53 protein-coding genes and 1 riboswitch (1 of these 54 only partly in view) are annotated in these 57671 nt (G+C 38.6%); of the genes, 49 read left to right on the plus strand and 4 right to left on the minus strand.

Features of this window, described 5'->3' with window-relative positions; genetic code table 11:
- Positions 1–406 precede the first annotated feature (406 nt).
- Both ACIQLB_RS11935 and ACIQLB_RS11940 read right to left on the minus strand, forming a co-directional pair.
- Positions 407–1525: a hypothetical protein gene (locus ACIQLB_RS11935; protein ID WP_400725620.1), complete on the minus strand. Its 1119-nt coding sequence runs from the start codon at positions 1523–1525 to the stop codon at positions 407–409.
- A gap of 360 nt (positions 1526–1885) precedes the next feature.
- A complete protein-coding gene (locus ACIQLB_RS11940) occupies positions 1886–2602 on the minus strand; it encodes a 3-ketoacyl-ACP reductase (RefSeq protein WP_400725623.1) in 717 nt (238 codons plus the stop codon).
- Positions 2603–2766: 164 nt separating this feature from the next.
- On the opposite strand from ACIQLB_RS11940, the gene ACIQLB_RS11945 reads away from it, so the two are divergent.
- The 6 genes from ACIQLB_RS11945 to ACIQLB_RS11970 all read left to right on the plus strand — a co-directional run bounded on the left by ACIQLB_RS11945 (position 2767) and on the right by ACIQLB_RS11970 (position 6426).
- Positions 2767–3150 (plus strand): winged helix-turn-helix transcriptional regulator, encoded by a 384-nt coding sequence (locus ACIQLB_RS11945; RefSeq protein WP_400725625.1) that lies wholly within the window; start codon positions 2767–2769, stop codon positions 3148–3150.
- A gap of 98 nt (positions 3151–3248) precedes the next feature.
- Positions 3249–3443 carry a hypothetical protein gene (locus tag ACIQLB_RS11950; protein WP_400725628.1) on the plus strand — a complete coding sequence of 65 codons (195 nt, stop codon included), beginning with the start codon at positions 3249–3251 and terminating at the stop codon, positions 3441–3443.
- 231 nt (positions 3444–3674) lie between these two features.
- The gene (locus ACIQLB_RS11955) at positions 3675–3869 is read left to right on the plus strand and encodes a hypothetical protein (RefSeq protein WP_400725631.1); all 195 of its coding nucleotides are present in this window, start codon (positions 3675–3677) and stop codon (positions 3867–3869) included.
- A gap of 76 nt (positions 3870–3945) precedes the next feature.
- A complete protein-coding gene (locus tag ACIQLB_RS11960) occupies positions 3946–4704 on the plus strand; it encodes a CPBP family intramembrane glutamic endopeptidase (protein ID WP_400725632.1) in 759 nt (252 codons plus the stop codon).
- A gap of 367 nt (positions 4705–5071) precedes the next feature.
- Positions 5072–5671, plus strand: a complete 600-nt coding sequence (locus ACIQLB_RS11965; protein WP_400725635.1) for a TetR/AcrR family transcriptional regulator — start codon at positions 5072–5074, stop codon at positions 5669–5671.
- A complete protein-coding gene (locus ACIQLB_RS11970) occupies positions 5668–6426 on the plus strand; it encodes a CPBP family intramembrane glutamic endopeptidase (RefSeq protein WP_400725638.1) in 759 nt (252 codons plus the stop codon). Before ACIQLB_RS11965 ends, ACIQLB_RS11970 begins: the two co-directional genes overlap by 4 nt.
- Before the next feature lie 55 nt (positions 6427–6481).
- Here the strand turns inward: ACIQLB_RS11970 and ACIQLB_RS11975 are convergent, their stop codons facing one another.
- Positions 6482–7426, minus strand: a complete 945-nt coding sequence (locus ACIQLB_RS11975) for a threonine ammonia-lyase (RefSeq protein ID WP_400725641.1) — start codon at positions 7424–7426, stop codon at positions 6482–6484.
- A 204-nt stretch (positions 7427–7630) separates the two neighbouring features.
- Between ACIQLB_RS11975 and ACIQLB_RS11980 the strand changes: the two genes are divergently transcribed.
- From ACIQLB_RS11980 to ACIQLB_RS12070, 19 genes are all read left to right on the plus strand, one after another.
- Positions 7631–8062 (plus strand): YwiB family protein, encoded by a 432-nt coding sequence (locus ACIQLB_RS11980; RefSeq protein WP_400725644.1) that lies wholly within the window; start codon positions 7631–7633, stop codon positions 8060–8062.
- On the plus strand, positions 8062–9729 hold the full coding sequence (gene argS, locus ACIQLB_RS11985; RefSeq protein WP_400725870.1) for an arginine--tRNA ligase: 1668 nt from the start codon (positions 8062–8064) through the stop codon (positions 9727–9729). Before ACIQLB_RS11980 ends, argS begins: the two co-directional genes overlap by 1 nt.
- A 476-nt stretch (positions 9730–10205) precedes the next feature.
- Complete coding sequence (locus ACIQLB_RS11990) at positions 10206–10595, plus strand: MerR family transcriptional regulator (RefSeq protein ID WP_400725647.1); 390 nt, start codon at positions 10206–10208, stop codon at positions 10593–10595.
- A complete protein-coding gene (locus ACIQLB_RS11995) occupies positions 10588–12090 on the plus strand; it encodes a class I adenylate-forming enzyme family protein (RefSeq protein ID WP_400725650.1) in 1503 nt (500 codons plus the stop codon). Before ACIQLB_RS11990 ends, ACIQLB_RS11995 begins: the two co-directional genes overlap by 8 nt.
- 1 nt (position 12091) lies before the next feature.
- On the plus strand, positions 12092–13759 hold the full coding sequence (locus tag ACIQLB_RS12000; protein ID WP_400725653.1) for an acyl-CoA dehydrogenase family protein: 1668 nt from the start codon (positions 12092–12094) through the stop codon (positions 13757–13759).
- A gap of 180 nt (positions 13760–13939) precedes the next feature.
- A riboswitch (cobalamin riboswitch) is annotated at positions 13940–14122 on the plus strand.
- Between the two features lie 267 nt (positions 14123–14389).
- Positions 14390–15355 (plus strand): ABC transporter substrate-binding protein, encoded by a 966-nt coding sequence (locus tag ACIQLB_RS12005; protein WP_400725656.1) that lies wholly within the window; start codon positions 14390–14392, stop codon positions 15353–15355.
- Complete coding sequence (locus tag ACIQLB_RS12010) at positions 15352–16353, plus strand: FecCD family ABC transporter permease (protein WP_400725659.1); 1002 nt, start codon at positions 15352–15354, stop codon at positions 16351–16353. Before ACIQLB_RS12005 ends, ACIQLB_RS12010 begins: the two co-directional genes overlap by 4 nt.
- A complete protein-coding gene (locus ACIQLB_RS12015) occupies positions 16350–17825 on the plus strand; it encodes an adenosylcobinamide amidohydrolase (RefSeq protein ID WP_400725662.1) in 1476 nt (491 codons plus the stop codon). Before ACIQLB_RS12010 ends, ACIQLB_RS12015 begins: the two co-directional genes overlap by 4 nt.
- 168 nt (positions 17826–17993) lie before the next feature.
- The gene (locus ACIQLB_RS12020; RefSeq protein ID WP_400725665.1) at positions 17994–18557 is read left to right on the plus strand and encodes a cob(I)yrinic acid a,c-diamide adenosyltransferase; all 564 of its coding nucleotides are present in this window, start codon (positions 17994–17996) and stop codon (positions 18555–18557) included.
- 619 nt (positions 18558–19176) lie between these two features.
- A complete protein-coding gene (locus ACIQLB_RS12025; protein ID WP_400725668.1) occupies positions 19177–21399 on the plus strand; it encodes a heterodisulfide reductase-related iron-sulfur binding cluster in 2223 nt (740 codons plus the stop codon).
- A 197-nt stretch (positions 21400–21596) separates the two neighbouring features.
- A complete protein-coding gene (locus tag ACIQLB_RS12030; RefSeq protein WP_400725670.1) occupies positions 21597–22802 on the plus strand; it encodes an acetyl-CoA C-acetyltransferase in 1206 nt (401 codons plus the stop codon).
- Complete coding sequence (locus ACIQLB_RS12035; protein ID WP_400725871.1) at positions 22802–23653, plus strand: 3-hydroxybutyryl-CoA dehydrogenase; 852 nt, start codon at positions 22802–22804, stop codon at positions 23651–23653. Before ACIQLB_RS12030 ends, ACIQLB_RS12035 begins: the two co-directional genes overlap by 1 nt.
- Before the next feature lie 69 nt (positions 23654–23722).
- A complete protein-coding gene (locus ACIQLB_RS12040; protein WP_400725672.1) occupies positions 23723–24859 on the plus strand; it encodes an acyl-CoA dehydrogenase in 1137 nt (378 codons plus the stop codon).
- Positions 24860–25097: 238 nt separating this feature from the next.
- Complete coding sequence (locus ACIQLB_RS12045; protein ID WP_400725674.1) at positions 25098–26234, plus strand: acyl-CoA dehydrogenase; 1137 nt, start codon at positions 25098–25100, stop codon at positions 26232–26234.
- A 3-nt stretch (positions 26235–26237) separates the two neighbouring features.
- Positions 26238–26873, plus strand: a complete 636-nt coding sequence (locus ACIQLB_RS12050; RefSeq protein WP_400725677.1) for a TetR/AcrR family transcriptional regulator — start codon at positions 26238–26240, stop codon at positions 26871–26873.
- A 124-nt stretch (positions 26874–26997) separates the two neighbouring features.
- Positions 26998–30246: a fused isobutyryl-CoA mutase/GTPase IcmF gene (icmF, locus tag ACIQLB_RS12055; protein WP_400725680.1), complete on the plus strand. Its 3249-nt coding sequence runs from the start codon at positions 26998–27000 to the stop codon at positions 30244–30246.
- A 148-nt stretch (positions 30247–30394) separates the two neighbouring features.
- Positions 30395–30556: a hypothetical protein gene (locus tag ACIQLB_RS12060; RefSeq protein WP_400725683.1), complete on the plus strand. Its 162-nt coding sequence runs from the start codon at positions 30395–30397 to the stop codon at positions 30554–30556.
- Between the two features lie 150 nt (positions 30557–30706).
- Positions 30707–31252, plus strand: coding sequence for a DNA-directed RNA polymerase subunit delta (gene rpoE, locus ACIQLB_RS12065; RefSeq protein ID WP_400725686.1), 546 nt, complete (start codon positions 30707–30709; stop codon positions 31250–31252).
- A 492-nt stretch (positions 31253–31744) separates the two neighbouring features.
- Entirely contained in the window at positions 31745–33337 is a 1593-nt protein-coding gene (locus tag ACIQLB_RS12070) for a CTP synthase (protein WP_400725689.1), read from the plus strand.
- Between the two features lie 196 nt (positions 33338–33533).
- Here the strand turns inward: ACIQLB_RS12070 and ACIQLB_RS12075 are convergent, their stop codons facing one another.
- Positions 33534–34064, minus strand: a complete 531-nt coding sequence (locus ACIQLB_RS12075) for a DUF2529 family protein (protein ID WP_400725692.1) — start codon at positions 34062–34064, stop codon at positions 33534–33536.
- 156 nt (positions 34065–34220) lie between these two features.
- Here ACIQLB_RS12075 and ACIQLB_RS12080 point away from each other — a divergent pair, with 156 nt between their 5' ends.
- The 24 genes from ACIQLB_RS12080 to atpB form a co-directional block, all read left to right on the plus strand.
- Positions 34221–34577: a response regulator gene (locus ACIQLB_RS12080; RefSeq protein WP_400725695.1), complete on the plus strand. Its 357-nt coding sequence runs from the start codon at positions 34221–34223 to the stop codon at positions 34575–34577.
- 473 nt (positions 34578–35050) lie between these two features.
- Complete coding sequence (locus ACIQLB_RS12085) at positions 35051–35905, plus strand: class II fructose-bisphosphate aldolase (RefSeq protein ID WP_400725698.1); 855 nt, start codon at positions 35051–35053, stop codon at positions 35903–35905.
- A 227-nt stretch (positions 35906–36132) separates the two neighbouring features.
- Positions 36133–36783, plus strand: coding sequence for a fructose-6-phosphate aldolase (fsa, locus tag ACIQLB_RS12090; protein ID WP_053484463.1), 651 nt, complete (start codon positions 36133–36135; stop codon positions 36781–36783).
- 64 nt (positions 36784–36847) lie between these two features.
- Positions 36848–38134: a UDP-N-acetylglucosamine 1-carboxyvinyltransferase gene (locus ACIQLB_RS12095; RefSeq protein ID WP_400725702.1), complete on the plus strand. Its 1287-nt coding sequence runs from the start codon at positions 36848–36850 to the stop codon at positions 38132–38134.
- Positions 38135–38229: 95 nt separating this feature from the next.
- Entirely contained in the window at positions 38230–39186 is a 957-nt protein-coding gene (gene glpX, locus ACIQLB_RS12100) for a class II fructose-bisphosphatase (RefSeq protein ID WP_400725705.1), read from the plus strand.
- Positions 39187–39462: 276 nt separating this feature from the next.
- Complete coding sequence (gene rho / locus ACIQLB_RS12105) at positions 39463–40746, plus strand: transcription termination factor Rho (RefSeq protein WP_400725708.1); 1284 nt, start codon at positions 39463–39465, stop codon at positions 40744–40746.
- A gap of 349 nt (positions 40747–41095) precedes the next feature.
- Positions 41096–41299 (plus strand): 50S ribosomal protein L31, encoded by a 204-nt coding sequence (rpmE, locus tag ACIQLB_RS12110; RefSeq protein ID WP_049668005.1) that lies wholly within the window; start codon positions 41096–41098, stop codon positions 41297–41299.
- 120 nt (positions 41300–41419) lie between these two features.
- Positions 41420–41992 (plus strand): thymidine kinase, encoded by a 573-nt coding sequence (locus ACIQLB_RS12115; protein ID WP_049668006.1) that lies wholly within the window; start codon positions 41420–41422, stop codon positions 41990–41992.
- Between the two features lie 184 nt (positions 41993–42176).
- On the plus strand, positions 42177–43253 hold the full coding sequence (prfA, locus tag ACIQLB_RS12120) for a peptide chain release factor 1 (RefSeq protein ID WP_400725713.1): 1077 nt from the start codon (positions 42177–42179) through the stop codon (positions 43251–43253).
- On the plus strand, positions 43240–44100 hold the full coding sequence (prmC, locus tag ACIQLB_RS12125; RefSeq protein WP_400725716.1) for a peptide chain release factor N(5)-glutamine methyltransferase: 861 nt from the start codon (positions 43240–43242) through the stop codon (positions 44098–44100). The genes prfA and prmC overlap by 14 nt, the downstream gene beginning before the upstream one ends.
- 44 nt (positions 44101–44144) lie before the next feature.
- Positions 44145–44744 (plus strand): stage II sporulation protein R, encoded by a 600-nt coding sequence (locus tag ACIQLB_RS12130; protein WP_400725719.1) that lies wholly within the window; start codon positions 44145–44147, stop codon positions 44742–44744.
- 101 nt (positions 44745–44845) lie between these two features.
- A complete protein-coding gene (locus tag ACIQLB_RS12135) occupies positions 44846–45880 on the plus strand; it encodes an L-threonylcarbamoyladenylate synthase (protein ID WP_400725722.1) in 1035 nt (344 codons plus the stop codon).
- Between the two features lie 214 nt (positions 45881–46094).
- A complete protein-coding gene (locus ACIQLB_RS12140; RefSeq protein WP_400725725.1) occupies positions 46095–46592 on the plus strand; it encodes a manganese efflux pump MntP in 498 nt (165 codons plus the stop codon).
- Between the two features lie 24 nt (positions 46593–46616).
- Positions 46617–47069, plus strand: coding sequence for a low molecular weight protein arginine phosphatase (locus ACIQLB_RS12145; RefSeq protein WP_400725728.1), 453 nt, complete (start codon positions 46617–46619; stop codon positions 47067–47069).
- Positions 47066–48349, plus strand: a complete 1284-nt coding sequence (locus ACIQLB_RS12150) for a methyl-accepting chemotaxis protein (RefSeq protein WP_400725731.1) — start codon at positions 47066–47068, stop codon at positions 48347–48349. The genes ACIQLB_RS12145 and ACIQLB_RS12150 overlap by 4 nt, the downstream gene beginning before the upstream one ends.
- Before the next feature lie 162 nt (positions 48350–48511).
- Positions 48512–48664, plus strand: a complete 153-nt coding sequence (locus ACIQLB_RS12155) for a hypothetical protein (RefSeq protein WP_400725734.1) — start codon at positions 48512–48514, stop codon at positions 48662–48664.
- 388 nt (positions 48665–49052) lie between these two features.
- A complete protein-coding gene (rpiB, locus tag ACIQLB_RS12160; RefSeq protein WP_400725737.1) occupies positions 49053–49490 on the plus strand; it encodes a ribose 5-phosphate isomerase B in 438 nt (145 codons plus the stop codon).
- A 79-nt stretch (positions 49491–49569) separates the two neighbouring features.
- Complete coding sequence (locus ACIQLB_RS12165; RefSeq protein WP_400725740.1) at positions 49570–50112, plus strand: TIGR01440 family protein; 543 nt, start codon at positions 49570–49572, stop codon at positions 50110–50112.
- A gap of 60 nt (positions 50113–50172) precedes the next feature.
- A complete protein-coding gene (gene glyA / locus ACIQLB_RS12170; protein WP_400725743.1) occupies positions 50173–51414 on the plus strand; it encodes a serine hydroxymethyltransferase in 1242 nt (413 codons plus the stop codon).
- A gap of 431 nt (positions 51415–51845) precedes the next feature.
- On the plus strand, positions 51846–53999 hold the full coding sequence (locus ACIQLB_RS12175) for an EAL domain-containing protein (protein WP_400725746.1): 2154 nt from the start codon (positions 51846–51848) through the stop codon (positions 53997–53999).
- Positions 54000–54125: 126 nt separating this feature from the next.
- Positions 54126–54755, plus strand: a complete 630-nt coding sequence (upp, locus tag ACIQLB_RS12180) for a uracil phosphoribosyltransferase (RefSeq protein ID WP_370044630.1) — start codon at positions 54126–54128, stop codon at positions 54753–54755.
- A gap of 394 nt (positions 54756–55149) precedes the next feature.
- Positions 55150–56271: a non-hydrolyzing UDP-N-acetylglucosamine 2-epimerase gene (gene wecB / locus ACIQLB_RS12185; protein WP_400725750.1), complete on the plus strand. Its 1122-nt coding sequence runs from the start codon at positions 55150–55152 to the stop codon at positions 56269–56271.
- A 517-nt stretch (positions 56272–56788) separates the two neighbouring features.
- Positions 56789–57160 carry an ATP synthase subunit I gene (locus ACIQLB_RS12190; protein WP_053484445.1) on the plus strand — a complete coding sequence of 124 codons (372 nt, stop codon included), beginning with the start codon at positions 56789–56791 and terminating at the stop codon, positions 57158–57160.
- A 36-nt stretch (positions 57161–57196) separates the two neighbouring features.
- Positions 57197–57671 carry the 5' portion of a F0F1 ATP synthase subunit A gene (atpB, locus tag ACIQLB_RS12195; RefSeq protein WP_400725754.1) on the plus strand. Its footprint extends 248 nt past the window's final position, so 475 of the gene's 723 nt are visible here — the first part of the coding sequence; its start codon is at positions 57197–57199; its stop codon lies beyond the right edge, outside the window.

Genomic DNA, 57671 nt, shown 5'->3' on the forward strand with positions numbered 1-57671 from the left:
GTAGAGATGAAAGGTTCTCCAGTATGAGGCGATAAAAAGATAAATGAATCATCTTTAGAAATGTCTTCATTCAATTTGCGGCTAGCAACAGCGCTTTAACAGCTGTTCGATAACTCTTTAATTGTTTATGGTACGCTTACTATTTTTTGTTTTTGTGGAGCCTACACCATTATTTCCTCTATGACGCCCGATGGTAATCGTTTTGTTTGATTAAGTCGATATTCCGCCATTGAAGCCCCAACGCTTCACCTTTACGCATACCTATACAGGCAATCGTTAAAAATAAACTGTAATAGGCGATATTTTCATGCTGCTTAATATGGTGAGATAGTTTTAGGAGACAAGAAAGGGGTTAATCCCTAAATCATTGTTAAATGACTTTTAGGATAACCCCGAAATATATATATTAATGTTTTGAAATATAAACTTTACCGTTTAACGTTACTTTAGAAGCTGAGATTAGTATTTCTTTGTTTACTTCAAAATATAGATTTAAAATTTTGTCGATAGCATCCCATTTTTCATTAGATTTTTCATAGTCACCTTTTTTATCAAGAGCTGTTGCTTCTTCATAAAGCTTTTTTAATTGTTTTTGATCATTTGCCTTGATTTCGAAATCAAAGTCAGACAAGTAATCTTCAAAGCTAAGTGGCTTAAAATAAGGATTAATCATATCATCGAATTCACCCCATAGCTTTTCAGATAATTGATCATTTTTATCTTTATCAGCTTTTTTAGCATCATTGTATAAAGTTTTTAGTTTTGGCATGGCTTCAACCGGGATAATATCTAATTCCAAATCTGAGATGTATTCTTCAAATGTTAACGGTGGATTTAGAGCATCTAAGTAAGGTTGAAGAACCTTCTGGTATTCATCAAATTTTTCTTGTGCTTTTTCCTCTTTACCAGATTTCTCTAGTTTTATCCACTGTTGATAAATATCTTTCAGTTGTTTTTTATCTTTTTCTTTAATAACTATATTTTTTTCACTAAATCCATACCCTTCAATGAATTCTTCAAAGGATACAGGTACCCAGTTAGCTAAAATATATGGCTTTGTGATTTTATCCATTTCCAGATTGATTTTATCTACTTCATCATATTTCTCTTCTTTTTCTAACTTCTTCGTTTGATTAAACAATTTTTCTAATTTAGCTAGGTCTTCTTTTGTTATTTCTTTAGGTAAGCTTTTTTTATATACGTCAAACGTATAGAAGTCTGAATAATCTTGTACTAAGCTACCTTCTACAGAGATTTCCTGACCTTCTACTAAGTTCATTTTTTCTAATTGCTCATCTGAAAAGTTCTGAATTCCGATATAATAGTTTTTGCCGTCTTTGCCTTTAATTGTGATGCTATCTCCGTAAACGCTTTTAATAGTTCCTTTAATTTGTTGCTCAGCTTTAACAGTTATTTCGTTTGTTGTTTTTGCTGTTGTTGCCTCAGCTTGATGTGGCGTGAAGACAGCCATTCCTATTGTTAGTGCTGATACAATCATCCAAGATTTTTTAATTGTTTTTTTCATAATTATTTCTCCTTTTATTTAAATGGTTAAATTACTAATTATTAGACGTCCTTCCAAATATAAAAGTTAGTTAAGTTAAAAAATTTTTTAAAATAGTTGGAAGGTATAGATCAATACTTAAACTTTTCCCTTTTGACTACCCGAACATTTGGAGGATGGTTGTTAAATTGAAGGCGAAATTAGGCTGGATAAAATAAGTAGGGTCTTCGAAATGAAGCGGGTGGGGTGGGGTTAGCTTTAGGCTAGCCCCATTTTCCTTTAAGCTCTCTTCTGGATAATGCGGTCATAAACTTAGTGTTATAAAAAAGGAAGACGCCATCCAATACATCGGATAGCGCCTTGATATTTCGAAAAGTTCTATTAAGGGTTCGTCGACCAAAGTCCAGCATGTTTTAATACAACACGTGGATGAAGTTTTAACTGTGCAACCATTAAATCTGCTAAATCTTCTGCTTGCATCACTTTTTCTGGATTGCCGTCTGTTAAGTTAAGCTCAACCGCCATATCTGTAGCAACTGTACTTGGCGTTAAAGTCGTAACGCGAATATTTTTCTTACGCACTTCAAGCATTAATGATTCGCTTAGTCCGATAACGGCAGCTTTTGAAGCCGAGTATGCGCTTGTAATCGGTGCACCTTTTTGACCAGCTGTTGATGAGATATTAATGATGTCGCCAGTGTTGCGCTCTAACATCTCCGGTAATACAGCGCGTGTTGTGTAATACACACCTTTTACGTTAACATCGATAATATTTGTCCATTCTTCAGGGGATAAGTCCATGAAGTTACCGAATTTTGAAATGCCGGCATTGTTTACTAAAATATCGATTGCGCCAAGCTCACCGCGAATAGATTCAACGGCTGTAGTAATAGAGTCTAGATCCGCTACATTTGCCACAGCAATTGCTACCTTCACATCATACTGATTAAGTTCCTCTGCTACTTGTTGTAAATTTTCAATTGTACGTCCAACAAGACCTACGTGAATACCTTCTTGCGCAAAAGCTACTGCTGTTGCGCGTCCTATTCCACGCCCTGCTCCTGTAATTAGCGCCACTTTTCCTGCGATTGTTTGCATATTTTTCGCTCCTTTAGATAAGATGTTTTATTTAGACGAAAAAATAGATTAAGATTTATCTTAAAGACTATCCTCATTTTACTACGGTTTTCTACATTGTGAAGAGTGCACTTTTTGGTGCGGAGGTTACTAAAAGTTACTTATAGGAAAAGGGAGTTAGCTCTATGCCAGATAAATTAAGAGAAGAGATAAAAGAGAGAATATTAAATAACGATTATCATTGCGAGAAAGAACTTACCTTATCAATTATTAGCGGGAAATGGAAAGTAGTTATTTTGTGGCATTTAGGTGTAGAAGGGACGCATCGTTTCAGTGAGCTTCAAAGACTTTTTCCAAAAATATCACATAAGATATTAACAAATCAATTACGTGAACTGATGGAAGATGGGATTGTTCATCGAGAAGTGTTTCCAGAAGTTCCTCCAAAAGTCGAATATTCCATGACAGAACTAGGGATGACGTTATTACCGATCGTTGAGATGATGTATGATTGGGGCAAAAAAAGAATTGATCAAATTAAACAAGAAAGCAATGACGAGATCATTTAGGATGATTTAAATTGTCAGTGTTGTTTTTAACTTTAATGCCCTTAAGACGGTTGAACTTTCCGTAACCTGTAACGTCTTTTTTAAAAAGGGGTGAGCTAATGGGAGTTTGGTATTTCTTAATCTTATTTGTAGGGCTGTTTTTGATATTTAAAGGACTATTTACGAAAAAGCAATCTTTGTTAATGAAGAAAATTGGTATTGTATTTGTAGGATTATTATGTATTTCATTCTCAATATTTATGTTTTCACCAGGAAGTGCAGAAATTATTTCTAATTTGTTAAATTTGGAATGAGGGGGATTTAGAAGTAGGGAGGTATAAGAGTTCACTTTTAGCCCCACTTGTATTTGGCTAACATAATCATTACAGGATTCAATAGATATGGGGAGTTAACATGCTTTCTTGGGAAAAAAGCTCATTTACAAAGTGAGCTTTTTTATTTATTTTTTTTGGGGAAACTTTTTGATTAGATTCACATATCTTATTGATATAGGCAAGAAAAAATTTTTACATTATGAGTAACAGATGTTACCTATTGAATGGAGGAAAATTCTTTTTGCACCAAAAGAGCGATTTACTGAAGGATTTTTATTGGATTGTGCTTTTGAAATGGCTAGGAAAAATGGCGTTGATAGTGTGAATGCAAGGGATTTTGCAAAAGAGTTAGGTTGTTCGACAAAGCCTATATTTAAATGTGTGCGACGAATACCTGCGATTTAGATAGCTCGGAAATTGAAAGTAATTTAAAAGACGTTTTTGAAGGCGTTAAACAAAAATTATTGGATGGAGGAAATAAATGAAAATGAAAAATTCACCTTTTCTTTTATCAATATTATTTACTGTGCTTGCACTTGTTTTTCCTGCTATAGCTGGAGCGATTATAACAATCAAAAATATAAGTAGCTCAAGCTCAATATTTTTGATTCAATTTATCTCCACTGCAGCTGGTGTTCTAGTTATTCTTTGGATCATGAAAAAAAGTAAATTCTCTTTCCAAGATTTCGGATTCAAAAAGTTTAAAGCAGAGGCGTGGATGGCTGTTATCGTTGTTATTGAGCTGGTTCCATTCTTAAATGGTATTACAGATAATGATGGTTTTTCTGCGCAGTATATATTTATCTTACTTCTATTTGTTATTGCAGTTGGTTTTTGTGAAGAGCTTATTTTTCGAGGTCTAATTTTCAAATATTTATCAGCAAAAGGGCTTAAAGTGGCTATTCTAGGTTCCTCAATTTTGTTTGGTATTGGACATCTTGCAAATTTAGCTTCCGGTCAGGATTTTTTAATGACATTACTACAAATTATTTTTGCATTCCTCTTTGGGCTAGTTTGTGCAGAAATGATAGCAAAGACAAAAAGTATTATTTTCCCGATTGTCTGGCACGCGACGCACGATTTTTTTGCATTCATGACTGATAAAAGTGAGCCGGATGTCCTTGCGGTTTCTATTTATATCTTTCAGTGTATAGTGTTAATAGGTCTAGCAATTTATTTCTGGAAAGCTTTATTTACTAAGAAAGATAAGGTGAGAGCGGTAATCATAAATAATGGGTAGCCTGAGAGTTACGTTTAATGGAATCCGCTAAGAGAACTGGTACTGGGCTAGATAAAACAATTTATTACTTCTTCAGCTGGTGTCCAAACACCTGCTGAAAAAAGTTAAAGCCTCCGGACGCAATTATGCCGAGGCTTATTGATTAGTGTGGGGCTAAAAGTGAGGAAGCGTAATGAGCTCACTTTTAGCCCCGCTTGCTTTTAAAGCTTGACTAACATAATCTTCCACGGATACCGTTGTTTATCACAATAGCTATTGAGGGAAAAAGGAGGCTCATTTACAAAGTGAGCTTTTTTTATTTCTTTTGAATTTTTTTGAATACCTTATTGACATTAATAGGGAAATACTGTTACATTATAGGTAACTAATGTTACCTATTGGAAGGAGGCAAATTTTTTTGGCACCCAAAGAGCGATTTACAGAGGAAATTTTAATGGATTGTGCTTTTGAAATGGCTAGGAAGAGTGGCATTGATAGTGTGAATGCAAGGGATTTAGCAAAAGAGTTAGGTTGTTCGACAAAGCCCATTTTTCGATTATTCTCGAGCATGGATGATTTGAAGTATGCAATATATGAAAGAGCCAGCAATCTTTATAACGAAAGAATGTTTCAAGGTTTGCAAGAAAGTTCTTTTTTAGGAATGGGGTTAGCTTATATTAACTTTGCTCGCGAGGAAAAAAAGTTATTTGAGCTATTATTCCTATCCAATAAATATAAGATCTCAAGCTTTTCGGATTTAATAAATGACGTAGAAAACCAAGGAATTATAGCGCTAATTTCTAAATTAACAGGATTAACTCAAACCTCTGCTAAGTCTCTATTTATCGATATATGGTTAACTACGCTTGGTATTGCGACAATGTGTGCGACGAATACTTGCGATTTAGATAGCTCGGAAATTGAGGGTATTTTAAAAGATGTTTTTGAAGGCGTTAAACTAAAATTATTGAATGGAGAGAATAAATGAAAATGAAAAATTCACCTATTCTTTTATCGATACTATTTACTGTGCTTGCACTTGTTTTTCCTGTTATAGCTGGTGTAATTATATCTGTCAAAAATATAAGTAGCTTAAGCTCTATATTTTTAATTCAATTTATTGCCTTTGCAGTTGGTGTTCTAGTTACTCTGTGGATCATGAAAAGAAGTAAATTCTCTTTCCAAGATTTCGGGCTTAGAAGATTTAAAGCAGAGGCTTGGATGATTGTTATCGTTGTTTTTGAGCTGGTTGCATTCTTTAATGGTATTAAAGATCAAGATGGTTTTTCTGCGCAATACGTACTTATTTTGTTTCTATTTGTTATTGCCGTTGGTCTTTGTGAAGAGTTTATTTTCCGTGGCCTAATTTTCAAATATTTATCAGCGAAAGGGCTTAAAACGGCTATTATAGGCTCCTCTATTTTGTTTGGAATTGGACATCTTGCACATTTAGCTGACGGTCAGGATTTTTTATTGACATTACTACAAGTAGCTTTTGCATTCCTCTTTGGATTAGTTTGTGCAGAAATTGTTGCAAAGACAAAAAGTATTATGTTTCCGATTATCTGGCACGCTGCGCATGATTTTATTGGATTCTTGACCGAAGGTGAGCCCAATGTTCTTGCTGTTTCTATTTATGTCTTTCATTGTCTAGTGTTAATTGGTCTCGCGATTTATTTCTGGAAAGCTTTATTTCCTAAGAAGGATGTTATGAAATTGAAAAATCCTGAGAGTTACGTTTAGACACGGCATGTCAAAAAGGCATCTACTCATTCATTTGAGTGGATGCCTTTTTTGGCTAGTCTCCTAAAGTCAAAGCCTCTAATCCAACATTACCTCCTGAAATGAGGAAACATACTTTTTCATTTTTACGAATAGGCAAAGCTCCTTGCAGGGCAGCTCCTATTCCGATAGAAGAGGAAGGTTCTGCGATAATTTTACCCTCGGTGAGTAAGGTTTTCATCCCACGTTGGATCAAGGCCTCATCTACACTTACAACTTCATCGACAAGCTGTTGAACAATTGGAAAATTCCGTTCCCCAGGCTGTAAAGTGAGTAGGGCGTCTGCCGAAGATTTTTGTTCCGCTAACAGCAATCTTTCGCCAGCTTCTAAGCTTTTTGTATAACGCGAAACAACAGCAGGCTCCACACCAATTATGTTGATATGAGGGGCCATGGATTTGACAGCTGTTGCAACGCCACTAATTAATCCACCACCACCAATAGGAATAACTATAGTATCGACATCAGGGAGCTGTGCTACTATTTCCAAACCTGCTGTTCCTTGTCCTGCCATAATATCGTAATCATCATAAGGATGTATGTTGCAATAGCCATAATCACGACTGAGTTTTTCTGTTAGGACATGTCTTTCTGCCAGCTTACACTGGACAACCTCCGCACCTAAGGCACGTATTCCATCAACTTTAATGCTAGGTGCTGAATTTGGTAGAACTATTGTCGCTTTACTATTTAATAACTTGGCAGCATAGGCGACACCCTTTCCATGATTACCTGAGGACGCAGCGACTACGCCTTTTTGTAATTGTTCTAACGAAATGGAAAGCATTTTATTGAGAGCTCCTCGAAGCTTAAAGGAGTTTGTTTTTTGCATATTCTCGGCTTTTATGAAGACATGACACCCTAAAAGATGATCGAGCCCATTTAATCGAATAATAGGCGTATCATAAATATAAGATGAGATTCTTCGTTTAGCATCATGAATTTGTTCAAGTGTTAACATACAGCAACCCTCATTTCGTTAAAGTGATTGAATATTCAAATTCTTTAATATAACTGTAGATTTACAGGCAAATTGTGTCAATCATTAAATAATGAACAAATTACTGCCACATCGGATAGAATACTCACTTCTACCTTGAAAAAATATAAGGATTCATCCTATAATAAAAAGGTTATAGTAAAAACAAAAAAGGGAGCGTCCATAATGGCGAACGACGCAAGATCGCAGGTGAACATTAAGCTCATTTCTACGATTCGCCCGATTGATGGAGAATCCGAAAGTTATGAAATGTTGCTGACTGGGCAGCTACTTGAAAAAGCAGGAAGCATCTATTTGAAATACGAAGAGGTGCAGGAGGATAAAACCATCCGCACAACGATGAAGCTAGGCAATGAACAGGCATTAATTATGCGTACTGGTGCAGTAAAAATGCGACTACCACTTAACATAATCGAACAACAAATGGGTCATTATGAAAGTGAACTCGGTTCAATGCCACTCGTCATAGACACGAAAGAAATGACGTTTACAAAACAGGCAGTAAGCGGAGATTTCCATGTACAGTACGATTTACTAATGGGTGGGCAATCCGTTGGCAATTATACATTAGACATTACATTTACGGAGGTACAATGATGAACGCAGTAGAACAAGTACAACAAGCCATTAAAGTAGCAATTGCGCAGGCTGTTGAAAAAGCTGGCTTAGTCGAAGCTGGCACAGAGTTAAATATTCACCTTGAAACACCGAAGGATAAAGCAAATGGGGACTATGCAACAAACATTGCTATGCAATTAACGAAGTTAGCAAAAAAACCACCTCGCGCGATTGCAGAAGCTATTTTAGAAAATCTTGACACAGCAGGTACAGATATTGAAAAAATCGATATTGCTGGCCCTGGCTTCATGAACATTACTGTGCGTAAAGATTTCCTATCAGGTGTAGTAAAAGCAGTGCTTGAGCAAGGTGCTGATTATGGCCGTTCTAATGCTGGCGCAGGAGAAAAAGTTCAAGTTGAATTCGTATCTGCAAATCCAACAGGTGATCTTCATTTAGGTCATGCACGTGGAGCTTCTGTAGGGGATTCATTATGTAATGTGTTAGATATGGCAGGTTACGATGTTTCTCGTGAATACTACATTAACGATGCGGGTAACCAAATTAATAACTTAGCTTATTCACTTGAAGCGCGTTATAAACAAGCTTTAGGGTTGGATGCTGAGATGCCAGAGGATGGCTACCACGGTTCAGATATTATTGAAATCGCTGGTAAACTAGCTAGCGAGCATAGCGATGCAATTTTATCTAAAACTGATGAAGAACGTTTTGCATTCTTCCGTCAACATGGTTTAGCGTTAGAATTAGACAAGTTAAAAACAGACCTTGCTAACTTCCGTGTAAACTTTAATGTGTGGTACTCAGAAACTTCATTATATGAAAACGGTAAAATCGAAGTAGCATTAGATAAACTGAAAGCGAATGGTCATGTATTTGAAGAAGACGGTGCTACTTGGTTCCGTTCAACAACATTTGGCGACGATAAAGACCGCGTGTTAATTAAAAATGATGGCTCTTTCACATATCTGACTCCAGACATCGCATACCATGAGGATAAAATTGTACGTGGTTTCGATAAATTAATTAATATTTGGGGAGCTGACCACCACGGCTATATCCCACGTATGAAGGCTGCTATTCAGGCACTTGGTTATGACCGTGATACGCTTGAAGTAGAAATCATCCAAATGGTTCAGCTTTATAAAAACGGTGAGAAATTCAAAATGTCTAAACGTACAGGGAACGCTGTTACAATGCGTGAGCTTGTAGAAGAAGTTGGCTTAGATGCAGTTCGTTACTTCTTCGTGAAAACTGCAGGCGATTCTCACATGGACTTTGACCTTGACCTTGCCGTATCTCAATCAAACGAAAACCCAGTGTATTACGCACAATATGCGCATGCACGTATTTCTTCAATTTTACGCTCAGCAAATGAGCAAGGCTTTGCTGCAACAACAGATCATTTAAGCCTGCTAACTGCTGAAAAAGAAATTGATTTACTGAAAAAAGTGGGCGACTTCCCGAAAGTGGTAGGAGATGCTGCGAAGCACCGTACACCACACCGTATCGCCAATTATATTCAAGAAACAGCAGCTGCATTCCACAGCTTCTATAACGCTGAAAAAGTGTTAGATGCTTCAAATAAAGAGCTAACAGAAGCTCGTTTAGCCCTTATTACAGCTGTGCGTACAACAATTGCCAACGCATTACGCTTAATCGGCGTATCTTCACCGGAAAAAATGTAATAATAGTCTTTCTAGCCCCCGGCACGATAATGTGCCGGGGCTTTTTTTGTGTTGAAATGAATTTGATAGCTAGAGCTGAGTTGCACTTGACTAAAGTCTGGTGCTTAGCGGCGGAATTTCAGGTTTTAGCGGCGATCCTGGCATGGTTAGCAGCGCAACTTCGGGTTTTAGCGGCGTTCCTCCTTTGGTTAGCGGCGCAATTCCCACTTTTAGAGGCGAATTCCAACATAAGCTGGACAATTTGACAAAATTAAAGTCAAGGTTGAAAAACTTTGTATAGAATTTTACACAACATCAAGGACTTTACGGATAGAACCGCCGAAGCGACGGATAGATCAGCTAAACTGACGAATAGCACCCGAAATAAATCAATTCATCTACTTGAAACATAGATTTTCTGTAAAATTCAGATATTTTGTTGAAGTTTACGTTAGCGTCAATGATATACTGATGGAAAACGGGAAGGGGAGATGATGTTGAAGACGATTCAAGAAGTGGCTAAGCAGTTTAATGTTTCAACACGGACAATTCGTTATTATGAGGAGCTTGGGCTGCTTAATCCTAATCGATCATCTACTAATCAGCGAACCTTTTCAAAAAAAGAATTAGCGAAGCTTAAACTTATTTTCCGAGGGAAGCGTTACGGGTTTTCACTTGAGGAGATCAAGGAGATGGTGTTGCTGTTTGATTTTGATCGCACGGGCATTCAGCAGTTGGAGCGTACGGTCGAATATGGGGAGCAAAAAATTCAAGAGATTGATAGCAAAATAGCAGAGCTTGCACAAATGAAGAGTGAATTACTGCAATTACAAGGCATATTTACAGAAAAATTAGCGACTTTAAAGGGAGAGATGGACGATGAATAGTTCGAATTTGTTAGCACGTAATGCGCGAAAGTACCCTATGAGTGAAGCTGTTGTTTGTCAGGGAAGACGTGTGACTTATCGTGATTTAGATGAGCAAGTGACACGTTTTAGTCATGCTTTATTAGAGCAGGGTGTGCGGCAAAGCGATAAAGTAATTATTTTTATGCCAAATGTAGTAGAGTTTGTTGTTAGCTATTTTGCTATTCAGCGCATTGGAGCTATTGTCGTTCCAGTAAATGCGAAATTTACATTGCAAGAGGTCGAATATGTAGCACAGCATGCTGATGTTAAAGCTATTCTAGCGCATGAGGCAATTTTTGCAGCAGTTGAAAACATCAAGGTAGTCCCTTTGAAAATCAAAACAGGTCAAGAGCAGAATGGTTGGCTAAACTATGAAACACTTATTCAACATGCAAGCATTCAAACAATTGAATGCCAGTTGAATGAAGATGATGTCTCAACGATTTTATATACCTCGGGTACAACGGGAAAACCAAAGGGAGTATTGTTTAGCTATCGCAATATTTTAACTGTAGCGCAAATGATTGCAGTAGAAATGGAAGTAAAGCCAGTAAGTCGGATTCTTCTTATGATGCCGTTGACGCATTCAGCTCCATTACATTTATTTTTAATGGCAGGAGTACTTGTAGGCTCAACAAATGTACTAACACCAACATTTACGCCTGATTTATTAATAGATTCAATTGAGCAGGAACGGACAACGCATTTCTTCGGCGCACCTGTCGCGTATTTGTTAACCGCTCAAATGCCAAGATTGCAAACAGCTGATTTATCATCGATGAAATGGTGGTCTTATGGCGGAGCGCCGTTATCGCAAAACGAAGTCCGCCATTTACAAAAAGCTTTCAGAACAGAAAATTTAACTTGTGTTTATGGCTTAACAGAGGCTGGTCCAAACGGTTCAATATTGTTTGGTGAAGAGCATGCGACGAAGGCGGGGAGCGTTGGTCGGCGTGCACCACTTGGAGCGGAGCTGCGTATTATTAACGACAATGGAGAAGATATCAGTGTTGGTGAAGTAGGGGAAATTGTGATATTCGGTGAGGGTAACATGCTGGGTTATTACAAGGATGATGTTGCAACAAAGGCTGCATTTATAGATGGCTGGCTGAAAACAGGTGACCTAGCCCGCATAGATGAGGACGGCTATATTTGGATTGTCGATCGTAAAAAGGATGTTATTTTTTCAGGCGGTGTGAATATTTACCCGAAAGAAATTGAAGATAGTATGTTGAGCTATGAGGGAATATTTGAAGTTGCTGTAATAGGTGTACCGCATCCGGAGTGGGGAGAAACGGTGAAGGCTGTGTATGCCGCTAAAACAGACATTGACGAGGATGGACTTAAAGCTTATTTGGAGGAGCATCTTGCTAAATATAAAATTCCACGCATCTTTGAACGTGTGGAAGCGCTACCACGAAATGCATCAGGCAAAATACTAAAACAAACTTTGAAGGGACAAGAGGTGAGATAGCATGAAGGTTTTACAGCAGGAAGAAATGAAAACAAAGAACTTTTTTAAAGAGAATGATACACTTCATAAAGTTTTAGAAATGATGCTAGATAAAGAGTTTGTGGAATATGCAACACGTGAGCTAACAGATTTCGGTGAGCTTTGTGCGGGAGATATTGATGTGAGAGCCAAGCATACGGATAGAGAGGGTGAACCTCGATTACAAAGGTATAATGCCTATGGTGAAGAAGTGTCAGAGATTTGGGTCAATGATGGTTATAAAAAGACTATTGAAGAGACGTACAATACCGGCATTGTTGGCTATGTGCACAAGGATATCCCGCAACTAGGTAGAAAGGGCAATTATGTGTATAGCTTTGCTCAAGGTTATATACTGTCACATGCTGAACCAGGCTTTTACTGTCCTGTTACGTTAACGATGGCAACTGCTTATTTACTTGATCATTATGCGAGTGATGAGGTGAAGGAGCGCTTTTTACCACACGTTTGTGCAACAGGAGATACAGAGCTCTATGAGGGGGCTACATTTTTAACGGAGCGTCAAGGGGGCTCTGATGTTGGGGCGAATGTTGTAGAGGCAAGAAAGGACGGCAATCAGTATCGTTTATATGGGGAGAAATATTTTGCATCTAACGCAGGAATGTGTGGAGTAACCATGGTATTGGCACGCATGGAAGGGGCTCAGGCAGGTTCAAAGGGCTTAACTTTATTTGCAGTTCCTTGGCGAAATGAGGATGGCACAGTTAATAATCTCCGCATTCGGCGTTTAAAGGATAAACTTGGTGTTAGAGCAGTACCTTCTGGTGAGGTTGAATTTGATGGTGCGCTAGCTTATGTCGTAGGTGATCCGAATAAAGGAATTTATTATATGCTGGAGGCACTTAATTTATCAAGAATTTGCAATGCGGTTGCTTCTATCGGTATTATGCGCCGTGGCTATTTAGAGGCGAAGCATTATGTGACAAATCGTTATGCGTTTGGTAAGCCTTTAACGCAATATCCTATGATTCAGGATACACTAGGGAAATTCGCTGCCAAGCTTCATGTAGAAGTTGCCGCGGTTTTTGATCTTATTCAGCTGTACGATAAAGTAACTAGTGGGCAGGCGAATAAAGAGGACATCATTTTGAATCGCTTGTATATTGCGATCATGAAAAAAGAAACGGCAGAGCAAGCTGTACATTATGCTAGTGAGGCCATTGAATTACATGGCGGAAATGGTTATATTGAAGATTTTGTTACACCACGGTTATTAAGAGATGCACAGGTACTTACTGTGTGGGAAGGGACTGCGAATATTTTAGCTTTAGAGCTCATTCGTTTAGTTGATAAGTTTCATGTGCATGAATTGTTTGTTCGTGTCATGGAAGAGCGCCTAGAAAAACTAACGGACAGTCCATTAGTCGAAATTGTAGCGGAGCAATTAGCAAAACTAGATTCAACTTTGCAAACATTTAGCCGTTTAGATGATGCAACGAAAACGTTTGAGGCAAAAAAGGTTGCAGAGAAAATGGCACATTTATATGAAAGTGTTGTAGCTGTAGAATGGGCACAAAGATTCGGCGGCAAATATGAGAAGCTAGCAGATATTTATTTAGAGCACACATGGGCGTTACGTGAAATGGGTGCACCGATGAAAACGGTACAGTATTTTTCAGATATAGTTTAACTTCTTTCAGCGGGTGTCCAAACACCCGCAGAAAGAAGTTAAGCCTCCGGCGGATGTCACGGAATCGGCTTTGTGCGAGCACAAAGCCGATTCCGGACGCAATTATGCCGAGGCATAATTGATTTGATTAGGAGTCGTCTCGAATGGAGGCGACTTCTTTCATTTTCATGTATAATACAATCAACTGAATATTATAAAGGTTCTTTACTTAAGTAAAGTGAAAAGGGAAATCGGTGTAATTCCGATGCGGTCCCGCCACTGTATGTGTGAGTTTTTTCAATCTACGCCACTGAAATTTTCGGGAAGGCTTGAAAAAGCGTATGGAGCACGAGCCAGGAGACCTGCCTTTATAGAAAACACGTTGTAGCCTACGAGGATAGGATGGTGGATTTTGTATATGTTTTTTGTGCAAATTTGACCCCCTCATTGTTTATGATGAGGGGTATTTGTTTTGGAAGATGAATGTCGATAAATTTGAAAATGTGGGCGATAAATCCATAACGTTGAGGGAAGTTCGCAAGGTTGATGATAACCCCAAAATATTGGGCGATAAAAAACTAAAATGAATCGATAAATCAGAAAAACAAAGCGTTAAAAACTATATGCACTACTAGACTAAGGGGGATTCACATGAAGAAAATTTGGAAAATAGGATTATCAGCATTTTTAGCTATTGGCTTGCTTGCTGCATGTAATACAAAAGAGGCAACAAATGAAAAGCCGTCATCTTCTGAGCAACAAGAGACATCAAAAGTAGATCAAGCAACATTCCCAATGACGATAAAGGATGCTACTGGCAAGGATATTACGCTAGAAGCACCTCCTGAAAAAATTGTCTCTCTTATTCCAAGTAACACAGAAATTTTATTTAGCCTTGGCTTAAATGATGAAATAGTTGGTGTGACAGACAATGACGATTATCCAGCAGAGGCCACTAAAAAAGATAAGGTTGGTGGTATGGATTACAATATTGAAAAAATTATTGCATTATCACCAGATATCGTTCTTGCGCATGCATCGGGTATGAGTTATTCAAAAGGAGCCATTGAACAGCTTGAGGCAGCAGGTGTGAAAGTATTTGTTGTAGCGGATGCAAAAAACTTTAATGAAACTTACACAACGATTGAACAGCTTGGTCGTGCAACAGGAAAATTAGAAGAGGCTAAAAAAATAGTCGCAAACATGAAGGCAAAAGTTGAAGAAGTTGAAACAAAACTTGAGGGTGTTGAGCCAAAGAAAGTCTTTGTAGAATCTTCTGATGAGCCACAGATTTATACTGCTGGTAAAGGTACATTTATGAATGAAATGCTAGAAATGATTCATGCTGAAAATGTGGCAGCAGATGTAAATGACTGGTATCAAATGGATGCTGAACAAATTATCGCGAAAAATCCAGATGTCATTGTTGTGGCATATAATTATGTACCTGATATTTTAACGAAAATTCCAAAACGTGCAGGCTTTGAGACAATTACGGCAGTAAAAGATAAAGCCATAGTACAAGTAGATGAAAATATAACAAGTCGTCAAGGTCCTCGTTTAGCAGATGGTCTTGAGGAACTAGCGAAAGCCGTCTACCCTGAGGCGTTTAAATGAGTAAAACAATTGTAGCCTATATAACAGCAATTACGCTTCTAATCATTAGCATCTGGTGTGGCGTGGCGATAGGCTCAGTTCATATTCCACTAGAAGTAGTGTGGAATAAGGCGGCTGATGAAACAGCTGCCAATATTTTATGGAAGATTCGTTTACCTCGAGTCCTGCTGGCAGGGCTTGTGGGGGCATCACTGGCTATTGCAGGGGCAGCTTTTCAAGGCTTATTAAAAAATCCTTTAGCTGACCCTTATACGTTAGGTGTTTCCTCCGGTGCATCAGTTGGCGCAGTTATGACGATTTTCTTTAGTATTTCAATACCTGTAGTCGGCCATTTTACATTGCCAATCTTTAGTATGATTGGTGCTATATTAACGATGGTAGCTGTTATGGGCTTTGCTAGAATAGTAGACCGCTCGCTAAAAATGGAAACTCTTATTTTAACAGGGGTTATATTTAGTTCATTTCTAGGTTCCCTGATTTCATTAATGATTGCATTGTCTGGTGAGGAGCTGCGCCAAGTTATCGGATGGCTGCTCGGTTCAGTATCGATGCGTGGTTGGCCATACGTTCAGATGATTATCCCGTTTGTAATAATTGGCTCAATTATGCTTTGGACACAAAGACGCGAGTTAAATGTTCTGTTATATGGTGAAGAACGCGCGAAGCATTTAGGTGTCAATGTTAAGCGTAGTAAATATATTATTTTAGTGGGTGGATCAATGTTGACAGGAGCTGCAGTAGCGGTTTCTGGAACGATTGGCTTTGTCGGTTTAGTTGTTCCTCATATGACGAGAATGGTTTGGGGTTCCGATCATCGTCATTTATTGCCATTATCATTTTTAAATGGAGCAACTTTGCTGATTATTTGTGATTTAATAGCACGAACAATTATTATACCAAGAGAGCTACCGATTGGTGTCATTACCGCATTTATTGGGGCGCCCGTTTTTTCCTATATTTTTTATAAGCAACGTAGAGGCAAGGGGGTAAGGGCATGATTGTCGTTGAACATCTTTCTGGTGGATATGAAGATGTACCGGTCGTCCATGATATTAGTTTTTCCGTTGAAAAAGGAAAAATACTAGGGATTTTAGGGCCGAATGGTAGCGGGAAATCCACGCTGTTAAAAGTAATGAGTGGCATACTACCAGCTACTGCAGGCACTATATTAGTAGATGGTAAAAATAGTAGCTCTTACAATGCTCGTGCACTAGCAAAAAAAATGGCGGTGCTTCCGCAATTACATGCTAATGCCTTTTCAAACAGTGTACGGGAGGCAGTATCACTTGGACGGTATCCACATCAAACAGGCTTCTTTTCAAGCTGGACTGATCGTGATGAACAAGCAGTTCAAAATGCAATGATGCAAACAGGTGTGAAACGCTATGAACAGACATCGATGGAATTCTTGTCGGGCGGTGAACAACAAAGAGTTTTTGTAGCCCAAGCGCTTGCGCAAACAGCGGAAATATTACTGTTAGATGAACCAACGAACCATCTAGATATTGCTCATCAACGTCAAATTTTAGATATGGTGCGAAAGGAAGCAATTGAACGTAGTTTAACCGTTATTATGGTGCTGCATGATATGAATTTAGCTTCTCTCTATTGTGATGAATTATTACTAATGGAGGAAGGGCGGATGCGGGCATTGGGGGCGCCACATGAAGTATTAATCGCTTCGCAAATCGAAGACGTCTATCATGCCCGAGTTGCAACTTATGCACATCCAGAAATTCCAAAGCCTCAAATTACCATGATGCCAGCCTCAGTTGAACATCAGCAACGTGCTGTCATTAAAAAAGAAAATTTCACTATTACAGATCATTACATTCAGCTTCAATCAGAGTTTCCTTTAAAAACAGTGTCCTCAGCTGTCCATAATCCGGGTATCGGTTGGTATGAATGTCTGCTAAATCGCTCTGTACCAATAGATTATGTCATTAATGATGTAAAAAGAGAGGTCGCTGAATTTTTACTAAAGGAGCATTTTTCATCTACAAGTACCGTCGTCATGTTAACGGCAGTCCCAACAAATCTAGTAGCTATTAATGAATTTAAAGCTTCTTTTGGTAGCGTCCTAGTTGCTGTTACGGCTGGGGTTGGCAATGCTGTTGATGTGTCTCGTGCACATGAAAGACAAGATGATCCATATATTGGTACTATAAATACGTGGGTCATCGTTAATGGTTGTTTATCAGAAGAAGCGTTTTTCCAAGCAATGATGACAGCTAATGAGGCGAAAACAAAGGCATTGCAATCAGAAAATATTCGTGATGAGCTTAGTGGTACGATTGCAACAGGTACGGCTACAGATAGTTTATTGATTGCAGCGACACAAAAAGGGGAAGAAATGCTGTACGGTGGTCCCATTACTGATGTAGGTAAGATTATTGGTAAAGGTGTTTTTGAAACAACTGTGCAGGCAATAAAAAATTATCTTCATTCAGCAGATACACCTGCTAAATGAAGATAATGCCTCCGGCGGATGTCACGGATTTTCAAAGGAATGAATTGTGCGGGCACAATTCAAAATCCGGACGCATTGTTTATCTGTGCGAAAGCGTAGTGCTAACGTAGCGACAGCAACAATTACGCCAAGGCGAAATTGATAAAATAATTCTAGGAGATGAGAGAAATGAAACTTTACACGAAAACAGGCGATACGGGGAAAACAAGTCTTATCGGTGGACGTGTTGACAAAGATAGCTTACGCGTTGAGACATATGGTGCCATCGATGAATTAAATTCTTTTATTGGTAAGGCTGTTAGTGAACTAGATCGTGAGTTATTCAAGGATATTCTAATTGATTTAGAAACGATTCAGCATGAGCTTTTCGATGCAGGTGGCGACCTTGCTAACGTCATGAAGGAACGCCATTATAAGCTGACAGAGCAGCCAATTGAGGTGTTGGAATCTCGTATTGATGCATTGTCAGAAGAAGCGCCACCATTACAGCGCTTTATTTTACCAGGTGGTGCACCAGCAGCTGCAACTTTACACATAGGTCGCACAGTAGCACGTCGAGCAGAGCGTCAAATGGTAACGCTTATGAAGGAAATCGAAGACGTACCGACAATTGTACAAAAATATTTAAACCGTCTATCCGATTATTTATTTGCAGCAGCACGTGTTGTTAATTTTAGATTGAATGTCGCGGATGTTGAATATATTCGAAGTGGCAATGTCTTTAAAAAATAGCCTTTTATTTATATATACAAATTACGCTCATGAGCAAAACGTGGGGTTGATTTCCGTTCCGGCTGGGCGCTTTGTTGCTGCCGCTACGTTAGCACTACGCTTTCGCACAGAGCAAAGCTTCCTGGGGGCGTCCGATTAGCCGCTTGGGCCAACACGAAGTTGGTCACGAAGGCGTTATCACAGGACGTGATGCTTTTAGCCTTCGTTCCCCTATCGCTGATCCCCGAGGAGTCGCCTAGCCTCTACTCCAATCAACCTATATACATGGCATAGGTTTTAATAAATGTCATCCTAAACTGAAAAAGTCGATTTGTCATCAATAAACATGATGCAAATCGACTTTTTGAGTATCTAAATACAACAAAAGGAGATAAATTTATAATATATAAAAATAAATTTCTTCAATTTTTTAGTACGCTCTTTAAAATTCAGGGTGGCTTTTTTTCTTGTAAAATGTAAGAATATAAAATTATCAGAAATATTTCCGTTTTATGTTGACTGAATGCTCACTCATTTATTAGAATAGGAGTATAATGATGGAATGACGCACATTTACGTATGAGCTAGCAAATTTATCACAAAGAGAGAAACTTACGACAAACTAAAGGGGGGACCAACCATGAGTCCATTAGTAATTGCAAACATTGTTCTAACAGTCGTGGTTGTGCTTTATGCAGTAGGATTGTTCTTCTATCTGTTAAAAACACGCTATAAATTTGTGCAATTGGGGAAAAAGGTTGAGTTTGATGAAAGTGTTAAAGAGCGAGTTCGATATCTTATGGTTAATGTACTTGGCCAAAACAAGCTATTAAAAGATCCAAAGAGTGGTTTAATTCACGTCATGTTCTTCTATGGATTTTTGATGGTGCAGCTAGGGGCCATTGATTTAATTTGGAAGGGGTTAGCACCTGGATCACATTTGCCACTAGGCATTTTCTACAGTATGTTTACATTCTTCCAAGAGCTTGTGGTATTAATGATTTTAGTGGCGGTTGTGTGGGCATTTTACCGTCGTTATGTAGAAAAGTTAGTACGTCTAAAACGAGGCTGGAAAAATGGTCTTGTCTTAATTTTCATTGGCGGGTTAATGGTATCTACATTGCTTGCAAATGGTATGGGAATAATTTGGCATGGTGAAGGACTAACTTATACAGAGCCAGTTGCTTCTGGCATTGCTGCTATTTTTAGTTTCTTACCAGCATCAGCAGCGGCTGTTGTTTTCTATATAATGTGGTGGGCGCACTTATTAACTCTTTTGACATTCTTAGTGTATGTACCACAATCGAAGCACTTCCACTTGATTGTAAGCCCGATTAATGTGTACATGAACCGTTTAGATCGTACAGGTACGCTAACACCGATCGACTTTGAAGCATTAGAAAATGCTGAAGATGAAGAGGATATTCCGGCAATAGGTGTTGGACGTATCCAAGACTTTACACAAAAACAAATGCTAGATTTATATTCTTGTGTAGAGTGCGGACGCTGTACCAATATGTGTCCAGCATCAGGAACAGGGAAAATGCTATCACCAATGGATTTAATCGTGAAGCTACGAGATCATTTAACATTTACAGGTGCTGTTGTGACAAAGCAAAAGCCTTGGGTCCCTTATCAATTCTTTGCTAATACAAAGGGCAATCAGCTAGCGATGGCAGCTGGAGCCGAGGGGGCAGTCATTGAAGATATCTACAACCCTTCTTTAATCGGCGATGTCATTACAGAAGAAGAGATTTGGGCATGTACAACTTGTCGTAACTGTGAGGATCAATGTCCTGTTATGAACGAGCACGTAGATAAAATTATTGATTTACGTCGTTACTTAACAATGACTGAAGGAAAAGTAAACCCTGATGCACAACGCGCGATGACAAATATCGAGCGTCAAGGCAATCCATGGGGCTTAAACCGTAAAGAAAAAGAAAATTGGCGTGACTTAGATCCAACAATTCATATTCCAACAGTGAAAGAGCTGAAAAAATCAGGCGAAGAAATGGAATATTTATTCTGGGTAGGTTCAATGGGTGCATTTGATAACCGCTCGCAAAAAATTGCATTAGCTTTCTGTCGTTTATTAAACGAGGCAGGCGTGAAGTTTGCGATTTTAGGAAATAAAGAGAAAAACTCAGGGGACACTCCTCGTCGTTTAGGAAATGAATTCTTATTCCAAGAGCTGGCAACAGCAAATATTGATGAATTTGAGAAAAATGACGTGAAGAAAATCGTTACGATCGACCCTCACGCTTATAATATCTTTAAAAATGAATACCAAGACTTTGGCTGGGAGGGCGAGGTCTACCACCATACTGAACTATTGAATCAATTGATTGATGAAAATCGTCTAGCGTTAAACTACGAAGTTCATGAAACGATTGTTTTCCACGATTCTTGTTATTTAGGGCGTTATAACGATGTTTATGATGCACCACGCGAGATATTACGTGGTATCCCAGGTGTTAAGCTTGTGGAAATGGAGCGTAATCGTGAGATGGCAATGTGCTGTGGTGCAGGTGGCGGTTTAATGTGGATGGAAGAGCATGTCGGCAACCGTATTAACGTAGCACGAACAGAGCAAGCTTTAGCAACTAATGCGTCAGTTATTTCTTCTGGATGTCCTTACTGCTTAACAATGCTTGAGGATGGTACAAAGGCAAAAGAGGTTGAGGATTCAATCGGTACATTCGATGTTGCAGAACTATTAGAGCGTTCTGTATTTGGTGAAAAAGTGAAAGCTGTCGAGGAGTCTGTTGAAGAAGCAGCGGATGTAATGGTTGAAGAAGTAGTAGCTGCGGTGGATAGTGTCGAACAAGACGAGAATATAGAAATTAACGCAGAAAAATGATGGTTATTGCAGAAATATTTTAGTTATCTGAAAAATATAAATTGCACAATAAATAATTGTTTTGTAGAATAAGATTAAATGGAGATGGGAGTTCAATTATAACTCCCATTTTTCATAGCAAGAGGTCGAGCGAGCGTTCAGTCAACGAGGATGCTCTAATACTTCTTCTGGAACGTAAAACAAAAGGGGTGTTTTACTTGAATAGAGCTGTAATTTTAGCAGGAGCAAGAACTGCATTTGGTAAGTTTGGAGGTTCACTATCAGCATTAAACGCAAGTGATTTAGGGGCAATCGCCATAAAAGGGGCACTTGAGAAAGCGAATATTTCGCCTAATGAAGTGGATGAAGTAATTTTAGGCTCCGTTTTACAAGGGGGACAGGGCCAAATTCCTTCAAGGCAGGCTGCTATAAAAGCAAATTTACCAATGGCAGTAAAGACAGAAACAATCAATAAAGTTTGTGCGTCTGGGATGCGCGCAGTAACACTGGCAGATCAGCTAATTCGATTAGGGGACGAAGAAGTAATTATCGCTGGTGGTATGGAGTCCATGTCCAATGCACCGTATTACCTACAAAATGGTCGAACAGGCTTACGCATGGGCGATTCAACAATGGTAGATGGCATGCTATATGATGGCTTAACTTGTGCCTTTGATAAGGCAAGGCCACATATGGGAACCTACGGCAATGCAACAGCGAAAGAATATTCGTTAAGCCGTGAGGAGCAGGACGCATGGTCTGTTCGCAGTCATGAACGTGCACTTGTAGCAATCGACAAAGGTTACTTTGCTGAAGAAATCGTGCCTGTGGAAATTCCACAACGTAAGGGAGAACCGCTTCAAGTCGATACAGATGAGGCACCAAGAGCTGGTACGTCAATGGAGGTACTTGCCAAACTCAAACCAGCCTTTGACAAGGACGGAACGATTACAGCAGGTAATGCTCCTGGCGTTAACGATGGTGCATGTGCCTTAGTAGTAATGAGTGAGGAACGTGCAGCGCGTGAAGGCAGAGAGCCACTTGCAGTTATTATCGGCCATGAAGAGCTTGCTATTGAACCAGAGAACTTCCCGCAAACACCAGGACTTGTCATTAACAAATTACTGAAAAAGACAGGGAAATCATTAGCTGACATTGATTTGATCGAAATCAATGAAGCCTTTGCAGCAGTAGCTCTTGTCAGTAAGCAGCTGGCAGATTTAGATGCTGAAAAGGTCAATGTTAACGGTGGTGCAGTTGCACTAGGTCATCCAATCGGAGCGTCTGGAGCACGCATTATTTTAACACTTGCGCATGAATTAAAACGTCGTGGCGGTGGTATCGGAATTGCTGCAATCTGCTCAGGTGGAGGGCAAGGCGATGCGATTATGATTGAAGTACCGAAAACAGGGGGACACGAATGATGGGAATTCAAAAAGTGATGGTTATTGGTGCTGGACAAATGGGCTCCGGCATTGCACAAGTTTGTGCACAAGCTGGTTATGATGTCAAACTGAACGACATGAAGCAAGAATTTTTCGAACGCGGTTTAGGAGTCATTACGAAAAACTTGACACGTGATGTCGAAAAGGGTCGTAAAACTGAGGATGAGAAGGCGGCTATTTTAGGTCGTATTAGTATGTCACTAGATTTACAGGATGCTAGTGACGTAGATATTATCATCGAGGCAGCTGTGGAAAATATGGAAGTGAAGCAATCCATCTTTAAGCAAATTGACCAGATTGCACCGGCACATGCCATTTTAGCTACGAATACATCATCTTTACCAATTACGGAAATTGCAGCTGTAACAAATCGTCCAGAGCAAGTGATTGGTATGCACTTTATGAATCCTGTACCTGTTATGAAGCTTGTAGAAATTATTAGAGGGTTAGCAACAAGTGATGAAGTCTACAAATCGGTTGAAGACATGACAGTGAAATTATCGAAAACTCCAGTGGAAGTAAATGACTTCCCAGGCTTTATTTCGAATCGTATTTTATTACCAATGATTAATGAAGCGATCTACGCATTGTATGAGGGTGTAGCATCGAAAGAAGCTATTGATGATGTGATGAAGCTCGGCATGAATCATCCGATGGGTCCGTTGACATTAGCAGACTTTATTGGTCTTGATACATGTCTATCCATCATGGAGATCTTACATGAGGGCTTAGGGGATAGTAAATATAGACCTTGTCCATTGCTTCGTAAATATGTGGCAGCAGGCTGGCTAGGCAAAAAATCTGGAAGAGGCTTTTACGTTTATGAATAATCCTATGGGGATGGGACGATTCAAACGAAATGAAATGCTACGGGACAACGTACAGGGGTGACATTATAGATGCATTTACAATTTACAGATGAACAAATAATGATGCGTGATATGGTTCGTAATTTTGCTCAGGATAAAATTGAACCGTGGGTAGAACGTATGGAGGCAGGAGAGTTTCCACGCGAACTCCTTGCACAAATGGGAGAATTAGGTTTAATGGGGATCACGACGCCTGAGGAATTAGGTGGCTCAGCGATGGATTTTACATCGTACATAATTGCTATCAATGAACTATCGAAGGTTAGTGCAGTAATGGGTGTTATTTTATCTGTGCATACTTCAGTGGGAACAAATCCCATTATTTATTTCGGCAACGATGAACAGAAGAAACGTTATGTTCCAAAGCTTGCTGCAGGTGAATATTTAGGGGCATTTTGTTTAACAGAGCCTAGCGCTGGTTCTGATGCCGGCTCTTTACAATCCAAAGCAGTGCGAGATGGAGATGACTATATCATCAACGGCTCCAAGGTGTTTATTACAAACGGTGGAGAAGCAGATGTTTATATTGTCTTTGCCTCAACGAATCCTGCTGAAAAAACACGCGGTATTTCAGCATTTATTGTTGAAAAAGGAACACCGGGCTTAATCATAGGTAAAGATGAACATAAAATGGGCTTACACGGCTCACGTACACTTCAACTAACATTCGACAACTGTCGCATTCCAGCCATGAACCTTCTTGGGGAGGAAGGGGAAGGCTTTAAAATTGCAATGGCCAACTTAGATGTTGGACGTATTGGAATCGCAGCACAAGCTTTAGGCATTGCTGAGGCAGCGCTAGAAGCAGCTACTGCTTATGCCAAAGAGCGCGTTCAATTTGGAAAGCCTATTGCAGCACAACAAGGGGTTGGCTTCAAGCTTGCTGATATGGCGACTGCCGTAGAATCAGCAAAATTACTAGTCTATCGTGCAGCGGATTTACGCACAAAAGGGTTGCCATGCGGGGCTGAGGCCTCGATGGCGAAACTGTTTGCCTCTCGTACAGCAGTGCAAACAACGATAGAAGCTATACAAATTTTTGGTGGCTATGGCTATACAAAAGACTATCCAGTAGAGCGTTATTTCCGAGATGCAAAAGTGACAGAAATATATGAGGGTACAAGTGAAATTCAAAAGCTAGTCATTAGTAAACATTTACTTAAATAAGGTCTGATGTTATGTTGCAAAGTTGATTTTTAACGGATGATGTTGATTGCTAAAAAATCGCTCCGGTAATCTGAATAAATGATCAGGTCTAGCAATAAAACGCTCGGGTTATCCGGAGAACCGCTCAGGTAACCAAGAGATTTGCTCAGTTTCCCGAGGCATACCGCAGAAATATGATCAAATATAGAAATCAACAATATAGCACTAACAGAGTCTAACAAAAAAGGGGAAATGGACAATGAACTTTCAATTATCAGAAGAGCATGAGCAATTACGCGAAATGATTCGTGATTTTGCTATTAATGAAGTAGCACCAACAGCAGCGGAACGTGACGAAAACGAAGAGTTTGACCGTGCAATTTTCGATAAAATGGCGGAGCTAGGCTTAACGGGTATTCCATGGCCAGAAGAATACGGCGGTGCAGGCTTTGATTATCTTGCGTATGTCATTGCTGTAGAAGAATTATCACGTGTATGTGCGTCAACAGGGGTTACTTTATCAGCACATACTTCGCTTGCTGGTTGGCCGATTTATAAATTCGGTAATGAAGAACAAAAACAAAAATATCTTCGTCCAATGGCAGAAGGTAAACGTATCGGTGCATATGGCTTAACAGAGCCAGGATCAGGCTCTGATGCTGGTGGCATGAGAACATATGCAAAACGTGATGGCGATGATTATATTTTAAACGGCTCGAAAATTTTCATTACCAATGGTGGAGTAGCAGATACATATGTTGTATTTGCAGTAACAGATCCAGAAGCTAAACATGGCACAACTGCTTTTATCGTTGAAGCTAGCTTTGAAGGTTTCTCGGTAGGGAAGAAGGAGAAAAAACTAGGAATTCGTTCATCTCCTACAACTGAAATTATTTTTGATAACTGTCGCGTTCCGAAAGAAAACATGCTTGGAGCTGAGGGAGAAGGCTTCAAAATTGCGATGACAACACTTGATGGAGGACGTAATGGTATTGCGGCACAAGCTGTAGGGATTGCACAAGGAGCTTTGGATGCAGCGGTTGAATACGGTAAAGAGCGTGTGCAATTTGGTAAACCGATTACTGCCAACCAAGGGGTATCCTTTAAACTAGCGGATATGGCAACTCAAATTGAAGCATCTCGACTGCTTACATACCAAGCGGCTTGGTTGGAATCAAATGGTCTACCGTATGGTAAGGCATCTGCAATGGCAAAATTAATGGCTGGCGATACTGCGATGAATGTAACGACTGAGGCGGTTCAAGTGTTTGGTGGATATGGATATACGAAAGATTATCCAGTTGAGCGCTTCATGCGTGATGCAAAAATCACACAAATTTACGAAGGTACACAAGAGATTCAACGACTTGTTATCTCTCGAATGTTGACAAAATAACGTATGACAGAAAGAGATAAAAGACCCCAAGTACAGTCAACGGTTAAAGATGAAAATCTCATCGCCATTCGTCGAGAACAAATGATAGAGGGAGCCATTAAATTATTTAGAGAAAAAGGTTTTCATCGTGCTACGACGAGAGAAATCGCAAAAGCTGCAGGCTTTAGTATCGGAACATTATATGAATATATTCGTACTAAGGAAGACGTCCTTTACCTTGTATGTGATAGTATTTATCACCATGCGATGGAGCGACTTTCAAGTTATGAGATTAAGGCAGGAACTATAGAAGAGTTAAAGGAAATGATTCGAGAGTATTTCTTGCAAATTGATAGTATGGTTGATGAGCTGACAATCATGTATCAGGAAACTAAATCATTGTCAAAAGAAGCACAGCGTTATGTATTTAGTAAAGAGTTTGAAATGGTTGGTACGTTTGAGCGATTACTACAACGCTGTGTGCAGTCAGGTGAAATAACAATGACCGATAAACAAATTCATTTGGCAGCAAATAACTTAGTCGTTTCTGGACAAAGCTGGGCATTCCGTAAATGGGCGCTCCATCGTCAGCACTCTATTGACGAATTTATTGAAATGCAAATAACATTGTTTATTTCAGGCATAAAGGGGTTCGAATAAGTTTTTGTAAAGGGGTTGTCGGTAATTGCATAATGCGACATTGCAATTACCGATTTTTTTTTTATGAATTATGTTTCATAACACAAAGGTGTAATTGATTAAGGGGAGAAAGTGGGGATTTCATATGACAAAGGTAGAAGTATATCGTCCAAAAAATCACGTACGTTTTGTAACAGCATCGAGTCTTTTTGATGGACATGATGCTTCGGTTAACATTATGCGACGTATTTTACAATCAAGCGGTGTAGAGGTAATCCATTTAGGACATAACCGCTCCGTGGAAGAAGTCGTAAATGCTGCGATACAAGAGGATGCTCAAGGCATTGCGATATCTTCTTATCAAGGCGGGCATATGGAATACTTTAAATATATGTATGATTTGCTGCGTGAAAAAGGGGCGCCACATATTAAAATTTATGGTGGCGGCGGTGGTGTTATTTTACCACGCGAAATTAAAGAGCTACATGCTTACGGGATTGCTGGGATTTTCTCGCCAGAGGATGGGCGTGTTTTAGGATTACAAGGGATGATTAATCAGAAAATTAAAGGAACCGATTTCCCCACTGCTACAGGTAGCTATCAAGAAAAGCTTGATGCTCTAACGACAGAAACACCAGAAATTTTAGCGAATTTAATAACTGCTGCTGAGTCGAATGATGATGAAGAAACGAAAATGATGCTAGAAGAAGCTCGTAAACGCTCAAAAGGAGCACCTGTATTAGGTATTACAGGAACTGGTGGTGCGGGTAAATCTTCCTTAACGGATGAATTAATTCGTCGTTTCCTAAAGGAATTTCCGGATAAACGCGTAGCTATCCTTTCTGTCGATCCGACAAAGCAAAAAACAGGTGGGGCTTTACTTGGTGACCGAATTCGTATGAATGCGATTTTCAATAATCGAGTATATATGCGTAGTTTAGCAACCCGTGGATCTCGTACAGAGCTTACTGCTTCAATTGGGGATGTGCTAGATGTAGCGCGTGTAGCGGGCTATGATTTAATCATTGTAGAAACAAGTGGTATTGGTCAAGGTGATGCCGAGATTACAAAACACACTGATTTATCCATGTACGTTATGACAAGTGAGTTTGGTGCTCCAACTCAGCTTGAAAAAATTGACATGATTGATTTTGCGGATGTTATTGCCATTAATAAATTTGAACGTAAAGGCTCTGAAGATGCGCTACGTCAAGTACAAAAGCAATATCAACGTTCACGAGAGCTTTGGGATGAATCACTTGATAATATGCCTGTGTACGGTACGATTGCCAGTCAATTTAATGATAAAGGAACGAATGCTTTATTTGCTGCATTAGTAAATATCATTAATACGAAGACAGGAAGTAATTGGGAAACAGGCTATGAGCAATTTGCGAAAACCCAAAAGCAAGATGTTATCATTCCAAACGACCGTCGTTATTATTTACGAGAACTTACAGATACTGTGCGTGGCTATCATAAAAAATCAGAGCAACAGGTGGAATTTGCTCGCCGTCTATTCCAATTAGAGGGAGCTATTACAGCGATTAAGGAAAAAGCGCCAAATGATGCACTTGTTGAATCACTTACTTCTTTAGCAGAAGGTTTCAGAGATGAATTAACGGCTGAGTCTAAACGTATATTAGATAATTGGCATGCTTTAAAAGAAGCGTATGCTGGAGACGAATTTGTCACGAAAGTTCGTGATAAGGAAATTCGAACAATTTTAAAGACAACAAGCCTTTCTGGTACAAAAATACCTAAAGTTGCTTTGCCGAAATTCGTAGATTATGGTGAAATTTTACGCTGGGTTTATAAAGAAAATGTACCTGGTGAATTCCCGTATACAGCAGGGGTATTCCAATTTAAGCGTGAAGGGGAAGATCCGAAGCGACAATTTGCTGGCGAAGGAACGCCTGAGCGTACAAATAAACGATTCCATTATTTATCGAAGGATGATGATGCAAAACGTTTATCAACAGCATTTGATTCGGTAACGCTATACGGTGAGGATCCAGATTACCGACCAGATATTTATGGAAAGGTTGGAGAGTCAGGAGTATCCATTTGTACACTAGAGGATATGAAAAAGCTTTATGCAGGTTTTGATTTATGTGCACCATCAACTTCAGTGTCGATGACAATTAACGGTCCGGCACCGGTTATTTTGGCGATGTTCATGAATACGGCTATTGATCAACAAGTGAAACTACGTGAGAAAGAACTTGGCCGACCTTTGACAATTGAAGAATTTACGGAGACACGAGAGAAAACTTTACAGGTAGTACGTGGAACCGTGCAAGCAGATATTTTAAAAGAAGATCAAGGGCAAAATACATGTATTTTCTCAACAGAGTTTGCGTTACGAATGATGGGAGATATTCAGCAATACTTTATCGATCATAAAGTTCGTAATTATTACTCCGTATCTATTTCTGGTTATCATATTGCAGAAGCTGGAGCGAACCCAATATCTCAGTTGGCCTTTACATTAGCAAATGGCTTCACGTATGTGGAATATTATTTAAGTCGAGGAATGAATATAGACGACTTTGCGCCAAATCTATCATTCTTCTTCTCTAACGGACTAGATCCAGAGTATACAGTTATTGGTCGTGTAGCCCGTCGTATTTGTGCAGTTGTCATGCGTGATAAGTACGGTGCTAATGAACGAGCACAAAAATTAAAATATCATATCCAAACATCTGGACGCAGTTTGCATGCACAAGAGATTGATTTTAATGATATCCGCACAACGTTACAGGCGTTAATGGCCTTACAGGATAACTGTAATTCATTGCATACAAATGCATATGATGAGGCAATTACAACGCCTACGGAAGAATCTGTACGTCGTGCAATGGCCATTCAAATGATTATTACGAAGGAACATGGCTTAGCGAAAAACGAAAATCCATTACAAGGAGCGTTTATCGTAGAAGAGTTAACAGACCTTGTAGAAGAAGCTGTACTAGAAGAGTTTGATCGTATCAATGATCGTGGTGGCGTGCTAGGTGCAATGGAAACGCAATATCAACGTGGTAAGATTCAAGAGGAATCCATGTACTACGAGATGCTAAAGCATTCTGGTGAGTTACCAATCATTGGTGTAAACACATACTTAAATCCGAATCCTCCTTCAGAAGATGACATTAACAATATGGAAATTGCGCGTGCATCTACGGAAGAAAAAGAGACACAAATTCACAATTTACAAGCCTTCTGGAAGCAACATGAAGGAGAGAACGAAGCGGCTCTTGCTCGTTTACAACAAGTAGCTGTGAACAACGGTAATATTTTCGCGGAGCTTATGGAAACCGTAAAAGTCGCTAGCTTAGGGCAAATCACAAATGCTTTATATGAGGTAGGCGGACAATATCGTCGTAATATGTAATTCTAAGCGTGCATATCTTCTCGTTGTATAACATTTATTCTATTTTGTACAAAATGTTTGTGTAGTTTTAAGTGTCTAGTCTTAGGATTAGGCACTTCTTTTTATTTCCGTTATAATAGAAATGTAAAAAAAAGGGGAGGCGCAATAGATGATGAAATCTGCTATTAACTACATCATTATTTTAGCTTTGGTGGTAGGAGTTTATTTCCTGTATGATAAGCAATTTGGCGCTGTTCCTTTACTAATATTATCTGTCTATTTGTTTTACTTAGGGATAAAAAAAATGCGTGATATAAAAAACAGTAATTGAAGCTAGCAAAGAGGATAAAACTTTGTATATAATGGGTATTATGCTTATGATATGGAAAGTTACTTTTGTGCGGCCTTTTTTGCTGCGCTCCGAAAATAAAGCTATATGAATTTAAAACGTCCATTGTGATGAAGGAAAGGAAGTGCACGAATGAATTTTCGTGAAATGACAAAAGAACAATTAACGGAAGAATCGTTAATTAACTTAGCTTATGCAATTTTAAATGAAAAACGTGCCTCAGTGTCTTTAAATGACTTATTAACAATTATTCAAGAGCTTGTGGGCTATAGTGATGAAGAAATTAAAGCTCGCCTACTACAATTTTACACAGATTTAAATGTAGATGGCCGCTTCTTATTTAATCAGGAAACAGGCTGGGGCTTACGTGAATGGTATAAAGTTGAACAGATTGAAGAAGAAACAGCTCCTTCTGTTAAAACTCATAAGAAAAAATCTAAAGCTGCTGTTGAGGATGAAGATGATTTAGATGAAGATTTAGAAGAGGAAGACATTGACTTTGATGAAGATTATGAAGAATTCGTTGAAGAAGATGATCTAGATGAAGAAGAAGAAGAAGATGCTGCTAAAGAAGATATCGACTTTGAGGATGAGGATATAGAAGACATCGATGAGGAAATCGACGAAGACTTTATCGATGATGATGAAGAGGTTGAAGAAGAAGAGGATGAAATCTAAGATAATTACTCTTTGAAATTTTCTTTCTTTTATCCTTGTAGTAAAAAATCTTGACTTCTATCGCGGTTACGTTTAATCTTTTACTTGGGCTCCTTAATTAAAGGAGAAAGACCGTGTATATAATACGCTCCCCCTGCAAACCTATGCAGGAGGGGCGTTTTTTTATTTTTTAACTTTATTCAGTCAAGTTCTCCCATGTTTATAGCTACGGAATGAATAGTAATGCTCTAAATTATTCATGATGTATAATAATCGGTGACTGAGTATATGTTAGAGCTTTTTAAAAGGAAAGTAGAAAAGAGATAGAAACGATGACAGCTTCGAATCGCCTACAATTTTGTAGGCATTCTCGGCTTTTCTTATTTTAGGGATAAGAAATATTAATTTTCTTAGCCTGTAGAGAAATTTACACCAATGCTTAGAATCAGCATGTGGCGTGAATGCACTTTTCTTACTAGCAATTTCTAGAACAACATAAGGAGGAATTTTTTCATGACGAAGTATATTTTTGTAACAGGTGGGGTTGTGTCATCACTTGGAAAAGGGATTGTAGCAGCATCTCTAGGTCGTTTATTAAAAAATCGTGGATTAGAAGTAACGATTCAAAAATTTGACCCATATATCAATATTGACCCAGGTACAATGAGTCCTTATCAGCATGGTGAGGTTTTTGTAACAGATGATGGCGCAGAAGCTGACTTAGACTTAGGTCACTACGAACGTTTCATTGATATTAACCTAGGAAAACATTCCACAGTAACATCGGGTCGTGTTTATCAGTCTGTATTACAAAAAGAACGCCGTGGTGATTACAATGGTGGAACAGTACAAGTAATTCCTCACATTACAAATGAGATCAAAGATCGTATTCAACGAGCTGGTCGCGAAACAAATGCAGATGTAGTTATTACAGAGGTAGGCGGAACAGTTGGGGATATTGAGTCATTGCCATTCCTTGAAGCAATTCGCCAAATGAAAACGAATTTAGGTCATAATAATGTGATGTATGTTCATTGTACACTTATTCCTTATATTAAAGCTGCGGGTGAGCTAAAAACAAAGCCAACTCAACATTCTGTAAAAGAATTACGTTCTTTAGGTATTCAACCAAATATTATTGTTGTACGCACTGAGCAAGAAGTACCTCAGGAAATGAAAGAAAAATTAGCTTTATTCTGTGATGTTCAACCACACGAAATTATTGAATCTCGCGATGCAGAACATTTATATGAAGTGCCTCTAAACCTTCATGCACAAGATATTGATGATATCGTGCTTGACCATTTTGGTATTGAAGCACCAGAGGCGGATATGGAAGAATGGCGTGAGCTTGTAGCGAAAGTGAAGTGCTTACCAAATAAACGAAAAGTAGCATTAGTAGGTAAATATGTAGAACTACAAGATGCTTACATTTCTGTTGTAGAGGCATTAAAGCATGCGGGCTATGCATTTAATTCTGATATTGAGATTGACTGGATTAATGCTGAACATGTAGATGCTGACAATGTTACTACGCTATTAAAAGGCGCTGACGCAATTTTAGTTCCAGGTGGCTTCGGTGATCGTGGAGTTGAAGGTAAAATTTTAGCGACACAATACGCACGTGAAAATGATGTACCATTCTTAGGTATTTGCTTAGGTATGCAGCTTGCAACAGTAGAATTTGCTCGTAACGTACTTGGTTTACAAGGAGCGCATTCTACAGAACTTGATCCAAATACGGAATATCCGATTATCGACTTCCTACCAGATCAAAACGACAGTGTAGACATCGGTGGTACATTACGTTTAGGTTTATATCCATGTAAGTTAAAAGATGGCTCAAAGGCAAGCGAAGCCTATAGTCAAGAGCTTGTTTATGAGCGCCACCGCCATCGTTATGAATTTAACAATGAATATCGTGAAGCGATGGAAGCTGCAGGTCTTGTCTTCTCAGGTACAAGTCCTGACGGTAAATTAGTGGAAATTATCGAGTTACCAGAAAAGAATTTCTTCGTAGCATGCCAATTCCACCCTGAGCTTGTATCACGTCCAAATCGTCCACAGCCATTGTTCCGCGATTTTATCGGAGCAACATTCAAATAATGAAAAAAAGAGTTGTCTCAAGTGCTGAGACAACTCTTTTTTTGGCTTTTCGGCAAAACGAGGGGTTGATTTTTTGATAAAAAGAAAGAGCTTGTTTTTCGATAAAAGCCCAAAAAGTTTCGATAAAATGAGATTTTGTTTCGATAAATCTTCAAAGTATTCCTATAAAACGAACAAAAGGAGCTTTATAGATTCTTTATAACTCTTCGTCATCAAGGCCAAGCATTTCATCATACGCGATTTTTACTGCTTCATAAACAAAAAGGGCAGCAATAGCATGTGGCACAACTATGCGCTTTCCTAAATCGTTCGGTAATAAACCACCTCGTATGCGTGTTGAAATATACGTATACGCTAAATCTGCTAGTGGGTTTTCGGAATTAGCAACTTCGCTAGCAACCGCTGCAAATGGAATAAACTGATTATTTAATTGCTGTGCAAAGGATAATGCATCCTCATCATGTGAACTACGTGTAAAAATGCATACACGATCAGCTTCCGTGATAACTGTATCTTTTGTCCAAGGGACTAACTTAGTAAAACGTTCCACAGCTTGACATGCATTTAATTCGATAACTTGCATTTCACCAAAGCATGCGAAATAGACATTACCTTCACCAATACCCGCTTGTGCAAGTAATCGTGCTGTTTCTTCAATAGCTTCTTCTTCATTTTGTGTTATTCTTTGTAATAATCCACTTAATTGTGTTGTTAGAATTTTTGACATGGTCCCACCTCAATCAATATTATAGGTTTGAAAAGAGCATAAAGCAAAAGCTAGATAATTTATAATACTAGAAGGTATTAAGAAGTTAAAGGAGAATAATACATAATATAGGAAGTTTTGTGCAAGAATAATAACTCAAAAAGGGCGGAATGAAATGTGAAACGATTACTAATTGTCGATGATCAACCAGGAATTCGTTTGCTTTTAAATGAAGTGTTGAAAAAGGAAGGTTATGTTACATATTTAGCTGCAAATGGTATGGAAGCACTGAAGTATGCTGAGGAGGAAATGGATTGTGTCCTATTAGACATGAAAATTCCAGGGATGGATGGCATAGAAATTTTAAAACGCTTAAAAGAGAAGTGGCCACAACTCCCCGTATTCATGATGACTGCATATGGGGAATTGGAAGTTGTACAGGAGGCATTAGATTTAGGAGCAATTCGATATTTTACTAAGCCTTTTGATATTTTTGAAGTACGTGATGAAGTTAATAAAACATTAAAAGTTTAGATGAACAGGCAGTGGTCAACACCGCCTGTTTTTCATGGTTGTTAGACGATTTGTAGTAATTTGCTACCATTTCATATTCACATGCTTCCAAAATATATTTTGAGTGATCTTTGCTTAGGTACAGAAGAAATTTTTCTATTTGCTCTTCGTTTTCGTGGAGCAAAGAAGACGCTGTCGCTACGTTTCACTTCGCTTTCGCGTAACCTTCGTTCCGTTGCACTACACTACGGTTGGCACTGCCGCTACGTTGCACTTCGCTTTCGTGCAGAAAACAAGACGCTGTCGCTACGTTTCATTTCGCTTTCGCGTAACCTGCGTTCCGTTGCACTACACTACGGTTGACACTGCCGCTACGTTTCACTACGCTTTCGTGTAGAAAATAACAGCCCCTGCTTTTCAGGGGCTGTTATTTTTGCTATGATTAAATAGCATATCTATGTAAAAAGAATAGTCCTAAGAGGAGGATTTTTAGTATGGCATTAGTATCTATGAAAGAGATGTTAATTAAAGCAAAAGCAGAAGGTTATGCGGTTGGTCAGTTCAACATCAACAACCTTGAGTGGACTCAAGCAATTTTACAAGCAGCAGAAGAAGAAAAATCTCCAGTGATTCTAGGCGTTTCTGAAGGCGCAGGTAAATATATGGGCGGATTCATTTCCGTTGTACACATGGTAAAAGGTTTAATGGAGTCTTATGGCACTACAGTACCTGTTGCTATTCATCTTGACCATGGTTCAAGCTTTGAAAAATGTAAAGAAGCAATTGATGCAGGCTTTACTTCCGTTATGATTGATGCATCTCATCATCCATTCGAGGAAAATGTTGCGACTACTTCAAAAGTAGTTGAGTACGCTCGTTCGAAAGGTGTTTCTGTTGAAGCTGAGCTTGGAACAGTAGGTGGTGACGAGGATGGCGTAATCGGTGGTATTATGTACGCTGATCCAGAGGAATGCCGTAAAATGGTTGAGCTAACAGATATCGACTGCTTAGCACCAGCTCTTGGCTCTGTACATGGTCCTTACAAAGGAGAACCAAACTTAGGCTTTAAAGAAATGGAAGAAATCTCAAACTTAGCAGATCTTCCATTAGTATTACATGGTGGTACAGGTATTCCAACAAAAGATATTCAACGTTCAATTTCATTAGGTACAGCAAAAATTAATGTTAATACTGAAAATCAAATTGCTGCTACAAAAGTAATCCGTGAAGTTCTTGATAATGATAAAGTTGTTTATGATCCTCGTAAATTCCTTGCTCCAGCACGTGAAGCGATTAAAACAACAGTTATTGGGAAAATTCGTGAATTTGGTAGTGCACAAAAAGCATAATTTTTGTAGCTATATGTTACAAAAGTACAGATGAATACACATAATAAGAGAAGTGTTGATGCTTTTATCGACCTTCTCTTGTTTTTGAGATAAAAAATTTTTGGCGAAAATTCAAATATAAGGCTCATCACCACCAAAAGTTGAGGATGACATATGTTAATCGTATATGTGAATATTCAACCTCAAGTATGGTAAGTGAGCCAAAATAGTAATCAGGAGGGAATATTATGAAATTTTTCATTGATACAGCAAACTTTGAAGAGATTAAAGAAGCACACGCATGGGGTATTTTATCAGGTGTTACAACAAACCCATCGTTAGTTGCTAAAGAAGAGAATGTTTCTTTCCATGATCGACTTCGTGAAATCACAGAGCTTGTAGATGGCTCAGTGAGTGGGGAAGTAATTGCACTAGATGCGGAAGGTATGATTAAAGAAGGCTTAGAATTGGCTGCAATTGCCCCAAATATTACAGTTAAACTGCCTATGACTCCAGCTGGCTTAGAGGCATGTCGCTTCTTTGCCGACAAAGGTATTAAAACGAACGTAACATTAATCTTCAGTGCAAACCAAGCATTAATGGCTGCTCGTGCGGGTGCTACATATGTATCACCATTTATCGGTCGTCTAGATGATATGGGTCAAAACGGTGTAGAACTAATTGAAACGATTGCAGATATTTTCACAATTCATAATATCGACACGCAAATTATCGCTGCATCAATTCGTCATCCTCAGCATGTGACAGCTGCAGCACTTGCTGGTGCACATATTGCAACCACTCCTTTTAAAGTATTAAAGCAACTTTTCCATCATCCATTAACGGAAAAAGGAATTGAAGGATTTTTAGCGGATTGGAATAAGAGAAAAGGCGAATAATAAGATTATATAGTGAGCCAATTGCAGAAAAAATTACTTTCCAATCAATGAGGGAGAACGCAAAATGGATGTTTACAAAATTACAGGCGAAAATCGTCTACAGGGTACAATAAAAGTTAGTGGTGCAAAAAATAGTGCAGTCGCCTTAATTCCAGCATCAATTTTGGCGAACTCTCCAGTGACAATTGGAGGGTTACCAGAAATTTCTGATGCATGGACGTTAAAGGCATTATTAGAGGAAATCGGTGGAGAGGTTTCATTTGAGGATGGCATAATGACCATTGATCCGACAGATATGATTGCGTTGCCATTACCAAACGGCAATGTGAAAAAGCTTCGTGCTTCCTATTACTTAATGGGAGCAATGCTTGGTCGCTTTAAAAAAGCTGTGATTGGTTTACCAGGAGGCTGTTTCTTAGGGCCACGTCCTATTGACCAACATATAAAAGGCTTTGAAGCATTAGGGGCGAAAATCACTAATGAGCATGGAGCAATTTATTTACGTGCTGATGAATTAATTGGTGCAAAAATATATTTAGACGTTGCCAGTGTTGGCGCAACAATTAATATTATGTTAGCTGCTGTCCTCGCGAAGGGACGTACGGTTATTGAAAATGCAGCAAAAGAACCGGAAATTATTGATGTAGCGACTCTTCTCACTAACATGGGGGCTAATATTAAAGGTGCGGGTACAAGTGTTATCCGTATTGAAGGCGTAGAGGAGCTTCATGGTACGGAGCATACGATTATTCCAGATCGTATTGAAGCTGCTACGTTTATGATTATGGCTGCCGCTTTAGGTGAAGGCATTACAATCGATAATGTTATTCCATTGCATTTAGAGGCGATTACTGCAAAGCTTCGTGAAATGGGCGTAAAAATTGAAATCGGTGAAGAAAGTATTTTTGTGCCAAAAACGGACCTCTCCACATTGCAAGCCGTTGATGTTAAAACATTAGTGTATCCTGGGTTCCCGACGGATATTCAGCAACCACTTTCTGTGTTAATGTCTCAAGCATTTGGTTCCTCAAAGGTAACAGATACAATCTATACAGCTCGATTTAAGCATATTGATGAACTTCGTCGTATGAATGCCAATGCACGCGTTGAAGGAAATACAGCTATGATTACAGGCCCTAGTAAATTACATGGTTCAACTGTAACAGCTACAGATCTTCGTGCTGGTGCCGCATTAGTATTAGCAGGCCTTTTAGCTGAAGGTGAAACAGAAATTCATGATATCTATCATATTGAGCGTGGTTATAGCTCACTTATTGAGAAATTACGTGATTTAGGCGCTGATATTCGACGTGAAACAATAATGGCTCGCGTAGCAGAGGCAAAGGAATAATGAGAGCTAAATATTTTGAACTAACTATGTTACAATAGAGGTAATTTGAATGTTTCGGTGAAGAAATATGCCGATAACGGGAGGCAAATAAAACAATGGAACGTAGTTTATCGATGGAAGTAGTACGAGTAACAGAGGCAGCAGCAATCGCATCCGGGAAATGGATGGGTCGCGGTTTGAAAATTGAGGCAGATGATGCAGCGACGACAGCGATGCGCGTGATGTTCGATACAATTCCAATGCATGCTACAGTAGTGATTGGTGAAGGCGAAATGGATGAAGCACCAATGCTTTATATTGGTGAAGAGCTTGGCCTACGTAATGGAGGTCCTCAAGTAGATATCGCAGTTGACCCATTAGAAGGTACAAATATTGTAGCGAAGGGTACAAATGGTGCAATGACAGTTCTTGCTATTGCAGATAAAGGTAATCTGTTAAACGCACCTGATATGTACATGGAGAAAATTGCAGTAGGTCCAGAAGCAGCAGGTAAGGTAGATATTAACGCTTCTGTTACGTATAATTTATTACAGGTAGCAAAAGCTAAAAATAAAGATATTTCAGACGTAGTAGCTACACTTCTAGATCGACCACGTCACCAAGCAATTGTTGATGAAATCCGAGAAGCTGGGGCACGTATTAAATTTATTCAAGATGGTGACGTTGGAGCAGCTATCAATACTGCTTTTGATGAAACCGGCATTGATATTATGTTTGGTACAGGTGGTGCACCAGAGGGTGTAATTTCAGCTGTTGCATTAAAATGTTTAGGTGGAGACTTCCAAGCGAAGCTAGTGCCAGAAGATGAGGAACAGTTAGAACGTTGTAAAAAAATGGGTGTAGACGTAGATAAAGTTCTTTTTTTAGATGATCTAGTTAAAGGTGACGATGCTATTTTTGCAGCGACTGCAGTAACAGATTGTGAGCTTTTAAAAGGCGTTCAATATAAAGGAGCCTATGCTTTAACGCATTCAGTTGTTATGCGAGCTAAATCTGGAACTGTGCGTTTTGTAGAAGGTCGTCACGCTCTTGATAAAAAACCTAGCTATTAATAAAAATTTCTTCTAAAATATACCTAGTGCATCTTTTTGCGCTAGGTACCTTCTTCTAAATTTTCAACCATCCCATAGTTTTATAAGGCCATATTATGCTTCATTGTTTTGCATAGTTATTTCAAGTACCTATCGCTTTGATTCAAACTGCTTCATTTCTGACTTATACATGAAAATGCTGACAGGTACGAATAGATTACAGAGCCTATCGTAAAAAACTTCTTTAATAACCCCAAAAATGGCAATTATATTTTGAAAAAGACTGGAGTTGTGCATATGTCTGCATTGACAATCGCTCAATTAGAAAACATGACGTTAAAAGAGCTTTACGCCCTTGCACGCCAATACAAAATTTCATATTATAGCAAGCTAACGAAAAAAGAATTAATATTTGCTATTTTGAAAACACGTTCGGAGCAAGAGGGCTATTTCTTTATGGAAGGTGTACTAGAAATTGTTTCGCAAGAGGGCTTTGGCTTCCTTCGACCAATTAACTATTCTCCGAGTAAAGAAGATATTTATATTTCTGCTTCTCAAATTCGTCGCTTTGACTTACGAAACGGGGACAAGGTAACTGGTAAAGTACGTCCACCTAAAGAAAACGAACGCTATTATGGACTACTACAGGTGGATGCTGTTAACGGCGAAGACCCAGAAGTAGCAAAGGAACGTGTGCATTTTCCTGCATTAACGCCTTTATATCCTGACCGACAAATTAAGCTTGAAACAACTCAACGTAATTTATCGACTCGTATTATGGATTTAGTGGCACCTGTAGGCTTTGGGCAACGTGGATTGATCGTCGCACCACCAAAGGCAGGGAAAACTTCATTATTAAAAGAAATCGCGAATGCTATTACAACAAATTATCCTGATGCAGAGTTAATTGTCTTACTTATTGACGAACGCCCTGAGGAAGTAACTGATATCGAACGTTCTGTGAATGCAGATGTAGTGAGCTCGACTTTCGATGAGGTTCCAGAAAATCATGTAAAAGTTGCAGAAATAGTATTAGAACGTGCACGCCGCTTAGTTGAGCATAAGCGTGATGTTATTATTTTAATGGACTCTATTACACGTTTAGCACGAGCGTATAACTTAGTTATTCCTCCGAGCGGTCGTACGCTTTCAGGTGGTATTGATCCTGCTGCCTTCCATAGACCAAAACGATTCTTCGGTTCTGCACGTAATATTGAAGAAGGCGGTAGCTTAACAATTTTAGCGACAGCTTTAGTGGATACTGGATCTCGTATGGATGAGGTCATTTATGAGGAATTTAAAGGAACAGGTAATTTAGAGCTTCATCTTGATCGCCAATTAGCAGAGCGTCGTATTTTCCCTGCGCTTGATATCCGCCGTTCAGGTACACGTAAGGAAGAGCTTCTGCTTGAGCCTGAGCAACTTGAAAAGCTGTGGGCAATTCGTAAAACATTCTCGGACGCGCCTGATTTCGCGGAGCGCTTCATGAAAAAATTACGTACGACAAATTCAAATGAAGAATTCTTTGAAAAGTTAAATGAAGATATGAAAAAAGCTACTAAAGGTAAAGGCCTACTATAAACATGAAAATCATCATTGACTATCACTAGTTGATGATGATTTTTAAATACTGGTATAACATCACCAAAAGTTATATAGTAAGTTGATTTCCGTTCCGGCTGACGTCCCCAGGAAAGCGCCCAGCCGGAACGGAAATTAATCTCACGCTATGGTGATAAGCCGTAATATAAATTACATAAAATAACCAAGCGTCGTTATATATTAATAACTATTGTCAAATGTATAGTTCATATGGTACTATTGCAAGGTATGCAACGTGTACATATTTAGCCGACATATTCGGGCTATGTAAGGTACAGTTCGATAATACTCTGTTCCAGATGGTTCAGGGCGAGAGGAGAAAACGAATATGAAACAAGGAATTCATCCAGATTACAAAGAAGCAACAGTAACTTGCTCTTGTGGTAACTCTTTCAAAACTGGTTCAGTAAAAGAAAACATCGTTGTCGAGTTCTGCAACGACTGTCACCCATTCTATACTGGCCGTCAAAAATTCGCGTCTGCTGATGGTCGCGTTGATCGTTTCAACAAAAAATACGGTCTTAAAAACTAATGTTAGTTTAATACCTGCCAAGCATGTGCTTGGCAGGTATTTTTTTCAGTATATCAAGGAAATTCGTTGATGCGAGTCTTTTCAGTATCCAGATCGACATGAAGAAAGGGAGAAGACAAAATGGCACAGCTATATTTTAAACACGGTGCAATGAATAGTGGTAAATCCATAGAAATTCTAAAAGTTGCACATAACTATGAAGAACAACAAAAACCCGTAATGATGTTTACACCAGGTATAGATACGCGAGATGAAGTAGGCTTTATCTCAAGTCGAGTAGGCTTACGTCAACAAGCCATTCCTGTTAATGATGATACAAATATTTTTGAGCTAGTAAAAAACAATGCTGTAAAACCATACTGTGTACTTGTTGATGAAGTACAATTTCTAAAAAAAGAGCATGTTTTGCAGTTAGCATATATCGTAGATGAGTTAGATATTCCGGTCATGGGCTTCGGTCTAAAAAACGATTTCCAAAATGAGCTATTTGAAGGCAGTCAGTACATGCTTACATATGCAGATAAAATTGAGGAAATGAAAACGATTTGCTGGTTCTGTCATAAAAAAGCGACAATGAATTTACGCGTTGATGAAAGTGGAAAGCCTGTTTATACAGGTGATCAAATTCAAATTGGCGGGAATGATTCCTACTATCCAGTTTGTCGAAAGTGTCACGCGCATCCGCCTCTATAATGCAAACTGATTCAGTTGATTGAACGAAGAAAAAGTAGCATACATGCGGAAATTTCCTTATACTAAGTAGTGGAAATGAAAAATGTTCAAAAATATTCTTACGCGCTTAGCGTAATTCTAATTTAAAGTTTCTCTACAGTTACAAAAGAGCAAACTTCATAAAAACTTAATAGAGGTGAAATCCATGTTCGATCGATTACAAGCAGTGGAGGATCGTTACGAAAGGTTAACAGAGCTTTTAAGTGATCCCGATATTGTGAATGATAATAAAAAATTACGTGAATATTCTAAAGAGCAATCAGATATCCAAGAAACTGTAGAGGCTTATCGTGAATATAAAAGTGTAAAAGAGCAATTAGCGGATACACGTGAAATGCTAGATAGTGAAAAAGATCCTGATATGCACGAGATGGTGAAAGAAGAATTCAACTTACTAAAAGATCAGCAAGAAGAGTTGGAAGAACGTTTACGCATTCTATTAATTCCGAAAGATCCAAATGATAATAAAAACGTTATTATGGAGATTCGTGGAGCAGCTGGTGGAGACGAGGCGAATATTTTCGCAGGGGATTTGTTCCGTATGTACTCTCGTTATGCTGAGACACAAGGCTGGAAAATTGACGTAATGGAAGCGACGCCAAACGCAATGGGCGGCTATAAAGAAGTTATTTTTATGATTAACGGTCAAGGTGCATATTCAAAATTCAAATTTGAAAATGGTGCGCACCGTGTACAACGTGTACCTGCAACAGAATCTCAAGGGCGTATTCATACATCGACAGCGACAGTAGCTTGCTTACCTGAAGTTGAAGAAGTAGATGTTGAAATCCATGAAAAAGATATCCGAGTGGATACATTTGCATCTTCTGGTGCCGGTGGTCAATCGGTAAATACAACGATGTCAGCTGTGCGTATGATTCACTTACCGACAGGTGTTGTTGTATCGATGCAGGATGAACGATCACAAATTAAAAACCGTGAAAAGGCAATGAAAATTCTGCGTGCTCGTGTTGCTGATATGTATCTGCAAGAAGCACAAAAGGAAATCGATGCCACACGTAAATCAGCTGTAGGTTCAGGCGATCGCTCTGAGCGTATTCGCACATACAATTATCCACAAAACCGTGTAACAGACCATCGTATTGGTTTAACGATTCAAAAATTAGATCAAATCGTCGAAGGTAAACTAGACGAAATCATTGATACGCTCATTTTAGAGGAGCAAGCATCAAAGTTAGAGCGATTAAATGATGACTTATAATAATGTAATGGAGGCCCTTCAATGGGCTTCTTCTTTTTTGGTGGATAATGGTCGTGAGGAAACGGCAGCACGTATTGTCATGCAGCATATACTTGGCACTAGCTATTCAGAAGTAATGCTACACCTTCAAGACGTATTAACAGCTGAACAAAAAGAAAAATTTAAAGAACTCATCGAAGAGCATGCAAGTGGACGACCTGTACAGTATTGCGTCGGTAGTGAAGAATTTTATGGCCGTTCATTTATTGTCGATGAGTCAGTACTTATTCCTAGACCTGAGACCGAGGAATTAGTGCTTGGAACAATCAATCGCATGAACAAAATATTTAATGATCAAGAATTGAAGCTTGCAGATATCGGAACGGGTAGTGGTGCAATGGCTATTTCTATGAAGCTAGAATGTCCAGAGCTAACGGTCGTAGCCACTGATTTATCTGAAGCTGCTTTATCTACAGCACAAGAAAATGCACAACGGTTAGCGGGGGATATTGATTTTCGACTAGGGGATTTAACGAAACCTCTGTCAGGTGAGAAATTTGATATCGTTTTATCGAATCCACCATATATTGCTTTTGATGAAGCGAAAGAGATGTCAAATACCGTGCTAGAGCATGAGCCACATAGTGCTCTTTTTGCAGAAGAAGACGGACTTATTTTATATAGAAAATTGGCTGAACAGCTGCCACCCCTTATGAATAAACCAGCCCTCATTGGTCTTGAAATCGGTTATACACAAGGGGAGAAGGTAGCTCAATTCTTTAAAAATAGTTTTCCACAGGCTACAATTTCAATAGAAAAAGATATAAATGGTAAGCCTCGAATGATTTTTTGTGAAATTCATGTATAAACTATCTACTTCTTGCCAACAATGTTGAGCAAGGAGGGATTTTTATGTTAAACGAATACAAGATTATTAGATTACCTAAACGAAATATTTTACTAGCTTTTGCAAGATTAGTATTAATTGCGATTGCTTTACAATTATGTATTTTATATATTCCGACATTAGTAGGTTTTGCGAAAGAAGCTAGCAATCATGAACAAGAAAATGATTTTCGTATACGCGTTATTGCCAATAGCAACACGACAAAGGATCAGCTTGAAAAGGAGCAGCTTGTCAAAAATTTAAAGCCGTATTTCAAGCAAGTAGTCGCTAGTGCTGGAGCTAAAACTGTGGATAACGAGCAAATACTTTTGTTAAAACAAGAAATTGAAGCAGAAATAAAAGAAAATTATCCACAACTTCATACACAAGTTGTACTTGGGGATAACTTATTCCCACCAAAGAGACAGAACGCTGTACTTTATCCACAAAATTTATATCATTCGATAGTCGTGAAAATCGGTGATGCACGTGGTGATAACTGGTGGTGTAGCATATTCCCATCAATTTGTGAGCCCGATAAAGAAGAACAAAAAGTAGAACCGAAAGAAGAGAAGGAACACGTTACATTTTTTATATGGGAATGGATTAAAGGTTTTTTTGAATGAATTGTTCACGAATTCAGACAACTTATACACAATTTTTAATAAGTTATAAACATTATGTGGATAATTCAGTGAAAACGAATAATTGAAGGAAGGTTTTAATCATGGAAACCGTTTGCAAGATTGTGGACAGTAATGTGAATAGTCAGACAAATTATACACAGGCTGTGGATATCTTAAATGCAGGTGAGGTCGTGGCATTTCCAACAGAAACGGTTTATGGCCTAGGAGCTGTGGCAACAAATGATACAGCAGTTAAAAAGATATTTGAAGCAAAAGGTCGTCCTTCAGACAATCCGCTAATTGTTCACATTGGCACGAAAGAGGAAGTTGAACTCTATATAGAGCATATTTCAGAAGTAGCCAAAAAATGCATGGATTTATTTTGGCCAGGTCCACTGACACTTGTCATGCCTGTAAAACCAAATGTGCTGGCAAACAGTGTGACAGCTGGTCTAACGACTGTAGGCATTCGTATGCCAGATCATCCAGTTGCGCTCGACTTACTACAACAATTAAAAAAGCCACTTGCTGCGCCGAGTGCTAATCGTAGTGGAAAGCCAAGTCCTACAGAAGCAATACATGTTCAAGATGATTTGGGAGGGTACATACCTTATATTTTAGATGGAGGTTCTACTGGGATTGGACTCGAATCCACTGTGTTAGATGTAACACACGAACCTCCAGTAATTTTACGTCCAGGTGGAATTACGAAGGAAATGTTAGAGGCTAAGATTGGTCGAGTACTTCAACCTTCAAAAATAGAGCAAAAATTAGAGGCTACTCCAAAAGCCCCTGGTATGAAATATACACACTATGCTCCTAACGCACCTGTACTATTAATTGAATGTGACTTGAAGAAAGTCCATGAAGCTGTACATCAATTACAAAAACAAGGGTATAAAGTAGCGTTACTTGCACCAGCTAGCTTTGTTGACAGTAAGGCTGATTTTTATTTCTCAGTAGGAGAAGCTGGTAGTAAAGAAGAGATGGGTGCGACATTGTACCATGCCCTAAGAGCTTGCGATAAAACAGCAGCTACAATTATCTTAGCGACTACTACATCGACTGAAGGGGTAGGAGCTGCCATTATGAATCGACTTGAGAAAGCGGCTGGAGGAAAATGGTATACTCGTTAATAAAATACCTATAAAAATAGTATGTTAGAAGTAACTTCTGGCATGCTATTTTTTTGTGTTGAAGATAATCGGGCTTTTACGGGCAGTTAATTTTTGGTTGTGGAAAGCGATGTTAGAGTGACTTTTAACACCTTTTTGTAAGGAAATTGATTATGATAATACTGTATTTTCGAGCATAAAATGATAAAATATTAGAGAGTGAAGGAGTGCTTTCTTGCAGGGAATTCTTGCAGGTATAATAACGTCTATAGATGTGATTGGTTTATATGTATTGATGCCAAATGTTAGATATCGATTTTTTTTGTCAGTATGGACAGCTGCTTTGCACATGCTTTTCCCGTTATTAGGTTTTGAATTAGGACACTTTTTAGTGCATTTCCTCTTAGAGTGGGGACAATGGATTTCAAGTATTTTATTATTTTGCATGGGCTTGCATTTACTATTATTTTCACGAAAAGATGAAAAGGTTACTATTTCACCAATACTTTTAGCTGTGACTGCAAGCCTAGACGCCTTTTCAGTAAGTGTTTCTTTTGGTATGCTACACTTAGAGGAAGCAGTATTTATTATAAGTGCAGGTGTTAGTGCACTTATTTGTTCTTATGGGTCATTAGTCATTGCAAGTAGAAGTCAAGTCTTGCTAGGGAATAAACTCCAAATAATTACAGGTGTTTTTTTAATCATCATGAGTGTACTAGCTATCCGGCAATAGAGAAATCAATGGAGGGTGATAAGTATGAAAATACTATTTGTTTGCACCGGGAATACTTGTCGCAGTCCTATGGCTGAGGTAATTTTAAAACATAAACAAATGAACAATGTAGAGGTCCGTTCAGCGGGCATTTATGCCATGCCAAATGCGGAGATGTCTGCACATGCACAACAAGTATTATATGAAGCAAATATGACGCATCAGCATTTAGCAACACAATTATCAATAATTGAAATGGAGTGGGCTGATTTAATTTTAACAATGACAATAGCTCATAAAGATACAATTATCGCTCATTATCCAAATGCAGAACAAAAAGTTTTTACTTTAAAAGAATATACAAGTGAAGGTAGCGTAGGAAATGTTGTAGATCCTTACGGAGGTAGTAAAGAAATCTATGAAGTAACATTTGCAGAATTAACGGAATTGGTAGAACGACTAGTAAAAAAACTTGAAGAGGATAGAGGGTCGCTATGAAAAAACAGTTTGGCTTACGACTTAAACTAGTATTATTTGTCAGTATACTTGCACTAATCACTTACAGTATCAGTTTTATTTTCATCGAATATTTACAACCTACCTTCTTCCCAGAGACTAATCGTAAACTGTTTGAAATTTTTACTTATGTGTCAGGGATTGTGTGGTCAGGTATTTTGGCTGCAGTTTTCAGTGTAATCTTAATTAAACCTTTACAGCAGCTCGAAAATTCAGCTTCCCGTGTAGCACAAGGGAAAATTGGACAGGATGTAGAAATGCCGAAAACAAGTGATGAGATTCGTTCTGTGGCAGAGGCATTTCAACAAATGGTATTAAATTTACGACAGATGGTTGAAAGTATAGATCTTAACTTCCAACAAACAAATCAATCGATCATTCAACTATCTGATGAAGCCGCAGTTGCAACAAAAAAAGCAGAGAATATTGCCTCTACAGTAAAACATATTTCTACAGGAGCAGAGGCGTCTGCTACAGCAGTACAAGATACAGCTGAAGCTATTGAAGATGTACGAGCTCTCGCAACAGAAGTCAATAGTAGAGCAGAGGCATCTGCATCACAATCCAAAGAGATTCTACATAATTTAACGACAACAACAAATGCGATCGAAACGTTAGTGAATAGTATTCAACAAATTGCGGCTGGCAATAATGAGGCATTAGAAAGCATTCGCCTATTAGAGGAAAACGCTGGACAGGTAGAGCGTATCATTAGCTTAGTTGGCGATATTGCAGCACAAACAAATTTACTAGCTTTAAATGCTTCGATTGAGGCAGCGCGTGCGGGAGAACATGGAAAAGGTTTTGCTGTTGTAGCTGAAGAAGTTCGTAGTTTAGCTGATGAAAGTGCGAAAGCGGTACAAGGCATTACTTCCCTTGTTCAATCCATGCAACAAAACGTTGAGATTGTTGTAAAACAAATGAATCAGCAGGTGACATTTGCGACAAAAGAAGCTGCACGTGTATCAGAAACTACGACAGCGGTAGAAGGTATGTCTTCAAGTGTACACGAAATGGCAACATCGATTGTGGAAATTTCTTCACTAATTGAACAGCAAATGCATAATATTGAAACAACTGCTCGTCAATCTCAAGAAGTTGCAGCCATTGCTCAAGAAACGTCAGCAGGTGCACAGGAAGTTCGCAGTGCAGCAGAAGAACAAGCATACGCCATTGAGCAAGTAGAAAAACTAGCAGAAAGCTTAAAGATACAATCAGAAGAACTGCATAAAATGATTCAACAATTTGATAGACAAGCATAAATATGATTTTAAACTGTAGGTAAACTCGAGTAAGTATCGAGTTTATCTACAGTTTTTTTAGTGTATTAAGGCTTGTATATGGTACCTGAAGAGTTGGGAGCGACGGAAAGAACAGCAGCAACGATGGAAAGAGCAGGCGAAGTGACGGAAAGAGCGATCAGAGTGACGGATAGAAGAGGCAAAGTGGTGGATAGCCGCAGAGCGACGGAAAGAAGAGCGGCAACGACGGAAAGAACTGCTGAAGCGACGGATAGAGAGAAGAAAGTGACGGATAGAAGAGGCAAAGTGACGGATAGCCCGCCAAGCGAAGGATAGAAGAGTAACGACGACGGATAGTACATCAAACTAAGAAGGCTTCACATCCATTACGCCACACTCGCATTTTGCATAGAATCCCTCTATAGTGCCAACTATTGGTAATGCATAGAAAAAATATTGATATAGTATGTCCACTGTAATTGAAAAGGTAAAGAAACTTTAAAAGATAGAATATTACAATAAATAACCGTTATCCGAATTTATCAACATGATATTCACAATATCCACAGGGAAATGAATTTAAAAGTGAATGATTTTATGCGTATTTACAAGAATTGTTCGTCTTTTAGGAGAAATCAGCATAAAAATGCAAGAAAAATCATGTTATTCTTGAGATAGAAATGGTACACTAGTGTTGACTATTATTTCGAAAAGAGGGAACCCAGTGAGAATAGCAATTTCTTCTGATCACGGAGGCAATAACTTACGTCGTGAGATTATGCAGCTGTTAGATGAGCTACATATTAGCTACGAAGATTTTGGTCCACAATCTGCGGATTCAGTAGACTATCCTGATTATGCAAAACCAGTTACTGAAGGTGTTGCTAGCGGGGAATTTGATAAAGGTATTTTAATTTGTGGTACAGGCATTGGGATGTCCATTGCTGCAAATAAAATTAAGGGGATTCGTTGTGCTTTAGTACATGATTTATTTAGCGCAAAAGCAACGCGTTGCCACAACGATTCAAATGTTTTAGCGATGGGTGAGCGTGTTATTGGGCCTGGCCTTGCACGTGAAATAGCTAAAGTATGGCTTGAAACAGATTTTGAAGGTGGTCGTCATACGCGCCGCATTGAAAAAATCGCTGAGCTTGAGCAATAAGAAAAGCAATTAAGTTTGCTGACATATGTCCTTAGTTTAGTGTGACATAAATAATTTAGAAATAAAGGGGCTGAGCATAGTGGTTGTACAACAAATACGAACACATTTGACTCAGTTACTCAGTGAATTTGAAGAGCAGGTAACCCTACGACCAAATACTATTTTTGTCGTAGGTTGCTCGACATCTGAAGTGATTGGTCAGAAAATTGGCACAGCAGGTGCGCTGGAAATTGGAGAGGCGATTTTTGAGCCGTTGCAGGCATTTGCAAAGAAACATCAACTACATCTAGCGTTCCAAGGATGTGAGCATATTAATCGTGCTATTACAATGGAAGCAACAACGGCAGAACAATTTGGTTATGAACCAGTAGCAGTTGTACCAGTTCGTACAGCAGGTGGCTCGATGTCTGCTTATGCGTTTACGCAATTTACAAATCCAGTTGTTGTGGAAGCTGTGCAAGCAAATGCAGGTATTGACATTGGTCAAACACTCATAGGTATGCATTTAAAGGCAGTTGCTGTTCCAGTTCGTACTTCTGTGCGAATGGTAGGAGAAGCAGTTGTGACAATTGCAACAACACGTCCGAAGCTGATTGGCGGAGAGCGTGCAGTATATAAATAAAATTACCTCTGAAATCAGTGGTATACAAATAACGATTATACTTAGGAGGCTTTTTCAAACATGGCATACGAAAAATTAGCAGTACAAGACAAAGCAGTATTAGACGGAATTCTTGCGGAAAAAAAACGCCAACAAGCAAATATTGAGTTAATTGCATCAGAAAACTTTGTATCTGAAGCGGTAATGGAAACACAAGGTTCTGTTCTAACAAATAAATATGCTGAAGGTTATCCAGGTAAACGCTACTATGGCGGTTGTGAACACGTAGATGTTGTGGAAGATATCGCACGTGACCGTGTGAAAGAAATCTTTGGTGCAGAATATGCAAACGTACAACCACACTCAGGTGCACAAGCAAACATGGCTGTATACCACACAATTTTAGAACCAGGTGATACAGTACTTGGGATGAATTTATCTCATGGCGGTCACTTAACACATGGATCTCCTGTAAACTTCTCAGGTATTCTATATAACTTCGTTGAATATGGCGTAACAAAAGATACTCAAGTAATCGATTATGAAGATGTGCGCCAAAAAGCGCTAGAGCATAAGCCAAAACTAATTGTTGCAGGAGCATCTGCATACCCACGTGAAATCGATTTTGCTAAATTCCGTGAAATCGCTGATGAAGTAGGAGCATATTTCATGGTGGATATGGCACATATCGCTGGTCTTGTAGCTACTGGTGAGCACCAATCACCAGTGCCATACGCTGATTTTGTAACATCTACAACACATAAAACATTACGTGGCCCACGTGGTGGTTTAATCCTAGCTTCGAAAGAATGGGAGCAAAAGCTTAACAAATCTGTATTCCCGGGTATCCAAGGTGGACCATTAATGCACGTAATCGCTGCAAAAGCTGTAGCATTCGGTGAAGCATTACAACCAGAATTCAAAGAGTATGCAAAACAAATTAAAGCTAATGCTAAAGCTCTAGCGGAAGTATTAATTGCAGAAGATGTTGAAATTGTATCTGGTGGTACGGATAACCACTTGTTACTTCTTAATGTGAAATCTCTTGGCTTAACAGGAAAAGTGGCAGAGCACGCACTTGATGAAGTAGGCATTACAACAAATAAAAATACAATTCCTTACGATACAGAATCTCCATTCGTAACTTCTGGTATCCGCATTGGTACACCAGCTGTGACATCTCGTGGCTTCAAAGAAGAGGACATGAAAGAAGTAGGTTTAATTATTGCTGCGGTGCTTAAAAACCCAGAAGATGAAGCAGTTAAAACGGAAGCAAAAGCTCGCGTTAAAGCTTTAACTGACAAACATCCATTATACGCATAGTTTAATAGATAAGGCTGTGGTTAAAGTGATAAATAACACTTTAACCACAGCTTTTTTATTTTTTATTAGTTAAAAGTGATTGCGGTAAAGGCTGGGCATAAGCGTCACTGATGAGATCATGAAGCGAGGGCAGTAAAGAAACGAGAATAAAAGCATCACGTCCTGAAATTTGCCCCGACGCCCCCAGGAAAGCGCCCATCCGGAGTGGAAATCAACTACCGTTTTTGGCGCGAGCTAAATTTAAAAAATAGAAATAAAATACTCCTATTTTTGAATTTATTTACATAAACTTAGTATAAAAGGATATATTATAGTAGAGCGAGACAGATAATGTCCCTTTGCAAAGAATAGTTTTTATAAAAGTGACAATTTATTGAATTTTTATGTACAATATTAGAGAGATTTAAAGTGATAGAGGGAGGAGGGGCTGGATGGTTACTAAAACAATGTTCATAGAAAATGAAATGCTATTAAATACAATTCGTAGGTTAGGTGATAACTCTAAAGAAAGCTACGTTATTATTGATGCAACAAATAATCATTGCGTATTAGAATGTAATGATTCTTTTTGTACGCTTACAAATACTACACGTTCAAAAATAATAAATAACGATTATTTTTCATGGATGGGAAACGAAGAACAGACAACTATTGAAAAGATTAAACAAAAAATACATAGCGGAGTCATAGTACAAGCAAAATGGCACCATAATTGTTACGATAAACCTCCTTTTTGGGCAGAGATACAAGCACTCCCATTTCAAAATAATGAAAATGAAACATTATTTGTACTAGTACTTGTGAAGGATGTTACGTACTATCACACCGAGGAATTTTTAATGCACCTTGAGAAAGCTATGTACGAAGCGATTGAAAAGGACAATTCCTTTGATAAAATGATGAGCATTATTTGCAGTAGTCTTGATGAATTTTTTTTACCGAATATATCAAGTATGGTACTTGTCAAAATGGAGGCAGATCAATTACGAGTTTTTAATGGGAACGATAAAACAAAAGGTTTACCGGAGCGTTGTGAAAACAATGAATTTTTTAAGAGAGTTATGCAAGGAGAGGCATCCATTCTAATTAAGAGCTTGGATGAAATTGATATTCCAATAGAACATAAAATGTTTGCCAATTCATCTAAAAAGCCATCTGGTTGGTTTATGCCAATATACAATCAACAACAGCAAGCAATTGGATTATTTGCGATATTTTTAGAGCAACATGGTAGTGATCAGAAGTTTTTTGAAAGTTTGTTCCGAAAAATCGGTGCTCTTGTTGCATTGGCATACTCGTATGCAAAAACACAAAAAAGGATACGGGATTTAGCCTATATCGATATCACAACGGGGCTGCCTAATCGACATGGTTTTATAAACAAGGTAGAAAAAGAATACGGTCAAAATGGCCATATCAAAATTTTAAAGCCGAGCGAATTCCCTCAAATTGTCGAGTTATATGGTCGTGAAGCGGGAGATGAGCTTTTAAGACAAATTGCCAAACGTCTAAATGAAGAGAAGTATGAGCATAACGAATATATTGCTAGATTTACAAGCTCTAGTTTAATCATTTCGAATGCAACATCCGATGAAGGCTTCTTAAATTATGAAAGGCGTATAAAAGAGATTATTCGTCAGCCCTTTATTGTAGGTGGCAAGCAAATTTATATTACACTGAAAACTGGAATTGCTTTATATAATGATGAGATAAAAATTGTTGATGCGATTCGCTTTGCAGATAATGCTGTATCCTTTGCAGCCAATAAACCAGGTACTCATACGGAAATATTTACGCAAGAAAGAAATGATGTGCTTGAGCAGCAAATGACAGTGTTAAACCATTTGGCACAAGCATTAAAAAACAAAGAAATCTCGGTGAATTTACAGCCAAAGGTGGATTTACGGACAGGTGAAATTCAAAGTATTGAAGCGCTCGCTCGCTGGATTTCTCCGAAACTCGGTTTCGTGTCTCCGGCAATCTTTATTCCAGTGGCAGAAAGTGCGGGGAAGGTACGAGAAATCGATATTCAAATATTAGAGATAGTTCTTTCGTGGTTAGCAGGGCGTAAAAGATTAGGGAGAAAATTAGTGAAGGTAGCTGTAAATATTTCGCCTGATCATTTTTACTATGCTAATTTTGTGCAGGATACATTGGAGCTTGTTCAGAAATACAATATAGATCCGAAATATATCATTTTAGAAGTAACGGAAACGATTGGCCTAGTTGATTTTCAGACCGCTTTTTCTATTATTCAGGAATTAAAGGGGTACGGCTTTGAAACCTCTGTGGATGATTTTGGAACAGGCTTCTCATCACTAAGTTATTTACAAAGACTGCCGTTTACTGAATTGAAAATAGATCGAAGCTTTATTAATGCTATTAATGATGATGCTGCGACACTCGCTATTGTCCGATCCATTATTCAATTAGCATTAAACTTAGGAATGACTTCAGTCGCAGAAGGTATTGAAAGTAAAGAGCAGGTTGAGATTTTACGCGCACTTGGCTGTACAGTTGGACAAGGTTACTTCTATTATAAGCCGATGACAATAGAACAGTTAGATGCAATACTAGATGAATAATCGCTATTATATGTAGTAAACATTCTTGAAAAGGAATTGTCCCAAATTTATTTTTGAGACGACTCCTTTTTTCTGTTATACTAGGTGAGATAAAAATGAAATCCGAACGGTTAGGAGAGATTCCCTTTGAGCAAAGTATACGTATTTGATCATCCACTAATCCAACATAAGTTAACTTATATTCGTGATAAGAATACAGGAACAAAAGAATTTCGTGAGCTAGTAGACGAAGTTGCAACATTAATGGCATTCGAAATTACACGTGATATGCCAGTAGAGGAAATTGAAATTGAGACACCTGTTACAGTCGCTAAGACAAAAGTACTTTCTGGTAAGAAAATTGCAATTGTACCGATTTTACGTGCAGGTATTGGCATGGTAGATGGTGTATTAAATCTAATTCCAGCTGCAAAAGTTGGTCATATCGGACTTTATCGTGACCCAGAAACTTTAAAACCTGTAGAATACTATGCAAAACTTCCTGCAGATGTTGAAGAACGTGATTTCATTATTGTAGACCCAATGCTTGCAACTGGTGGATCAGCAGTGGAAGCGATCAACTCACTGAAAAAACGTGGTGCGAAAAGCATTAAATTCATGTGCTTAATCGCAGCGCCAGAGGGTGTAAAAGAAATTCAAGAACAGCATCCAGATGTAGATATTTATATTGCTGCACTAGATGAAAAATTAAATGACCATGGCTACATTGTCCCTGGTTTAGGTGATGCAGGCGACCGCTTATTCGGTACGAAGTAATACTAAACAGTTTTTGAATTCATTTAGCTTCTTTCAGCAGAAGCCTCCCACCTCTATAAGGTGGTGAGATGAATGCGGATTTAAGCTATTTTTCAGAGGGTGTCCAAACACCCGCTGAAAGAAGTTAAAGCCTCCGGCGGATGTCACGGAATCGGAAAGGAGTTCTTTGTGCAAGCACAAAGCCGATTCCGGACGCAACTATGCCGAGGCATAGTTGATTATGTAATTTTTGGGAAACTTATAACTTTTGAGAGCGTCCTTCAATATTGAAGGACGTTTCATAGTATGTAAGGCGATTTACTTCTCTTGAAGTTCGACACTTGCTTCATATGATGCAGATCAAGGGAGTAAAGCACTTTTCATACAAATATAACAAAGGACGGTGCAATTCATTTTGACGAAAAAATGGAGAGTAATGACAATTTTCGGTACGAGACCTGAGGCTATTAAAATGGCTCCACTTGTATTGGAATTACAAAAGCATCCTGAGCAAATAGAATCGATTGTGACGGTAACAGCCCAACATCGCCAAATGCTCGATCAAGTTTTAGACACATTTAAAATTACACCAGACTACGATTTAAATATTATGAAGGATCGTCAAACATTAATTGACGTGACGACTAATGCATTACAAGGCTTAGACAAAGTCATGAAAGAAGCAAAACCGGATATTGTTTTAGTACATGGCGATACAGCAACAACTTTCATTGCAAGCTTAGCTGCATTTTATAACCAAATTGCTATTGGACATGTGGAAGCAGGTCTTCGAACTTGGAATAAGTATTCACCATACCCAGAGGAAATGAACCGCCAATTAACAGGTGTCATGGCTGACCTTCATTTCGCGCCGACAGAAGTATCAAAGAAAAACCTTGTAGATGAAAATAAAAACCCTGAAACTATTTTTGTGACAGGTAACACAGCTATCGACGCATTAGCGACAACAGTAAGTGAACATTACACACATCCTGTGTTAGAAAAAATAGGTTCAGATCGTATGATTTTATTAACAGCACATCGTCGTGAAAATTTAGGTGAACCTATGCGACATATGTTTAGAGCAATTACAAGAATTTTAGCAGAGCATGAGGATGTACAAGTTGTTTACCCAGTCCATATGAACCCAGCTGTACGAGAAATAGCGAATGAGATTTTAGGAGATCATAAGCGTGTACATTTAATTGAACCTCTTGAGGTCTTCGATTTCCATAACTTTGCGGCTAATTCTTATATGATTTTAACTGATTCTGGTGGCGTCCAAGAAGAAGCCCCTTCATTAGGTAAACCAGTTTTAGTACTAAGAGATACAACAGAGCGCCCAGAAGGTATTGCTGCAGGGACTCTAAAGCTAGCTGGAACGGAAGAAGAAACAATCTATTCTCTAGCTAAGCAATTACTAGAAGATACAAATGCCTATGAAGCAATGGCAAAAGCGTCAAATCCTTATGGTGATGGACACGCTTCTGAGCGTATTGTGAAGGCTCTTTTGGGATTTTTACAAAAAAGCAAGTAATATCCCTTATCGAAAACGAAAAATGAGTCTAATGTACTAACTGTGATGAGTGAGCTAATTTGCGAGCATAAATGTGTCGTAAATTAGCTTTTTTTTGCACAAACGTGAACTTTGATTTTGAAGCTATGAATTTCCATACACAAATTTGTCAACAATTTGACAAGAGTATAGTGGCTGTGAAGTTTTTCTCCTTTACTAATTGACTTCAAATATCTCCTATTGTATGCTTACAAAGGGTAATAATGATAAGGGTTTCAAATCGTAAATAGAGGTTGAAACACTTGTTACATCAAGTTTCTACTAAATTGACAGTTCAAACAATAAGCTGTCGATTTGCAACGTTTTGTGCGTTTCGGGGTGTAAGATATTTTTGGGATTTACACCTGTAATTTCAAAATGACGCTCTCCCGTTACTATTCCGCTGTGAGTAGTGTTTTTCACTGCTCTTTTCTGATTTCACATAGTGGTCAGCAAACGTTTCTTTACTCGAAAAAATGATTCAGGAGATTATAAACCAATGCTAGATTTGCATCACATTATTGCTGTGCAGAAGAGAGCGTTATTTTTTTTGCTCGCACTCTGTGCATTAGGCTGGGGATTTACACCCTATCAGACGGTTTTTGCGGGCATCGCAATCGGTGCATTCTTTGGTACGTATAATTTTTGGATTTTAGTTCGCCGTATGGACAAGTTTGATCGATCCATTAGTGAAGGGAAGAAAGTAGGCTCACTTGGTACAGCACTTCGCTTTGCATCAGGTGTAGCGGCAGTCGCTTTAGCCATTTCGTTGCCAAACTATTTTCACTTAATTAGCACGGTCATAGGGCTAATGATTCCGTACGTTTTTCTCTTTGTCGAGAGAATTGTGTCACATGTAAGGAACCGCTAATGTGCTTTAAATTAGAAAGAGAGGTGAAAAATAACAATGAATCATGAAGCTCCATTAAAAGTAGTTGATTTTGGTTTGTTCAAGCTAACGTTCAACCTTTCAACTGTTATGATGTTACTAGTTGCGGCCTTAATCGTTTTCTTAATCGCATTTATCTCAACTAGAAGCCTAAAGTTAAAACCTACTGGCATGCAAAACTTTATGGAATGGATTATGGATTTCGTAAAGAACATCATAAAAAGCAACATGGACTGGAAAACTGGTGGACGATTCCACATATTAGGTATCACACTTATTATGTTTATCGCTGTATCTAACTTATTAGGTCTTCCATTCTCTATCGCCTATAACGGCGAACTTTGGTGGAAATCTCCTACAGCTGACCCAACTGTTACAATGACGCTTGCAGCAATGATTTTAGCCTTAACACATTTCTATGGTATTAAAATGAAGGGTACAGGCCATTATGTTGGTACATTCTTCAAGCCAATGTCATTCATGTTCCCGCTAA

It is taken from the genome of Lysinibacillus sp. NPDC092081, from assembly GCF_044755845.1.
Taxonomy (GTDB): domain Bacteria; phylum Bacillota; class Bacilli; order Bacillales_A; family Planococcaceae; genus Lysinibacillus.

What these genes read in the sequence shown, in the direction of transcription:
- ACIQLB_RS11935 (WP_400725620.1), bottom strand. Translation starts at nt 1,525, where the DNA reads ATGAAAAAAACAATTAAAAAATCTTGGATGATTGTATCAGCACTAACA.
- ACIQLB_RS11940 (WP_400725623.1), bottom strand. Translation starts at nt 2,602, where the DNA reads ATGCAAACAATCGCAGGAAAAGTGGCGCTAATTACAGGAGCAGGGCGT.
- ACIQLB_RS11945 (WP_400725625.1), top strand. Translation starts at nt 2,767, where the DNA reads ATGCCAGATAAATTAAGAGAAGAGATAAAAGAGAGAATATTAAATAAC.
- ACIQLB_RS11950 (WP_400725628.1), top strand. Translation starts at nt 3,249, where the DNA reads ATGGGAGTTTGGTATTTCTTAATCTTATTTGTAGGGCTGTTTTTGATA.
- ACIQLB_RS11955 (WP_400725631.1), top strand. Translation starts at nt 3,675, where the DNA reads ATGTTACCTATTGAATGGAGGAAAATTCTTTTTGCACCAAAAGAGCGA.
- ACIQLB_RS11960 (WP_400725632.1), top strand. Translation starts at nt 3,946, where the DNA reads ATGAAAATGAAAAATTCACCTTTTCTTTTATCAATATTATTTACTGTG.
- ACIQLB_RS11965 (WP_400725635.1), top strand. Translation starts at nt 5,072, where the DNA reads ATGTTACCTATTGGAAGGAGGCAAATTTTTTTGGCACCCAAAGAGCGA.
- ACIQLB_RS11970 (WP_400725638.1), top strand. Translation starts at nt 5,668, where the DNA reads ATGAAAATGAAAAATTCACCTATTCTTTTATCGATACTATTTACTGTG.
- ACIQLB_RS11975 (WP_400725641.1), bottom strand. Translation starts at nt 7,426, where the DNA reads ATGTTAACACTTGAACAAATTCATGATGCTAAACGAAGAATCTCATCT.
- ACIQLB_RS11980 (WP_400725644.1), top strand. Translation starts at nt 7,631, where the DNA reads ATGGCGAACGACGCAAGATCGCAGGTGAACATTAAGCTCATTTCTACG.
- argS (WP_400725870.1), top strand. Translation starts at nt 8,062, where the DNA reads ATGAACGCAGTAGAACAAGTACAACAAGCCATTAAAGTAGCAATTGCG.
- ACIQLB_RS11995 (WP_400725650.1), top strand. Translation starts at nt 10,588, where the DNA reads ATGAATAGTTCGAATTTGTTAGCACGTAATGCGCGAAAGTACCCTATG.
- ACIQLB_RS12000 (WP_400725653.1), top strand. Translation starts at nt 12,092, where the DNA reads ATGAAGGTTTTACAGCAGGAAGAAATGAAAACAAAGAACTTTTTTAAA.
- ACIQLB_RS12005 (WP_400725656.1), top strand. Translation starts at nt 14,390, where the DNA reads ATGAAGAAAATTTGGAAAATAGGATTATCAGCATTTTTAGCTATTGGC.
- ACIQLB_RS12010 (WP_400725659.1), top strand. Translation starts at nt 15,352, where the DNA reads ATGAGTAAAACAATTGTAGCCTATATAACAGCAATTACGCTTCTAATC.
- ACIQLB_RS12015 (WP_400725662.1), top strand. Translation starts at nt 16,350, where the DNA reads ATGATTGTCGTTGAACATCTTTCTGGTGGATATGAAGATGTACCGGTC.
- ACIQLB_RS12020 (WP_400725665.1), top strand. Translation starts at nt 17,994, where the DNA reads ATGAAACTTTACACGAAAACAGGCGATACGGGGAAAACAAGTCTTATC.
- ACIQLB_RS12025 (WP_400725668.1), top strand. Translation starts at nt 19,177, where the DNA reads ATGAGTCCATTAGTAATTGCAAACATTGTTCTAACAGTCGTGGTTGTG.
- ACIQLB_RS12035 (WP_400725871.1), top strand. Translation starts at nt 22,802, where the DNA reads ATGGGAATTCAAAAAGTGATGGTTATTGGTGCTGGACAAATGGGCTCC.
- ACIQLB_RS12040 (WP_400725672.1), top strand. Translation starts at nt 23,723, where the DNA reads ATGCATTTACAATTTACAGATGAACAAATAATGATGCGTGATATGGTT.
- ACIQLB_RS12045 (WP_400725674.1), top strand. Translation starts at nt 25,098, where the DNA reads ATGAACTTTCAATTATCAGAAGAGCATGAGCAATTACGCGAAATGATT.
- ACIQLB_RS12050 (WP_400725677.1), top strand. Translation starts at nt 26,238, where the DNA reads ATGACAGAAAGAGATAAAAGACCCCAAGTACAGTCAACGGTTAAAGAT.
- icmF (WP_400725680.1), top strand. Translation starts at nt 26,998, where the DNA reads ATGACAAAGGTAGAAGTATATCGTCCAAAAAATCACGTACGTTTTGTA.
- ACIQLB_RS12060 (WP_400725683.1), top strand. Translation starts at nt 30,395, where the DNA reads ATGATGAAATCTGCTATTAACTACATCATTATTTTAGCTTTGGTGGTA.
- rpoE (WP_400725686.1), top strand. Translation starts at nt 30,707, where the DNA reads ATGAATTTTCGTGAAATGACAAAAGAACAATTAACGGAAGAATCGTTA.
- ACIQLB_RS12070 (WP_400725689.1), top strand. Translation starts at nt 31,745, where the DNA reads ATGACGAAGTATATTTTTGTAACAGGTGGGGTTGTGTCATCACTTGGA.
- ACIQLB_RS12075 (WP_400725692.1), bottom strand. Translation starts at nt 34,064, where the DNA reads ATGTCAAAAATTCTAACAACACAATTAAGTGGATTATTACAAAGAATA.
- ACIQLB_RS12085 (WP_400725698.1), top strand. Translation starts at nt 35,051, where the DNA reads ATGGCATTAGTATCTATGAAAGAGATGTTAATTAAAGCAAAAGCAGAA.
- fsa (WP_053484463.1), top strand. Translation starts at nt 36,133, where the DNA reads ATGAAATTTTTCATTGATACAGCAAACTTTGAAGAGATTAAAGAAGCA.
- ACIQLB_RS12095 (WP_400725702.1), top strand. Translation starts at nt 36,848, where the DNA reads ATGGATGTTTACAAAATTACAGGCGAAAATCGTCTACAGGGTACAATA.
- glpX (WP_400725705.1), top strand. Translation starts at nt 38,230, where the DNA reads ATGGAACGTAGTTTATCGATGGAAGTAGTACGAGTAACAGAGGCAGCA.
- rho (WP_400725708.1), top strand. Translation starts at nt 39,463, where the DNA reads ATGTCTGCATTGACAATCGCTCAATTAGAAAACATGACGTTAAAAGAG.
- rpmE (WP_049668005.1), top strand. Translation starts at nt 41,096, where the DNA reads ATGAAACAAGGAATTCATCCAGATTACAAAGAAGCAACAGTAACTTGC.
- ACIQLB_RS12115 (WP_049668006.1), top strand. Translation starts at nt 41,420, where the DNA reads ATGGCACAGCTATATTTTAAACACGGTGCAATGAATAGTGGTAAATCC.
- prfA (WP_400725713.1), top strand. Translation starts at nt 42,177, where the DNA reads ATGTTCGATCGATTACAAGCAGTGGAGGATCGTTACGAAAGGTTAACA.
- prmC (WP_400725716.1), top strand. Translation starts at nt 43,240, where the DNA reads ATGATGACTTATAATAATGTAATGGAGGCCCTTCAATGGGCTTCTTCT.
- ACIQLB_RS12130 (WP_400725719.1), top strand. Translation starts at nt 44,145, where the DNA reads ATGTTAAACGAATACAAGATTATTAGATTACCTAAACGAAATATTTTA.
- ACIQLB_RS12135 (WP_400725722.1), top strand. Translation starts at nt 44,846, where the DNA reads ATGGAAACCGTTTGCAAGATTGTGGACAGTAATGTGAATAGTCAGACA.
- ACIQLB_RS12145 (WP_400725728.1), top strand. Translation starts at nt 46,617, where the DNA reads ATGAAAATACTATTTGTTTGCACCGGGAATACTTGTCGCAGTCCTATG.
- ACIQLB_RS12150 (WP_400725731.1), top strand. Translation starts at nt 47,066, where the DNA reads ATGAAAAAACAGTTTGGCTTACGACTTAAACTAGTATTATTTGTCAGT.
- glyA (WP_400725743.1), top strand. Translation starts at nt 50,173, where the DNA reads ATGGCATACGAAAAATTAGCAGTACAAGACAAAGCAGTATTAGACGGA.
- ACIQLB_RS12175 (WP_400725746.1), top strand. Translation starts at nt 51,846, where the DNA reads ATGGTTACTAAAACAATGTTCATAGAAAATGAAATGCTATTAAATACA.
- ACIQLB_RS12190 (WP_053484445.1), top strand. Translation starts at nt 56,789, where the DNA reads ATGCTAGATTTGCATCACATTATTGCTGTGCAGAAGAGAGCGTTATTT.